This window comes from Paraflavitalea pollutisoli (assembly GCF_029360705.1).
Lineage (GTDB): Bacteria > Bacteroidota > Bacteroidia > Chitinophagales > Chitinophagaceae > Paraflavitalea > Paraflavitalea pollutisoli.
This window is the reverse complement of sequence record NZ_JARKMX010000008.1, coordinates 2,268,887-2,326,557: the sequence shown is the minus strand read 5'-3', so window position 1 is coordinate 2,326,557 and position 57,671 is coordinate 2,268,887. Positions and strand designations below refer to the sequence as shown.

General features: G+C 51.2%; 42 protein-coding genes and 1 riboswitch (2 of these 43 running past the window's edge). Of the genes, 21 read left to right on the top strand and 21 right to left on the bottom strand.

Annotated elements, in window-relative coordinates:
* Positions 1-1,923 carry the 5' portion of an ABC transporter permease gene (locus P2W70_RS23025; RefSeq protein ID WP_276483888.1) on the bottom strand. 462 nt of this gene lie to the left of the window's left edge, so the window shows 1,923 of its 2,385 coding nt (coding positions 1-1,923); it begins with the start codon at positions 1,921-1,923; the stop codon falls past the left edge of the window.
* Positions 1,924-2,302: 379 nt separating this feature from the next.
* Between P2W70_RS23025 and P2W70_RS23020 the strand changes: the two genes are divergently transcribed.
* The 6 genes from P2W70_RS23020 (at position 2,303) to P2W70_RS22995 (ending at position 9,804) form a co-directional block, all read left to right on the top strand.
* Positions 2,303-2,524 (top strand): hypothetical protein, encoded by a 222-nt coding sequence (locus tag P2W70_RS23020; RefSeq protein ID WP_276483887.1) that lies wholly within the window; start codon positions 2,303-2,305, stop codon positions 2,522-2,524.
* Positions 2,517-3,458 carry a glycosyltransferase family 9 protein gene (locus tag P2W70_RS23015; protein WP_276483886.1) on the top strand — a complete coding sequence of 314 codons (942 nt, stop codon included), beginning with the start codon at positions 2,517-2,519 and terminating at the stop codon, positions 3,456-3,458. Before P2W70_RS23020 ends, P2W70_RS23015 begins: the two co-directional genes overlap by 8 nt.
* Before the next feature lie 59 nt (positions 3,459-3,517).
* A complete protein-coding gene (locus tag P2W70_RS23010; protein WP_276483885.1) occupies positions 3,518-3,721 on the top strand; it encodes a hypothetical protein in 204 nt (67 codons plus the stop codon).
* Complete coding sequence (locus tag P2W70_RS23005) at positions 3,714-4,691, top strand: glycosyltransferase family 9 protein (protein WP_276483884.1); 978 nt, start codon at positions 3,714-3,716, stop codon at positions 4,689-4,691. The genes P2W70_RS23010 and P2W70_RS23005 overlap by 8 nt, the downstream gene beginning before the upstream one ends.
* A complete protein-coding gene (locus P2W70_RS23000; protein ID WP_276483883.1) occupies positions 4,688-5,461 on the top strand; it encodes an SDR family NAD(P)-dependent oxidoreductase in 774 nt (257 codons plus the stop codon). The genes P2W70_RS23005 and P2W70_RS23000 overlap by 4 nt, the downstream gene beginning before the upstream one ends.
* A gap of 65 nt (positions 5,462-5,526) precedes the next feature.
* Complete coding sequence (locus P2W70_RS22995; RefSeq protein ID WP_276483882.1) at positions 5,527-9,804, top strand: AMP-binding protein; 4,278 nt, start codon at positions 5,527-5,529, stop codon at positions 9,802-9,804.
* Positions 9,805-9,850: 46 nt separating this feature from the next.
* Here P2W70_RS22995 and P2W70_RS22990 read toward each other — a convergent pair whose 3' ends face one another.
* The gene (locus P2W70_RS22990) at positions 9,851-10,519 is read right to left on the bottom strand and encodes a response regulator transcription factor (protein ID WP_276483881.1); all 669 of its coding nucleotides are present in this window, start codon (positions 10,517-10,519) and stop codon (positions 9,851-9,853) included.
* A 792-nt stretch (positions 10,520-11,311) separates the two neighbouring features.
* Positions 11,312-12,145 carry an RHS repeat domain-containing protein gene (locus tag P2W70_RS22985; RefSeq protein WP_276483880.1) on the bottom strand — a complete coding sequence of 278 codons (834 nt, stop codon included), beginning with the start codon at positions 12,143-12,145 and terminating at the stop codon, positions 11,312-11,314.
* A 209-nt stretch (positions 12,146-12,354) separates the two neighbouring features.
* Between P2W70_RS22985 and P2W70_RS22980 the strand changes: the two genes are divergently transcribed.
* The 3 genes from P2W70_RS22980 to P2W70_RS22970 are packed head-to-tail and all read left to right on the top strand — an operon-like array spanning position 12,355 to position 18,011.
* A complete protein-coding gene (locus P2W70_RS22980; protein ID WP_276483879.1) occupies positions 12,355-13,449 on the top strand; it encodes a DUF3667 domain-containing protein in 1,095 nt (364 codons plus the stop codon).
* A gap of 15 nt (positions 13,450-13,464) precedes the next feature.
* Positions 13,465-14,247, top strand: a complete 783-nt coding sequence (gene mazG, locus P2W70_RS22975) for a nucleoside triphosphate pyrophosphohydrolase (RefSeq protein WP_276483878.1) — start codon at positions 13,465-13,467, stop codon at positions 14,245-14,247.
* Positions 14,244-18,011, top strand: a complete 3,768-nt coding sequence (locus P2W70_RS22970) for a sensor histidine kinase (RefSeq protein ID WP_276483877.1) — start codon at positions 14,244-14,246, stop codon at positions 18,009-18,011. The genes mazG and P2W70_RS22970 overlap by 4 nt, the downstream gene beginning before the upstream one ends.
* A gap of 88 nt (positions 18,012-18,099) precedes the next feature.
* Here P2W70_RS22970 and P2W70_RS22965 read toward each other — a convergent pair whose 3' ends face one another.
* From P2W70_RS22965 to P2W70_RS22955, 3 genes are all read right to left on the bottom strand, one after another.
* Positions 18,100-20,883: a TonB-dependent receptor gene (locus tag P2W70_RS22965; RefSeq protein WP_276483876.1), complete on the bottom strand. Its 2,784-nt coding sequence runs from the start codon at positions 20,881-20,883 to the stop codon at positions 18,100-18,102.
* Positions 20,884-21,100: 217 nt separating this feature from the next.
* Complete coding sequence (locus tag P2W70_RS22960; protein ID WP_276483875.1) at positions 21,101-22,201, bottom strand: DNA topoisomerase IB; 1,101 nt, start codon at positions 22,199-22,201, stop codon at positions 21,101-21,103.
* Positions 22,194-22,682 carry a low affinity iron permease family protein gene (locus P2W70_RS22955; protein WP_276483874.1) on the bottom strand — a complete coding sequence of 163 codons (489 nt, stop codon included), beginning with the start codon at positions 22,680-22,682 and terminating at the stop codon, positions 22,194-22,196. The genes P2W70_RS22960 and P2W70_RS22955 overlap by 8 nt, the downstream gene beginning before the upstream one ends.
* Before the next feature lie 308 nt (positions 22,683-22,990).
* On the opposite strand from P2W70_RS22955, the gene P2W70_RS22950 reads away from it, so the two are divergent.
* The 3 genes from P2W70_RS22950 (at position 22,991) to P2W70_RS22940 (ending at position 25,710) form a co-directional block, all read left to right on the top strand.
* A complete protein-coding gene (locus P2W70_RS22950) occupies positions 22,991-23,458 on the top strand; it encodes a pyridoxamine 5'-phosphate oxidase family protein (RefSeq protein ID WP_276483873.1) in 468 nt (155 codons plus the stop codon).
* 58 nt (positions 23,459-23,516) lie between these two features.
* Positions 23,517-23,939 carry a hypothetical protein gene (locus P2W70_RS22945; protein WP_276483872.1) on the top strand — a complete coding sequence of 141 codons (423 nt, stop codon included), beginning with the start codon at positions 23,517-23,519 and terminating at the stop codon, positions 23,937-23,939.
* A 136-nt stretch (positions 23,940-24,075) separates the two neighbouring features.
* Entirely contained in the window at positions 24,076-25,710 is a 1,635-nt protein-coding gene (locus P2W70_RS22940) for a hypothetical protein (RefSeq protein WP_276483871.1), read from the top strand.
* A 92-nt stretch (positions 25,711-25,802) separates the two neighbouring features.
* Here the strand turns inward: P2W70_RS22940 and P2W70_RS22935 are convergent, their stop codons facing one another.
* The 4 genes from P2W70_RS22935 to P2W70_RS22920 form a co-directional block, all read right to left on the bottom strand.
* On the bottom strand, positions 25,803-27,125 hold the full coding sequence (locus P2W70_RS22935; protein WP_276483870.1) for a DUF5074 domain-containing protein: 1,323 nt from the start codon (positions 27,123-27,125) through the stop codon (positions 25,803-25,805).
* Between the two features lie 67 nt (positions 27,126-27,192).
* Positions 27,193-27,424, bottom strand: a riboswitch (cobalamin riboswitch).
* A gap of 124 nt (positions 27,425-27,548) precedes the next feature.
* Positions 27,549-28,643, bottom strand: a complete 1,095-nt coding sequence (locus tag P2W70_RS22930; RefSeq protein ID WP_276483869.1) for a cytochrome-c peroxidase — start codon at positions 28,641-28,643, stop codon at positions 27,549-27,551.
* The gene (locus P2W70_RS22925) at positions 28,640-29,425 is read right to left on the bottom strand and encodes an MbnP family protein (RefSeq protein ID WP_276483868.1); all 786 of its coding nucleotides are present in this window, start codon (positions 29,423-29,425) and stop codon (positions 28,640-28,642) included. The genes P2W70_RS22930 and P2W70_RS22925 overlap by 4 nt, the downstream gene beginning before the upstream one ends.
* 40 nt (positions 29,426-29,465) lie before the next feature.
* Positions 29,466-30,077 carry a hypothetical protein gene (locus P2W70_RS22920; RefSeq protein WP_276483867.1) on the bottom strand — a complete coding sequence of 204 codons (612 nt, stop codon included), beginning with the start codon at positions 30,075-30,077 and terminating at the stop codon, positions 29,466-29,468.
* Between the two features lie 151 nt (positions 30,078-30,228).
* Between P2W70_RS22920 and P2W70_RS22915 the strand changes: the two genes are divergently transcribed.
* The 4 genes from P2W70_RS22915 (at position 30,229) to P2W70_RS22900 (ending at position 34,274) form a co-directional block, all read left to right on the top strand.
* Complete coding sequence (locus P2W70_RS22915; RefSeq protein WP_276483866.1) at positions 30,229-32,472, top strand: TonB-dependent receptor; 2,244 nt, start codon at positions 30,229-30,231, stop codon at positions 32,470-32,472.
* A gap of 158 nt (positions 32,473-32,630) precedes the next feature.
* A complete protein-coding gene (locus P2W70_RS22910) occupies positions 32,631-33,287 on the top strand; it encodes an alpha/beta fold hydrolase (RefSeq protein WP_276483865.1) in 657 nt (218 codons plus the stop codon).
* Entirely contained in the window at positions 33,238-33,498 is a 261-nt protein-coding gene (locus tag P2W70_RS22905; protein ID WP_276483864.1) for an alpha/beta fold hydrolase, read from the top strand. The genes P2W70_RS22910 and P2W70_RS22905 overlap by 50 nt, the downstream gene beginning before the upstream one ends.
* Positions 33,499-33,500: 2 nt before the next feature.
* Positions 33,501-34,274 carry a hypothetical protein gene (locus P2W70_RS22900; RefSeq protein WP_276483863.1) on the top strand — a complete coding sequence of 258 codons (774 nt, stop codon included), beginning with the start codon at positions 33,501-33,503 and terminating at the stop codon, positions 34,272-34,274.
* A gap of 102 nt (positions 34,275-34,376) precedes the next feature.
* Here P2W70_RS22900 and P2W70_RS22895 read toward each other — a convergent pair whose 3' ends face one another.
* The 5 genes from P2W70_RS22895 to P2W70_RS22875 are packed head-to-tail and all read right to left on the bottom strand — an operon-like array spanning position 34,377 to position 39,042.
* The gene (locus P2W70_RS22895; protein ID WP_276483862.1) at positions 34,377-35,264 is read right to left on the bottom strand and encodes an AraC family transcriptional regulator; all 888 of its coding nucleotides are present in this window, start codon (positions 35,262-35,264) and stop codon (positions 34,377-34,379) included.
* Between the two features lie 13 nt (positions 35,265-35,277).
* Entirely contained in the window at positions 35,278-35,679 is a 402-nt protein-coding gene (locus P2W70_RS22890; protein WP_276483861.1) for a cytochrome C, read from the bottom strand.
* A complete protein-coding gene (locus tag P2W70_RS22885; protein ID WP_276483860.1) occupies positions 35,672-35,941 on the bottom strand; it encodes a hypothetical protein in 270 nt (89 codons plus the stop codon). Before P2W70_RS22885 ends, P2W70_RS22890 begins: the two co-directional genes overlap by 8 nt.
* Before the next feature lies 1 nt (position 35,942).
* Positions 35,943-36,935, bottom strand: coding sequence for a cytochrome c (locus tag P2W70_RS22880; RefSeq protein WP_276483859.1), 993 nt, complete (start codon positions 36,933-36,935; stop codon positions 35,943-35,945).
* A gap of 25 nt (positions 36,936-36,960) precedes the next feature.
* Positions 36,961-39,042 carry a cbb3-type cytochrome c oxidase subunit I gene (locus P2W70_RS22875; RefSeq protein WP_276483858.1) on the bottom strand — a complete coding sequence of 694 codons (2,082 nt, stop codon included), beginning with the start codon at positions 39,040-39,042 and terminating at the stop codon, positions 36,961-36,963.
* Between the two features lie 583 nt (positions 39,043-39,625).
* On the opposite strand from P2W70_RS22875, the gene P2W70_RS22870 reads away from it, so the two are divergent.
* Positions 39,626-39,790, top strand: a complete 165-nt coding sequence (locus P2W70_RS22870) for a DUF1328 domain-containing protein (protein ID WP_276483857.1) — start codon at positions 39,626-39,628, stop codon at positions 39,788-39,790.
* Positions 39,791-40,020: 230 nt separating this feature from the next.
* Positions 40,021-41,973 carry a KUP/HAK/KT family potassium transporter gene (locus P2W70_RS22865; RefSeq protein WP_276483856.1) on the top strand — a complete coding sequence of 651 codons (1,953 nt, stop codon included), beginning with the start codon at positions 40,021-40,023 and terminating at the stop codon, positions 41,971-41,973.
* A 99-nt stretch (positions 41,974-42,072) separates the two neighbouring features.
* Here P2W70_RS22865 and P2W70_RS22860 read toward each other — a convergent pair whose 3' ends face one another.
* The 5 genes from P2W70_RS22860 to P2W70_RS22840 all read right to left on the bottom strand — a co-directional run bounded on the left by P2W70_RS22860 (position 42,073) and on the right by P2W70_RS22840 (position 47,916).
* Positions 42,073-42,285: a heavy-metal-associated domain-containing protein gene (locus P2W70_RS22860; protein ID WP_276483855.1), complete on the bottom strand. Its 213-nt coding sequence runs from the start codon at positions 42,283-42,285 to the stop codon at positions 42,073-42,075.
* A 93-nt stretch (positions 42,286-42,378) separates the two neighbouring features.
* Positions 42,379-44,628: a heavy metal translocating P-type ATPase gene (locus P2W70_RS22855; RefSeq protein ID WP_276483854.1), complete on the bottom strand. Its 2,250-nt coding sequence runs from the start codon at positions 44,626-44,628 to the stop codon at positions 42,379-42,381.
* A 317-nt stretch (positions 44,629-44,945) separates the two neighbouring features.
* Positions 44,946-45,509 (bottom strand): helix-turn-helix domain-containing protein, encoded by a 564-nt coding sequence (locus tag P2W70_RS22850; RefSeq protein WP_276483853.1) that lies wholly within the window; start codon positions 45,507-45,509, stop codon positions 44,946-44,948.
* A 32-nt stretch (positions 45,510-45,541) separates the two neighbouring features.
* Positions 45,542-46,345 carry an alpha/beta hydrolase gene (locus tag P2W70_RS22845; protein WP_276483852.1) on the bottom strand — a complete coding sequence of 268 codons (804 nt, stop codon included), beginning with the start codon at positions 46,343-46,345 and terminating at the stop codon, positions 45,542-45,544.
* 86 nt (positions 46,346-46,431) lie between these two features.
* Positions 46,432-47,916, bottom strand: a complete 1,485-nt coding sequence (locus P2W70_RS22840; protein WP_276483851.1) for an alpha-amylase — start codon at positions 47,914-47,916, stop codon at positions 46,432-46,434.
* Between the two features lie 508 nt (positions 47,917-48,424).
* Here P2W70_RS22840 and P2W70_RS22835 point away from each other — a divergent pair.
* The gene (locus P2W70_RS22835) at positions 48,425-51,286 is read left to right on the top strand and encodes a sensor histidine kinase (protein WP_276483850.1); all 2,862 of its coding nucleotides are present in this window, start codon (positions 48,425-48,427) and stop codon (positions 51,284-51,286) included.
* On the opposite strand, the gene P2W70_RS22830 is transcribed toward P2W70_RS22835, so the two are convergent.
* On the bottom strand, positions 51,283-52,320 hold the full coding sequence (locus P2W70_RS22830; RefSeq protein WP_276483849.1) for a LacI family DNA-binding transcriptional regulator: 1,038 nt from the start codon (positions 52,318-52,320) through the stop codon (positions 51,283-51,285). The genes P2W70_RS22835 and P2W70_RS22830 overlap by 4 nt on opposite strands.
* Before the next feature lie 404 nt (positions 52,321-52,724).
* On the opposite strand from P2W70_RS22830, the gene P2W70_RS22825 reads away from it, so the two are divergent.
* Both P2W70_RS22825 and P2W70_RS22820 read left to right on the top strand, forming a co-directional pair.
* Positions 52,725-55,823, top strand: coding sequence for a SusC/RagA family TonB-linked outer membrane protein (locus tag P2W70_RS22825; RefSeq protein ID WP_276483848.1), 3,099 nt, complete (start codon positions 52,725-52,727; stop codon positions 55,821-55,823).
* Positions 55,824-55,835: 12 nt separating this feature from the next.
* Positions 55,836-57,671: the 5' portion of a RagB/SusD family nutrient uptake outer membrane protein gene (locus P2W70_RS22820; RefSeq protein WP_276483847.1), read on the top strand. Its footprint extends 144 nt past the window's final position; only the first 1,836 of its 1,980 coding nucleotides appear in the window; it begins with the start codon at positions 55,836-55,838; the stop codon falls past the right edge of the window.

Below are 57,671 nucleotides of genomic sequence, written 5' to 3'. Positions count from 1 at the left end.
CTTATAAGCCTCTCTGATGGCCGACAGGCCTGCTTCTATTTGCCCGGGTTTCAGTCTTGCCAGCACCACGCGTCGGCCACCTGGCGTAGGGGCGATTACGAGACCCTGTACTTTCTCTTTCAGGGATACAAAGTTGAAATCTTCCACGACCCCGACGATGCGCCGGCTTACGCTATCCCTGGATACGTTCTTCATCCATTTTCCAATCGCCTGTTCTGGTGTAAAGCCCAATTCGGCAGCAGCTGTCTGGTTGATGAGCAATGCGTCGGAAGAGTCTGTTGGGAATTGTGCTGAAAAATCCCTTCCCGCAATGATCTTCAGGCCCAGGGTTTTGGCGAATTCGAAGTCGGAAAATTCTGTTTTGAACTTAAAAGGATCGCTTCCTTTTCCTTCTGCCAGGAAGGCCATGCCGTCGAAATAACCGCCTGGTTCGCCCGACATCGTGGAGCTTACCACTACCTCACTGCGACCTTGCAATTCATTCCTGAGTACATATTTCCCTTTCTGGATATTCATGTTGTCGAGCGGAATGATCACCGTTTGCTCTTCATTGTAGCCCAGGTCTTTGTTCTTGACGTAGCTCATTTGTTTGTTGATGATGATCGTGCAGATGATCAGGAATACCGATATGCTGAACTGGAAAACCACCAGGGATTTCCGGAACATAGCGCCGCCTTTGCCTGCACGCAATTTGCCTTTGAGTGCAACGATCGGTGAAAAGCTGGAGAGGACAAGGGCGGGGTAGCTGCCTGCTACGAGTCCTACGATCAGGATGGCCAGGGGGACGAATGCTGCAATGGGCATCAACAGACGTGAAAAGCTCAGCGTATTGTCGAGCAGGTTGTTGTACCAGGGCAACAAGGCCAGGAGTAAGCCTGTGGCGATGATGCACGATATCAAAGTGAGCAGTATCGATTCGGTAATGAACTGCCACATCAGTTGGTAGCGCAAAGCGCCCACCACTTTGCGTAGTCCTACTTCTTTGCCGCGTTCGGCGGAACGGATCGTGGAAAGGTTTAAGAAGTTGATGCAGGCGATCAGCAGGATCAATGCTGCGACGGACAAGAATATATAGACCACGCTTTTATTACCGCTGCGCGATTCATCCATCGGATTGGCGGGGTTGAAGTAAATGTCGTGAAGAGGCGTCAGGCTCAGGTCATATCGTTTCCCGCGCTGCGCCATGAACTCTCCCATGTACTTATCCATGAAACGGGGAAACTGGTTTTCCAGCTGTTTCGGATTTACATGCTCATTGAGCATTACATAGGTATGCAGGCGGTTACCATTCCATTTATTAAAATTATCGTATCCATAGTTGCGCGCCAGCGGCAATACGAGGTCGAAGTCGAGGTGCGAGTTGGAAGGAATGTCTTTGACGATGCCGGTCACTTTCAAAGGAGCTTCCTGGTTCATCGTAATGATCTGCCCCATGGGATTGGCGTTGCCGAAGTATTTTTTGGCGGTTGATTCGGTCAGTACGACACTCTCGGGATTGTTGAGTACAGTAGCGGGATCACCTGCTATCAGCGGGAAGGTGAAGAAGGTGAAAAAGCCGCTGTCGGCATAGATGATCTTTTTCTCGTTGAACGATTTTTCGCCGAAAGTGATCAGGTTATTGCCAGGTTCTACCCGTATCATTTTCCCGATGGCATCGGGAAAGTCATTTCTTAAAGCCGGACCATAAGGGCCTGCCATAAACGAATTGTTGCGCCGGGTGCCGTTGTCGTCGAACTGACGCATGACGCGGTATATCCGATCTCCATTGTTGTGAAACTGATCGAAGCTGAATTCGTTGGTGACGAACAGAAAGATCATCATGCAGACGGTGAGCCCGATGGCCAGGCCGAGCAGATTGATCAGGGAGAAGACCTTGTTTCTGAGGAGGTAACGAATGGAGACTTTCAGATAATTCTTTATCATAGGTTTATTTTAAGGTAGTTGGTGTAAAAGGTTTGTATATATCATGAATATATATACTGAATGGTTGGTTGTCAAATATACTTGAATTGGTTGAAAGGAAGATGTTTCCGGTATTTTTTATAACCAGTCTGCCGTATCTGTTTGGTGGAAGAGCCGTTACTAAAGCTAACCAGCACCTGATCAGGATACTTTTAGTAAAATCCGCAATAAGAAAGGGGGTTGGTACAAGCAGGGCGAAGCTGGTTTATTGATAATTTGCGATGGCTGGTGAGACCCGTAAGCTGAACTTCATTTCCTTCAAAGTGGCTAGGTGTTAGTTGCCTGGCGATAGCCATGCCTGTCCATCTTTTCCTGAGTCTGTCTCTAAAATTAGATCGAGTTGGAAGAAATCCTGTTAAGGCGACCCTGCCGGGACCATGCGGATGTTGAAGCCCGGATAGCTGTGCTGGAAGCACGGTTGAAGCTCATTGAAGAAGCCATAGCCCGACAAGTTGCGTTGCCGTTGCTTTCCCGCCAACGGGAGTATTGCATTTTTATGGATATGGAAAAGAAGGTATTATCAGCCCGGCTGGATGAACTAAAATGGATGGTGTATGCCTGAAAAGATCATTATTACCACCCGTGGAGGTATAGGTGACGTATTGCTTTGTACGCCTGCGATCAAGGCATTGAAGGAAACCCATCCGCGAGCCAGGATGATTGTGTATTGCCTGCGAAAAGACCATCGGCAGGCATTGTTGGGCAATCCCTATATCGATTCCCTGCGTATGCTGGCTCCCCTGTACCTTATAAGGTATCCTTATCATTTATACTGTTACCTGACCAATAAGCCCGGATTCGGGTATTTCTTCAATCCCCAAAAGTTAAAATACTATCGTCTCAATTTCGGGTATGTGCCTGTGGCATTGCTGTACGATAAAAGCATCAAGGAGATCGTGCCTGAAATCTTTAACGATATTCCCTTGCGCATGCAGGATAAACGAATTCAGCTTTTTTTTAGCGAGCGGGAAGAAGCACAGGCGCGTAAGCGATTGGAGCCTTATCGTAACGTTATCCTGATGCATATCTATTCGAGGTCATCGCAAAACCATATGTGGCCGCAGGAAAGATGGGAGCGATTGATACAAGCGATGCCGGGGTATACCTTCATCCAGGTGGGTAATCGTGGCGAGCCATTGGTGAAGGGCGCTGTAGACTGGCGGGGAAAAATGGCCGATATCCGGGATGTTTTTTGTTTGTTGAAATATTGCTTGTCATTTGTTGGCGTTGACTCCTGTGTGGCGCATGCTACCAATGCAGTGGGAATGCCCGGTGTCGTATTATTTGGAGATACCAACCCTGTTCATTGGGGACATGATAATAATATCAATATCTACAAGGGGCTTTCCTGCTCGCCCTGCCATCATTTTGTAGAGCAGGCGTCCTGTCCGTATCATCACGAGTGTATGGAGTACATAGGTGTAGAAGAGGTAAAAAATGCTTTGTGCGTACAGATAGCCGCCAGGCGGGGGTGGGAGACGGCCGTTGCCGTTTGAATGGATTTTCTTTCCAGGTAAGTGATTGGTTTCGATTTATAATAGATCAAATTATATAGATGCTAGTTTCCCGGGACGCCGAGGCGGTGGCTGCACGCATCGCTGCGCTTGAAGCACAGTTGCAGCAGATCAATGATGCGATAGCCGGGCAGATGGCACAACCCTATATGTCGCGCAAACGGGAATTGTGCAGTTTTCTGATATTGGAGCGGGAAGTGTTCACGGCCCGGTTGCTCGAAATTAAATGGATGCTGAATGCGTAATGATATCATAGTTACGACCCGGGCTGGTATTGGCGACATGCTGTTGTGTACTCCAACGCTCCGGGCAGTCAAAGAGTGTCATCCTCAAAGACGGTTGATCGTGTATTGTGTGAAGCGATCGCACCTCGAGGTGTTGCGCCACAATCCGTATGTCGACTCCGTGCGCATGTTGCCGCCGCTCTATCTATGGCGATATCCTTATCATTTGTATTGTTACCTTTTTAATAAACACTGGAAGCGCGGTCACCTGTTTAACCCGGAGAAATTGAAGTTCTATAGCCTTCGGTACAATCACATACCAGTGTCCTGGTTGTACGATAAAAGTATTAAGGAAATCGTGCCTGAGATTTTTGCCGATTTGAATGTGCGGCTTGTAGAAAAGAACATACAGGTATTTTTTACGAAGAAGGAAGAGCAGAATGCCCGGAAGAAGCTGGCGCCGTTTAAGAACGTGGTGATCATGCACATCTTTTCCCGAACATCCGTCAATCATCACTGGCCAATGGATAGATGGAATGAGCTGGTGCGTCAGCTTCCGGAATATACGTTTATCCAGGTAGGACAAAGTGATGAACCGCAGGTAGCGGGGGCTATTGACTGGCGAAGCGATAAGATGGGTATCCGGGAAATGTTTTGCCTGTTGAAATATGCTACTTCCTTCATTGGTGTGGATTCTTGTATGGCGCATGCCACAAATGCATTTAATATTCCGGGTGTCGTTCTTTTCGGCGATACCAGCCCCGTTCATTGGGGACACGATAACAATATCAATATTTACAAAGGGGTTCGCTGTGCGCCCTGTTTTCATTTCGCCAATGGCGACCCTTGTCCCTATACCCATGACTGTATGGATCGTATCGCCGTGGAGGAAGTGAAGCAGGCGTTGCGGTGTCAGGTGGAAAGCCGGATTGGGGTACAGGCAGGCGCTTTATCCATTTCAACATGGGGCGGAAAACAACTAACAGAATGAAAGATCGTATAGCCATCATATCGGGCGGTAGTTCGGGTATTGGTAAAGCTACTGCGTGTGAGCTTGCCGCGCAGGGCGTTAGAATCGTGCTCGTGGCGCGCAAGGAAACTGCGCTGTTGGCTGCCAGGGAAGAGATCATTGCCCGGACGGGTGCGTCGTGCCTGGAATGGGTAGTGGGGGATGTATGCGAAGAATGGGTGACCGCAGCCTGCATCGACAAATGCCTGGACACCTGGAATGCTGCGCCGGACATTTTCGTAGCCAGCGCCGGCCGGGGGTTGCCCGGCACCCTGATCACTTCTGACCAGGAAGCATGGGATACATTGATCGATGTTAATATAAAAGGGTTGATGCGCCAGCTGCGGTGTATTAGCCAGCATATGAAAAGTCGTACCTCACCCGACAGAGATTTTATTTCCCATCCTCTGGACATCGTGGTGGTGGGGTCTACCATCGGGAGAAATGTATCTCCCTTCAATTCGGTGTACGGTGCCACCAAATTTGCAGCTCACGGACTTACCGAAGCCCTGCGCCGGGAACTTGGTCCACTTGGCATCCGTGTTACCCTTGTGGAGCCGGGGCTTACCGGTACGAATTTTCAGGAAACGGCCGGCTACGATCTGCAATGGTTCGAATCCTATTCCAGGGAAGTTGGTCCTATACTGACACCACAGGATGTAGCCACGGTGATCCGATACATCGTTGGATTTCCGGGCAATGTGCACATGGACAATGTATCCATCCGGCCTACCCGGCAAGCCTATCCCTGATCGCGCAGTATGGTTGGCGCGCCTTTCATGACAGGCCGGTTTCCTTTATTACCTATAGCTATACTATGCAAATCAATAACCTCGCTGATGTGTTGTTTCAAATGGCGCAGGAATGTCCTGATGCCATTGCGTTGAAGGATAGTTCGGGTGCATATTCCTATCGCCAGGTGTGGGAGCAGGCGCAGCAGGTCGCTGCCTTTCTGGAAATGCAGGGCATTCGGAAAGACGACCGGATCGTCGTCTTCAGCCGGAAAAATGCTGCCAGTTTAATCTGCTTTTGGGGAGTCATGTTTTGCGAAGCCATTCCTGTAATGCTCGACCAGGAAGAAGGGATAGGGGCCAATGCGGCAAAGACCCGTGATGTAAAAGCGCGTGCTGTGGTGCTCGATACCACCGCACTACAGGAAGTGGTGGACTTCGGTTGTAACCTGGTCATTGATTTCAAAGATTTGGATGCGGCGGTGGTGCCCAGGCCGGGTAGTACGCTCAGGTCCCGGGCAATGCCGGACGATCTGTGTTATATCCTGTTGACCAGTGGTACTACCGGCAAATCGAAAGCGGTTCAGATATCTCATGGAAACGTGTTGCATTATGCTTATGCCATTCACGCAAAGCTGGGTGCTCCGGATAAAGTAGCTGCCATTCACGCGTCCACTTTTGCTGCCGACCTGGGCCTCACCAATTTGTTGGTGGCACTGGTGTCGGGCGGGATGTTACGGATCATGAACAGGTTAGAGTCGACTGATCCGGCTTTGTTCTGGCAGATCATCGAAGCGGACAACATATCGCTTGTCAAGATCACCCCTTCGCATTTGCTGGCTTTGCTGGCGGGGCTGCGTGAACCGCTGAAGCGGCCAGTACACAGTATCGTGCTGGGCGGGGAAAAACTCAGTTGGGAAACTATAAAGATCATTTATGCGGAGCAGGTTTGTACGCACCTGTACAATCATTATGGACCTACAGAAGCCACGATTGGTGCCGTTGCCTTCAAGATCGAGCCGGATTCAGTACACTTTGCAGTGTCTGGTTCGGTTCCGCTTGGTAGCCCCCTGGGCAATGGGGTCTGCTTTATCGATACGCAGGAGGGAGATACCGGGGAGCTGTACATTACCGGGCCGGGTATCAGTAGCGGTTACCTGGACAATGAACCCGAAAACCAGAATAAGTTTTTTCGTAAGCTGGTAGATGGCAAGGATGTCGTCAGTTACCGGACGGGTGACATTTGCCGGAAACACAAGGATGGCAATTACGAATTCCTGTACCGTACGGACCGGCAGGTAAAGGTTAAGGGCTATCGAATAGAACTGGGTGAGGTCGAGTTGGCCATTGCTGCCCATCCTGCAGTCGAAAATGCCTATGTATGTTTATCCGGTCAGGAATCGCATACCGTGATGGAAGCCTACGTTAAATTGCCGTCGGGTGTTGCTGCAGATATTAATATGCATGACTGGCTGGTAAATAGTTTACCTGCCTATAAAATACCGTCCCTGTTCCATTTTTATTGGGAGGCTCCTTATAATTCCAACGGGAAGATCGACCTGCAAGCGTTGAAAAAGCGGTTTCAGTCGTCAATACCCATGGTCGACGCTGCAATGGCAGACCCTGTGGCTGGTTGGAAGGCGGTGGTGGAAAACACCTGGAGGTCCCTGTTGCAAAAGACGGCTATCGACCCTGCAGATGATTTCTTTGAGACAGGCGGCGATTCACTGTTGGCCATTCAGTTTGTAGGGAAACTCCAACGTCATGGTTACAACGTGCACATAACCGATCTGAACAATCATAGCGTGCTGCGCGATCTGCTGGCGCTTGATCCGGACTGGTCAAATCGGCAAGCACCGGTTAGCTATGAACGCGATGGCTTTGTTACGGCCTCTCAACATTGGTGGCTGGGCAACGACCAGTGGGATCAGTCCCGCTATTGCCAGGCTGTTTTACTGGAAGCCTCCGATAAGATCATGTTGCGGGAGATGGGACTGGCCGTTCAAAGTGTCGTTCAGAACCACTTGTTGCTGTCTCGAAATTATGCCAGACGTCCTGTGATAAGAGTTGGAGGCACCGATGCTTTTTTTGGGGTAACTGTGCTGGATCCCGGACGCCCACTTGCTTTGCAGATGCAGGAAGAAGCGCTACGTTTGATGGGCAGGATCTCACTCGAAGCAGGCCCCTTGTTTATCGTTCATGTATTTATCGATCAGTCAGGTAGGGATCATGTGTACCTGCTGGCTCATCATATGGTGATAGATGTTATTTCCTGGAACATTATTCTTGAGGAATTGTGCGATGCCTATGCGGCGCTGCTGGCCCACCGCCAGCCATTGATGGCGCCCGAAAATTCCGTGCATGCCTTCTACCAGGCAGTTACTGCAGCAACGGCTGGTTCAATCCGGGTACAGTCCTTCAATACTTCCAAAATGTACAGGCTGCCCAGGGCAGGAAGTAACAGCAGGACTAGTGCAGTACCCGTGGGTGTCCTGTGTGCCGTCATTCCACCTGGCGCTTCCACTTATTTGCGGGGGCTTGGTGATCATCCGGTTTCTTTCAATGGCCTGCTGTTGAATGCCCTCTCTGCTGCGCTGATCAAAGAGTTCTCGCTGCCGGCGCTTACGGTAGACGTAGAGTTTCATGGCCGTCCGCAGGAAAATGACTTGCCAGACCTTAGCCGGTCTGTCGGGTGGTGGGCTACCACGATGCCTGTGACGGTGGATGGGACAGCCGATGCGGCCGGGTGTACTAAGGTGATACAGGCTGTCGCTGAACAGGCCAACCGCCTCAACCTGAATTATCCACATGGATTACCGTCCTACGCCAATGGCGATGTGCGGCTCAACTACCTGGGGCATTTCCCTGCCCGGTTTGGAAATGAAGCTATTCAACTGCGGCCATCTGCTTTCAATGCCGGGCATACAAGAAGCGACGAAGCGCACGAGCAATACAAGTTATACCTGACTGCCCGCTTTATTGGTCAGTCTTTGCAGATTGATCTGCAATACAGTCGCCGTTATTTTAGTGAAGCGGTGGTGGAGCGTATTGCCGATAGGTTTTCCGGTCAATTGGAACAAGTGATGAAGGCGGGGAATGGAGGGAGGCCGGTTGACGGGTGGTTGTGGGTGAAAACGACCATGCCTGCTGTGGGTTTGCCGATGCATACGATAGCCTGTAATACAACCTTGCAGGCACAAGAGACGGTCATTTTTATCACCGGGGCAACAGGTTTCCTGGGCATTCACCTGGTACACCAGTTGCTGGCAGACCCCCGTGTAGTATTGTATTGCCTGGTACGCGGGAGGGATGAGGCGCACGCAGCGCAGCGTCTGCTGACAACGTATGCGCACTTCTTCGACGAGCTGCCGGAGGAACAACGAAAACGGCTGCATATCATAAAAGGTGATTTGGTGCAGATACAAATGGGCATGACGGATGCGTGGTATCGATTGATTGCAGACCATGCCGCTGTGATCATACATGGTGCTGCCGACACCAATCTGATGAGAAGTTACCGGGAGTTGCAGGCTACCAATGTGCAACCCATTCATCATGTGCTCGCGTTGGCCGGCGTTGGTAAAAGCAAGTCGGTGCATTATATTTCCACCCTTTCGGTATGTGGATGCCTGCCGGGTGATGGACATGCTTTCTTTTCGGAGGATGATTTCGATTATGGGCAGGTGTTCGTGTCGGACTATGAACGTACAAAATTCGAAGCAGAAAAGATGATCAGGACCTTTTTGGACCAAGGTGGTGCGGGGTGCGTATACCGGGTGGGTCATGTGGCAGCCGATTCGGTATATGGCAGGTTTCAGCGAAACATAGAGCAGAACAGGATATTTCAGATCATCCGGGGGATGATGGAACTGGGCAGGTTTCCGTATGATTGTACCGAGCAACTTTCTTTCTCACAGGTCGATATCGTAGCTGCCGGCATCGTTCATCGTATACGAGGCGGGCGGTCGGACAGGCGCTGTTTTCATGTAGATAGTCCTCATTACCTATCGCTGGCCGCCCTGGTGCCGATGCTGAAAGAGGCAGGTTATGCCGTGGAGTTGACAGGCCGGGCAGACTATGCAACGGCCATTGCCTGTTTCGAGGGCGGGGTCGCGGCAAAGAGGTCGGTGGATTTGATGAACAACTGGGTAGAACGTGCCTACGGATTTCCACGGCGGGTGAGCATTGTGAGCACCCGTACGATTGACCTGTTATCGGCTGGCGGGATCAGTTTTCCCGCAGTCAGCAGTCAATGGTTTCACTGCATGCTGGCTGAGGGCGTACGCGCCGGGTATTTTACCACACCAACGTATGACGTGTCAGGGCCCGCTTTCCAGAAATTAATAGGAGAAGAGCGATATTGAAATATAGTGCATTGTCTGGGGGAGCAGACAATGTAGGGTGGATCGTTTACACTGATATATGATTGCCGATCACTTTTTTGTTGATAGCGTATTTTAGCAAGCCTACGGTCGATTTGACCCCGATCTTTTCTTTCATATCCTGCCGGATCTTTTCTACGGACCTTACGCTCAGAAACAATTGACTAGCGATCTCTTTGTTACTTTTTTCTTCCCATAAAAGTTCCAGTATCTTTTTTTCTCTTTCATTGAGGGCTACATTAACGTAGTCGTTATGGTATTTGATGGTGTGTTGCTTGCTCCAATACATGACTTCGGTGAATAAGCGGCTTCGGTATAAACGCTGATCATAAATGGAATCGATGGCACGTACGAGTTCCTCAGGTTCGTCTGTTTTGGAGATGATGCCATAGATGCCTGCGTCGAGCAGGTCGCTGAGCAGCTCCATGTCCTGGCACATCGACAATGCCAGTACTTTTACTGCCGGGTATTTCGTCTTGATCATTTTAAGTGCTTCGAGGCCATTGATATGGGGCATGAAGATGTCCATTAACAGTACATCTACGTAAACACCATTCAGCTTTCTCAGGAGGTCTTGCACTTCGGCCGCCTGAATAACTACTTCAATATTGTTGCGCTCGGACAGGAAGCTCGCCAGTGTTTTTCTAAATAGGGTGTGATCGTCAACTACGGCGACCTTTATTGCATTCATTTTCATCGTAATATGGTTTAATGTGTCACGATTGATTTCATACCTATATATGTGCATAGCACTACGGACAATCGTTTCCGGTTGTCGCTTGATGAACCTATGTTAGGGAGCCTAGTCTGAATTAGTAAGCGTTTGCCAAACGGTAGTATTGGTTAGTATTAAGGGGGAGAAATGACTTTTGCTGAAGGTCTGCTGAGCGATCTTCGGGCTTCGTATTCCTGTATTAAGGGAGATAAGAACGGGTTGCGTAAGGGGTTATCTGAAAGTAAAGTGAAATTTCGGTGTGATGGAGAAATGGCAAGTCGGGTACAGGGTTCCCGACAAGTGTCCGGGGTAAAGATGAAGTTGACTTTCATGTACATGCAGGATAAGTTGTTGAACTAACGTTTTTAAAGGAGTTCATGGGTACCATAAAGTCTGACTATTTAAAATTAGGGAAACTTCGACTATTATACAAGTATAATTTATGGAAACGGGATGTGTATTAACGGCGATTTTGCCTACAGAAGTACCGTTAGTAACAGGTGCAGGTTACGTACTTATACTGATCGCATAGGAATATCTCGTTAGCTACAAATAGTTAGTGGCTGTTGGGCCAATAACAAAGGCGTCGATCCCGGTGGGACGACGCCTTTGTTGTTGATAGCGCTTTGGAATAACCGAAATTCGGTTACTGGTTATTTATTTAGTAACTGGGGTCTATGTTCGGTAGCCGTAGGGTAGTTCGTAATGATGCGATCAGTAGTAGTTGTTGATCTAACCTGCGTAGTAACCGGAGGTTGTTGATGGATGGTGACCTTAAAACTGGTATTTGTATTCGATCCTCCCGATCAATGCCTTGGTTTTGGAGAAGGCCGCATCCTGTGTCTTGAGGCCTTTGGCATCGTAGGTGTAATGCCATTTCTGGTAATCGCCCGTTTGTTCGGAAGTGACGAGCATGGTCGACAGTCGGCCCTGCTCATCGTATTCGAAGATGTAGTCGGGCAGTAATCGCTTTGCCCGGTTGTTGTACCGAACGATATCGGTGAGATGGTGCTGGTCGTCGAAGTAATAAAAGTAGCTGGGCTGCGCCTGTCCACGGCGTACGCTTTTCTCTTCGCCGGGATTGCCCTGCTCATCGGGCACCAGCGTGATAAAGGTGGTATCCGAATTGTTTTTGATCTTCTGCATCCGGACAGGTTTGCCATTGCCGTCGTAAAACCAGCGGTGTTGTTCCCGGTTAACGTAGTTGCCCGGTGAAAAAGACTGGCTGAGGATATTCGTGATCCGGTTAGCCGCATCATACGTATACGTGATCTCGGTACGATTGCCATCGGCGGTGTCGACCGTTTTAGTGAGTTGTCCGGTCGTATTATAATAAGCTATATTGGTGGAACTGCCCGATAGCGAGGTGGTCGTTTCGGTATAGATCTCCGTTGTATTGTTCTTTACAATTTGTTCACATTTGAACCCGTCGATCGGTTGCCCGTTGCCATCGAGGCTATTGAACTTCACCGCCTTCACCTTCTGTTGCAACCATATAGCCCGTTTCTTCATTTGTTCGCCGGTGACCACCAGGTCATTGTAATAGTGCTGCGCGCTGCTGCCCAATGCTGCCATACAAAGGCCGCCGATCAATATCATGGTTCTCATGCTCGTGCTAACGAACGAATGCCTGTTTTCCATATGGTGGATATCCAAATTTTTCTCTAAAATACTGTCTTTCCTTATTTTTAACCAAAAATCACCCATTGTCCCATTCCAAAGAACGTCACGAGAAAATTTGTTTAAACTGTAACGCTGAACTGAACGGAAGATTTTGCCACGTATGCGGGCAAGAAAATATTGAGCCAAAAGAGTCGGTGTGGGGACTGGTTAGCCACTTTTTCTACGATATCACGCACTTCGACGGTAAGTTTTTCAGCACCACCAAGCTGCTGATCACCAAACCTGGTCTGCTGCCCGCCGAATATATCAAAGGCCGCCGCGCCCGGTACCTGCATCCCATCCGGATGTATGTATTCAGCTCGGCCTTGTTCTTCCTGATCTTCTTCTCCCTGTTCAAACCCAAAAAGATGATCAAGGGATCCTTTATGGATGATTCGCCCATCGCCGTCATTGATTCGGCGGCGAAAGCCAGTGAGGCCGAAAACTTCCTGCTGGCCGGCGCCCGCGATGCAGAAGATTCTGCCGTCATCATGGGCGGCGTAGCCAAGGTGACAGAAAGGATTCGGGAAAAACAACGCGTGAAAGACAGTACCCTGAACGCTTTAGACAGTATTGCCGCCGCTTCACCCCGCAGCGACAGCGATGAAGACGACGACGAGCCCAATAAGGTGCGCGAAGCAGTGAAAAAAGCGAAAAAAGCCCAAAAGAAATACCGCAAGGTAGACTGGGATGAGGCGAGTACCCACTATAAGACGGTTGAAGCCTACGATTCGGCCCAAAAAGCCTTGCCCGAAAGCGAGCGCGATGGCTGGTGGACACGGCTGGCGGCCAAGCGCAACATCGAATTGGGGGAAAAATACAAAAATGATGAGCGGGCCTTCTGGACCGATATCATCGATGCCTTCATCCACCTGTTCCCCTACATGCTTTTCATCTCGCTGCCGCTGTATGCCCTGTTCATGAAGTTGCTGTATTTCAGGCATAAACAGTTCTATTACGTCGATCACGGCATTTTCTTTATCTACCTCTATATCTTTACCTTCATTTTCCTGCTGGTCTATTTCTCGGTCATGAAGATCAAAGATGCCACCCACCAACCGTGGATGGGTTGGATCGAAGGACTGTTGCTGCTGGCAGGCACCTTTTATACCTATAAGGCCATGCGGAATTTCTATGGCCAAAGCAGGGGGATGACGATTCTGAAATTCATCCTGCTGAACATCATGGCGTTTTTTGCCCTGATGATCTTGTTCATTTTCTTCTTTACCATCGCGGTAGTGAAGATGTAAAAAGCACTGTCGACTATGGAACACAATAATGAGGCAGCCGCTTTCACCCGGCTGGTGACGATCATGGATGAGCTGCGGGAAAAATGTCCCTGGGACCGCAAGCAGACCGTACAAACCCTGCGGCAACTGACCATCGAAGAGACCTACGAACTGGCAGATGCCATTACCGATACAGACTGGAAAGGCATCAAAGAGGAAATTGGAGACCTGATGCTGCACATGGTCTTCTATGCGAAGATCGGCAGCGAACAAGGTAAGTTTACCCTGGAGGAAGCCCTGAACGGCATCTCCGATAAGCTGGTCGCCCGCCACCCGCATATATACGGCGATGCGACGGTGAAAGATGATGACGAGGTAAAGCTGAACTGGGAAAAGCTGAAACTGAAAGAAGGCAAGAAGTCCGTCATGGGCGGTGTGCCCACCTCGCTGCCCGCTGTGGTGAAAGCCACCCGCCTGCAGGAAAAGGCCAAGCAGGTGGGCTTCGAATGGGACCACCGTGACCAGGTATGGGACAAAGTGAAAGAGGAAATGAGCGAGTTGCAGGAGGCCATCGCCGCGAAAAACCAGGACGAGATCGAGCTGGAGTTTGGCGACCTGCTGTTTTCGCTGGTCAATTATGCACGGTTTTTGCAGATAGATGCTGAAAATGCGCTGGAAAGGACCAATAAAAAGTTCCTCAGCCGCTTTACCCAAATGGAAGCACTGGCCAATCAGGCGGGCAAATCGCTGCCGGATATGACCCTGGCCGAGATGGACGCCATTTGGAACAGCATTAAAAAACAAAACCCCGGCACTTGAAGCAATTGCTGAAAAACTGGCTCATTAAGCATATCTACCTGTTGCTTGCGTTGTTGTTGTTTACCAGCGCTTTCATCCTCAATAAATACGTGATCGGGAGTACGACCGCCCGGTATTACGTCAACCTCATAGAAAAGCGCGTACAGGAAAAGGAACGGGATTTTCGGCGGCTGGTGGGCGATACCGCTTTGCTGGGCGCCCTGGTCGATAAACGGTTCGATGAGCGAAAACTGGAAGCCTACCTCGACATCCACAAGGGCTACGATTTCTTCATTTACGAACACGCCAACGACTCGGCCGGCACCCCACACCTGGTATTCTGGAACACGCAAAATATCCTGCCGGGATTTTCCTTCTCCAATCCACTCGACAGCAGCCGCCTCATCAAACTGCAAAACGGCTATTATGTATACAGCAGCCGCGAAGTTACGATCGATGGTAACCGACGGCTCACCATCCAGGGACTGATCCCCGTGGTCTGGAAATACTTTGTCGAGAACGAGAACCTGCGCAAAGAATTTGCCGGGTATGACAAGGCCGTAAACCGCGTCGATATTTCGCTGGAGCCCACACCTTACCCGGTCAAGAGCATTCAGGGCAACACCCTCTTTCACCTGGAGCGTATCAATGTACACCTGCAGCAGCACAATATCTGGTCCATTCTGCTCGTCATTACCGGTTTCTTCCTGCTGTTCATATACCTGCAACAAACCGCCGACGAGATCAGCCGGCGCTTCAACCTCTGGTGGGGCGTTTCTTTCCTGGTGCTCAATCTCGTGCTGATCCGGTTGTGTACGTACGTATTTCCCAACATACTCGACCTGCGGCAGTTTGAGCTGTTCGATCCTTATATCTATGGTTCCAGCCTGGTATTGAGTTCACTCGGCGACCTGCTGATCAACTCCCTGCTGCTGTGCTGGATGGTGATCTTCTTCAATCGGCGACTGAATACTTCCACGATACGTCCATTTACGGCAACCTGGAAGAATTTTCTGGGGATGACGGTGGTGCTGGCCATGCTGGTGGTGGCCACTTTTTCGCTGTCCGATATCCTGCAGACCCTCGTGTCCGACGCCAAGATATCCTTCAACGTGACCAACTTTTTCAGCCTGGTAGAATCCTACAGCTTTGTCGGCTTTGCGGTGATGGCCGTACTGGGGCTGAGTTATTTTCTGCTGGCACAGATCTTCCTCACGGTGGCAGGCAAACTGTTTGGTGAGCGACCTTATGTCATCTATATTGTATCCGCCTTCATCGGGTTATTGATGCTGTCCTTCCAGCGCAACAATGCCATGATCGAGCTGAACCTGTATGCGCTGGTGTGGCTGGTGTTGTTCATCTGGCTCATGCGGCAAAATATTTTCGCTGGCCTGAAGTACAACCTCAACGTATCGGAAGTATTGTTCTGGTTGTTCATTTTCTCCTTTTCGATGTCGGCGGTGATCTTGTTCGAGAATAGCAAGATCGAGTTCGAGCAACGCAAACGCTTTGCCGAAAAGCTGGCGACGCAGGCCGATCCGCTCAATGAGAAACTGCTGAGCATTGCCCTGGCCTATCTCGACAATGATTTCCTGGAGCCCAATTTCTACCGCTTTTACAACCAGCAGGAGAATGCACGCCTGAAAGACAGTATCATCAACCGTACTTTTATCGGGTACGTTAATAAATACGATTCGTGGCTCTTCACGTTCGACAAGAACATGAACCCCTTGTTCAATACCGAACCCGGTTCCTTCGATACGCTCAATACGATCTTCCGCAACCAGTCGAAGGCGACCTATGTGCCCGACCTGCGTTTCTTCGAGCGGGCGTACGACAAATACTCGTACATCTTCAAAAAAGAGGTGGTCGACAGCAATGAGGTGCCAGTAGGTTATTTCTTCGTGTTATCCGACCCCAAAAGATATAAGAGCGAGGCACTCGTGCCTGAGCTGTTCAAGCAAACACGGGAGCGTACGCCCGAATATTCACGCGAGTATGCCTATGCCATCTACGATAGCCTGAAGCTCGTGAGTCATTACAATGACTATGCTTTCCCCACCTATCTCAACAAGCAAACGAAGAAGCAGGAATACGATGTAGTGGGTAAAGATGGCCATGAGGAGCTATGGTACCGTGGCATGCCCGACAAGGTGGTGGTGGTGGCCAAAAAGAACAATTCCTTCATCGAGGCTATCACGTTGTTTGCCTACCTGTTCAGCACCTTCCTGTTCCTACTGGCCTTCTACCGCGTGGTGGCTTTCGTGATGCGTCGCCGCCTGGCAAAAACTTCCTTGCGGCAATACTGGGAACTCAGTATCCGGTCGCAGATACACAGCACCATCATCCTCATCAGCCTCTTGCTGTTTGTGGTGATCGGTGTGGCCAACGTCATCTTTATCATCAACCGGTATCACCGCAACAACCAGGACCGCCTGACCCGCGCTATCCAGATCATGGTGAACGAGGTGGAGAAAAAGCTGGCCGACCATGCGACCTTCAACGAAGGCATCATGTTGTACGAGCCGGGGTTCAGTGATGAGGTGGAGCAGTTGATGCGCGACATTTCCGATATCCACGGTATGGACGTCAACCTGTACGATACGCTGGGAGATCTGAAAGTGACTTCCAATCCCGATATATACTACCGGGGGGTACTCAGCGAGAAGATGAACCCGCTGGCTTATTTCCGCCTGCACAACCTGCGACAGGTGCAAACCGTCACGGATGAAAAAGTGGGAAAGGTCGATTACCTGAGTATCTATGCACCGGTACGCGACGACGATGGTAATGCGGTGGCTTACCTCAATATACCTTCTTACAGCGCGGAAGTAGAGCTGACACAGGAGATCTCTTATTTCCTGGTAACGATCATCAACCTCAATGCTTTTATCTTCCTGGTGGCGGGTGCGATTGCCCTGTTCATCACCAACAGGATCACCAACTCGTTTACGTTGATCACGCAGAAGCTGCGCGATATCAACCTGGGCAAAGCCAACCAGGAGATCGAGTGGCACCGCAACGACGAGATCGGGGTGCTGGTGGCCGAATACAACAAGATGGTGCACAAGCTCGACGATAGCGTGGCCTCCCTGGCGAAGAGCGAACGGGAAGGCGCCTGGCGCCAGATGGCGCGGCAGGTAGCGCACGAGATCAAGAACCCGCTGACGCCGATGAAGCTGAGTATCCAGTACCTGCAGAAGGCGATCGACGACAACTCGCCCAACGTAAAAGAGATGACGGGAAGTGTGGCCCGTACGCTCATCGAGCAGATCGATCACCTGTCGAAGATCGCGTCCGACTTCTCGCAGTTTGCCAATATCGGCAACCCGCGCAATGAGGTCTTCGACCTGCATGAGCTGATCTATTCGCTGACCTCTTTGTACGAGGCTACCGAGAACATGGACTTCAAATGGGAGCCGGTACCGCACAAGGTGCTGCTCTTCGCCGATAAAACACAGTTGAACCGCCTCTTCACCAACCTGATGCAAAATGCGCTGGAAGCCAGTGAAGAACGGCCGATGCACATCATCCGCATGCGGGAAGAGCTGGATGGCGAATACATTACGGTCAGTATCTCCGACAATGGCAGCGGTATTCCTGAGGCCACCCAGTCGAAGATCTTTACCCCCAATTTCACCACCAAATCATCCGGTACCGGCCTCGGCCTGGCCATGAGCAAGAGCATCGTGGAGCAGGCCAAAGGCGATATCTGGTTCGAGACGACAGAAGGGGTAGGTACCACCTTCTACGTGAAGATCCCGTTGCTAAGGGCGATGAATTAAAGGCATGCATCGAGGTGTAAAGGCAATCCCGACATTCGTCGGGACAACGAGGCAAAGAAGCTATCAGGGTAACGCCCTGGAGCTGTCGCTAAAACAGTAATAATTTATCCTCTTTGGCGCGTTGCGGTACTTTGATATTCCTGATATTATAGGTGAAGGACAGCAGGTAAAACCTCGTGAGGGCCGTACTGACCCAGGTGGAGGTATAATTCGAGGTCACGCTCCGGTTCAATAGCCGGTTGCTATTGAGCAGGTCAAAGCCCGTCAATTTCAGCGTTCCTCGCTGGTTCTTAAACACCAACCAATTGATCGCCGCATTCCACAGCATGGAGCTACGGTCGCCAGCCATATTGCCCGGAATGGTAACGAGGGTATAAGAGGTCTCGGCGATCAGGGAAGCCGTGAACCGGGCACTGACACTCGTATAAAAATTGTGGACGGTTGTTCTGACGTCCGGATAGAATCCATCACTGTACCGCCCTTTTTGCCAGTCGATACTATACGTCTGCGACAAATCAATCTTGTCGCCGATGCTGAGTGAATAGCTGAGCTGCGGCCTGAAATTGCGGTTGTAGGCGAGGATACGCCGTTTGTTGAGTAGCAGAACGGTGTTTTGCGTACCTCCATCCAATTGAAGGGATACATTGGCGAAACGGTTATGCGGTAGTGATAGCTGTTTCGATACAGACAGGCTTGCTCTTACATTCCACAGTCCATCTTCATTGCGCCAGTTGTAATAGTGTATACCCTTGTCGTCTATATTCCTTTCCTGGATGATGGCGTCCCGGGAGCGGGTGGCAAATACATTGGCATAATAGTAAAATTTATTCCCCCCGGGATACCGGTAGTAATACAGCCCGACCATGTCATATACATAGGGTGTCAGGTGCTCATTACCCCTGGTGACGGACAGCGGGTTGCTGTTGTCGACTACCGGTTGCAGCTGCGCCGCTGTGGCTGCCTGTATCGAATTGCTGTATTGTAAATAAAACTCTCTCCAACTGATACTCAGCGAAGGCTGCCAATACGAGAAATGCCGGCGGGTGGTTTGGCGACCACTGCGAATATCGTTTTGCAGCGATTGGTACGACAAGCCGGTGGAGATGTTCAGCCGCTTGATCGTGATGGAATAACGCAGCTCCGTCGTGTTGGATAAGGAAGCCTGCCGCAGGGTATTGGAGAGGGTGGTATCTGGCAGCTCATACTTGTGCGAAAAGGTATCCTTGAGTACGGTGCTCAATCCATTTTGGTCGCTGATAAAGGCTACCTTATGATTGAGGGAGATGGACGCATTTTTCGACAAAGACTCCCCAAAGGTGGCCGACAACGTATGGGCGTTGTAGGGCTGCTCATATGTTCTGCGTTGTGCCTGTGATTGTATGGGGACGGGATCCTTGAAAAAGGTGTTGAGCGCTTCGGTGGTATTCGTCCAGTGGTTGCTGCGGAGGGTATTGTACAGCGACAGGTTCAGGGAACGGCCCTGTTTCCGGAAACGCTGGTTGTAATTGACCTCGTTGCGGAAGGTCGTAATGGACGACTGGTTGATCAGTTGTCTGTCGCTGGTATTGAGAGGGTCGTTTCCATTCTTAAAAGCAGCGGAGTTGGTTTGTTCAGCAGTCGAATAGTTGTTGAACCCTAACGATGGTTTTACCGTCAGGCTGGCGTATTTGCCGGGCCGGTAGATGAGTTGGCCACCCACCTGGTGTACGGTGCGGGAGGTGCGGTGCGCCGAGGACCTGAGCGATCGCAGGGTGGAGTCACCCAGGTACTGGATCGTTTCCGCGTCATTGTCATAATAACTATCGATACGTCCGTAAAAGTACCGGGTATTGAAGGTGAGCTTTTTGCCAAACTCGGTATTGAGGTTGAAGCCAGCACCCTGCGATTGCTGGATGCCGTTTTCGGTAGCGCCAAAAGAAATGTCATCGAGCGCAAAACCACCACTGCTGGTGGTCATGGTGCTGTTGACGCCTGATCGGTTGAAGCCGCCAATGTCCTTGACATCCGACATGCCGAAAGCCGGTTTGTTGAGGTTGTTGGTATAGGCCAGTACGCTCACCTGCATTGTGTCGCGGAAGAGATTGAAAATGCCGCCCGCTTCATAGCGGTCATCCGTGCCGCCCCCGGCATAGGCCTTACCGAAGCCTCCCTTCTTGATGCCTTTTTTGAATTGCAGGTTGATGATCTTGCTTACCCGCGACCTGTCCAGTTGCGGATTGTTCTCCAGTTCTTCGGCATCGTCCATGACCTGTACTTTATCGATCACATCGGCGGGCAGGTTGCGCGTAGCCATGCGCACATCGCCGCCAAAGAACGGCCTGCCATCCACCTTGATACGGCTCACTGGTTTGCCATTGTACAGGATATTACCGTCAGGCGCTATCCGTACACCGGGTAGTTTCCTGAGCAGATCTTCTACCAGGGCATTGGGCAATGTCTTAAAAGCGCTGGCGTTGAATTCGATGGTGTCGTTGCGCACGACTACCGGCGGCCTTTCTGCCTGCACCACCACCTCTTCCAGTGTTTGAGCACTTTTGACCAGGTAGATGTTGCCAAGATCGAGTAGCCGCGTCGTGTCGGTGAATTGAACTTCCTGACGATAGGGGCGATGACCCGTATGGGTGACTACCAGTCGCAAGGCGGTGTGGACGGGAAGACCAGGAATGGTAAATACACCTTCCCCGTTGCTGAGGCGGTAAGTCTGAATGGCGCTGTCGCTGATACGGTATACGGTAATCGTGGCCAGGGAAATGGCGGCGCTGTCGGTTACATCCGCCAGTTTTCCGGTGAGGGTGCCTTTTCCGGTTTGGGCGTACAAATGCTGCGTTCCAGCTAACAGCAGGGCCATAAACAGCCAATGAGACTTTTTCAAAGCTCGGTTAGTTTAGGTTGTCGATAAAGTGTTGGTCTGTAGAATTATGCCTATGCTGGATCGCTTTCTGAACCTAAAATACAGCTTGTCCGGTGAATATTCGTTCCGTTACCCGCTCTGCTTAAATTTGGTAAAGGGTTGGGTAAAATAGGTTTCGGATGAATGTTATGTTTATAGTGGAAGTGTGCGGCTGGTGGCTGGCAAAAAAATGGCTCCCTCAGGAGCCATGTAATTTCTTCAAAATCTTCATCAGCAGTTGTTCTTCTGCCGTGAGGCCGGTCTTGTCGTCCGGTTCTTCGAGTTTGTCAAGTTCCTTTAAATATTGTTCGAGGGTATTCTCTTCATATAGGCGGATAATACCCGGATGTACATAGTATTTTCGGCACACGGTGCGCGTGTTGCCCAGGCTTACGCTTACCTGGTCGAGGGCGGCGACTACCTTTTTCTTCTTCTCGGCGGCGGTCAGCGCGACACCCAGCTCGCGGAAACTGCGGATGATGTTGAGGGTGCCTGCCCAGGTACGGAAATCTTTCGCACTGAACTCGATGCCGGTCGCCTGCTTAATATAGTTATTGACCATACCGGAGTCGATACTTTTTCGATGGCCTTCGGCATCGTAGTATTGAAACAACTCTTTGCCAGGGATATCGCGACAGGCCTGTACGATGCGCGCCAGCCGTTTGTTCTTGACAGAAATGGAATGGTTGACGCCCTTCTTGCCACGAAAGCTGAACTGGATCGCCTGTCCGTCGATGGCTACATGTTTATCTTTTAATGTCGTCAAACCATAAGAGCCATACAGCTTTTCATAACTCGAACTACCCGGCCGGATATAGGTTCGCTCCATCAGGCTAACCACCGTCGCCAATACTTTTTCCTCGCAGAGCTCTTTGCGGGTAATGTCCTGTTCCAACTTCAGGCGAAGGGCCGGCAAGGCCTTGCCGAATTCATACAGCCGGTGGAACTTGGTTTCATTGCGCAGCACTTCCCAGTTGGGGTGGTAACGGTACTGCTTGCGGTTGCGCAGGTCTTTACCGGTAGCCTGCAGGTGCCCGTTCTCCAGCGGGCAGATCCATACCTCTTTCCAGGCGGGGGGAATGGCGAGTTTGCGGATACGCAGTAGCAGACTATCGTCTTTCACCTTTTTCTTGCCGAACAGGAAAGAAAAACCTTTTCCCCGTTTTAACCGCATAATACCCGGCATCGTATCGGTGACATAGGTGAGGGCCGCCACGGTGGCCGCCCGCTGGTAGTCATGATCGATGTCGAGCATTTGCCGGTGGTTCAGTTTCGAAAGTGTATGTATACCGTTACGCATTGTTTTTCTTTTTTAGTTGCCGGGATTTAGCCTGGTGATTGTCTTCCGCTTCATCCAGCGAATGGGAACTGTGCAGGTCTTTTTCCTGCGCTGCCAGTTTGGATATACGGGCGTAATATTTTTTGATCACCGTGAGCTCTTCTTCGGTCAGGTCTTCGATATCGACCAGCCGGTTGCTGGCTTTCTCCTGCGAGGCGATCAGCTCATTCAGTTTCAAATGCAGGGCCATGGTGTCTTTGTTTTGCGTTTGCTGAATGATGAACACCATCAGGAAGGTGATAATCGTCGTACTGGTGTTGATGACGAGTTGCCAGGTATCTGAAAAGCCAAACAACGGGCCGCACAAGGCCCAGCCGATGATCAGGCAAACGGCTAATATGGAAGCCAGGGGCGATCCGGTGGCATGGGTCAGTTTGGTGCTGATCTTGTCAAACAGCCGGGCCCTACTGAGGTGTTTGCCTTTGCTACGTTTGGTTGCCATGGTAGTCAGGTTGAATACAGCTGGAGTCTAAAAATGCCGGGCCAACAGGCCTGGCCACTTTTTGAACCTTAACCAAATCAACTTTGCTTTTACCGGAGTAAAGGATATGCCATAAGACGCCAGGACCAGATTGTACCAAATCGGGGTGTAGTTGTGGAAGTGGGATGTCCCATTAATGCTGTTTTAATCCAAAATCGTCAGATGGGTAGGTCCTTCTACACAGAAGGGCCCGTTGCCAGCGGGGCATAGGGTTTGAAAATATCCTGTTAAAATCGAAGGTTATGGTAAGCGATATACATGTCGGATTTATGAGAGACCGCATCCTGGAAATAGGTAGTGCTCTGTTTGCCAACACCGGCAACGCCCTTTTCAAAGTGCCGACTTCTATTATCTCCGTGTTGCGGGTAGATCAATCCGGCAATGTATGGTTCTTCCTGAACCATCCCAATGTATATATGGAAGAGACCGACCGTTCCTTTCCGGCCCGCCTCGATTTTTACCGCAAAGGCAAGCCGTTTTTCCTAAATGTAAGTGGTACTGCAGAGGTGATCACCGACGCGGACATGATTCGGGAGATTGCCGGCGAAAAGGCGGCAGGGCATACTTCCTCCCGGGTGATGCTGGTGAAGGTACAGGTAGAGCATGCCGCCTATTTTGAACAGCGGGAGCGTACACCGAATATCTTTCAGCAATGTTGGCTGGCCATCTGCAAACACCTGCTGCACGAACAACCGGTATTGCGGCCGTATAAAATACATCCCATGGAGTTGGCTTAATTTTTATTCAATATAGTATGAGTAATCACTGATCGAATCACCACTAAAAACACTGACTATGCGCTTTATCCTACCTGACAACCTCAAATTTGTAAAACGCTTTATTGAGAAAACCTTCTTTGGTGCGCTTAAAGTGCAGGACGCAGAAAACCAAATGAGTGTACTGGTGGAAACCGTGATGGTAGATGCCAACCAATATGTGTGGTGTTGCTGCAACGACGAACTGCCGGCAGCTGTCGATAAATTTCCCGTGCAGATCAAATACGTCGATAAAGAAAAAGGCATTTACATGAAGGTGAATGGTGTTGCCCAGCGCATAGCCAACGAGCTCGATCCGGCCAGTGAAGTAGCCCTGGACCACGCTGTTGATGAACTCACGCATGGCGGCAAGATCACCCTGTTGAAAGTAAAAATGAATGAAACGGTATATTATAAAAAGCAGCAGAACGGACAGATCAATTTCTACGCGTTAGCCTGCTAAGTATATTGCCCTTAGAAGACTTACCAACAAGACCACCCTAAGAAAGTGTGATGCGGTCAGATCGGCTTAGGTCGGACCGCATTTTTTATGTCCCTTGCCACGAGGCCCGTCATTCACCCTAAAAACGTACATACATATGTCCAAGAAACTTTGGATCATTTTATCGGTCGTCTTGCTGGTCGTAGCCGGCGGTATCGTGTATTGGAATATCCACAAGCGTTCGATCGTCCGGTCTACTGTCAAGGAAACCGTCGCGAAGAAAACGAATAACCTGTATGGCATCCAAACGGGTAGCCTGGACCTGGATGAAGTAGCGGGCAATCTCCGTGTCACCAATCTCTACCTGCAGCCCGATTCCAATGTATACAACAGCATGGTCGGTACACCGGATGAACCGTCGGTGCTCATTAAGATCGATATTCCCGAATTGACGGTGGTGGGCGTGGAAACACCTAAGGCGCTGATGAACAGTGCTATCGACGGCCGTAAGGTATTGATCCAGTCGCCCAGGATCGAAGTCTATTTCACCGGAAAGGGCAAAGATTCGCTCAAGAATGTACCCGATAAGGAAGTATACCGGCAAATATTGGGCAACCTCACCATGATCAAGATCGATACCCTCTCGATCGTCAACGCCACACTCGTGACCAAAGAGTGGAAAACGGGCGATATACGAATGATGTTCGACAGCGTGACCATCGACCTGTTCAGGATTGCCGTAGACAGCGCGCACGACAAGGATACAACCAGAATCCTCTTTGCCGAGCAGGCCAATATGAATTGCAAGAAGCTGCGTTGGATGAGCAAGAATAAGTTGTACAATTATGAGATCCGCAACGTCGATCTGAACAGTGCGACCAAAAAGTTGGGTATCGGTAAGGTAGCCGTGGATCCGCAACTGCCGGAAGCGAAATTCATGCAGCAGTTCAAGTATGCCCGTGATCGCTTTGATGTCAACTTTCAGGGTATTGCCATTTCGGGCCTTAACCTGCCGCTCCTGTTCAAGGAAGAAGTGGTGGCCGATTCGATGGTGCTGGCGAGCAGTACGCTGAAGATCTTCCGGGATATGTCGTACCCGCACGACGGCCAAAACCGGGTAGGTACCTACCCGCAGCAAATGCTGATGAAGTTGCCCTTTAACGTCAATATCCGGCAAGCCTTGTTTCGCAATGCTTTCATCGAATACAAGGAGCGCAATGCGAAAAGTGGCAAAAGTGGTAAGGTGCAGTTTTACCAGGCGAGCCTGCGCATTGACCGGCTGACCAGCCACAAAGACCTGATGGCGAAGGATCCGATGAAGTTCTCCTTCAATGCCCGTTTCCTCAATGTGTCGCCCATCAAGGCGATCATCAACTTTTACCCCAGCAACGGTAAGTTTACGATGGATGGCGAAATGGGTGGCATGCCGGCCACCACCGTCAACCAGCTTACAGAACCGATGGGCCTGGCCAAAGTGGAGAAAGGAACGATCAGCGGCATGAAGTTTCATTTTAACGGTAATGACAACGCGACCGATGGCAACCTGACTATTTTTTATGATGACCTGAAGATCGCCTTATTGAAGAAGGATACTGCCGATAATTCCCTTACCAAAAAGAAATTGGTCAGTGCCATCGCGAATATACAGGTGAAGAATGCCAATCCCAACAAGAAAGGAGATGTGCGGGTGGCCAATGTTCATTTCGACCGGATCAAAGAAAAGTCGTGGTTCAACCTCGTGTGGAAGACCATCTTCACGGGTGTAAAGCAATCGGTGGGCATCGATCAATAATAACCCGGGCCAATGGGTGTGCTGCGCACCGATAGGGCGGGCGCAGCACACGAACATCAGCTGTGTTGATGATATCGGATTATCGTGCGGGGTTAATTGAACAGCATCAATGCCGGGAAGTAAAAATGCTGGTAGTTGATCGTCTTCTTCAGGCTGCCATTGGCGGCATCATAAAAATACAGGCTGTTGTATTGGTAGTTTTGTCCGTAGCCGGATTGTACAGCCGTAACCACCAACTCATTCTTCGCAGCATAATAACCTACTGCACCACCATAAAACTCTTTGCCGGCAGGCAGGGTTGCGATGGGCGCAGCAACGGAGCTGATATCCCCTGATTTATACTTGTACAGTTTGGTGCCACCCGCTCCCCATGACATGGTTTGGGCCAGGAACACGGCATTCTCGGTGGTGGAGGTAGTGACGGTGCCCACATTCCAGGCAGACCACGGACTGCCCAGGCTAAAGGGAAGCACTATCCGATTGGTATCGAGTGTGGTGGTATTGATCTTCACGAGGTTGCTGCCGCCAGCTACCCACAAGGCGCCGTCGGGTGTTTTGGAAAGACCCTGGTTGATGCCGGTGATATTCTTCACCAGTCCAAAATCGCTTTTGCGGAGAATGAGCAAGCCCTTGCTCTGACTAATAATAAAGAGATGGTCACCGGCTGCTAGCATGGCACCGATCTGTCCGTCTGCATTGGGTATTTTGTCGCCCACTGTGAGTGTGTTGAGGTCCAGTTTATAGATGCCGCTGGCTGTACTGAGGAGACCATTGTTATTGTCGAGCCCGAGGAAAGCACGTCCATTGGCCGGTAGGGTCGTGATGCGTCCTGTTTCCTTCAACGATTTGGCATCGGCGACGACCAGTGGTCCTTGTTTGGACACCAGGTAGAGCCGGCCATTGTGCACGGCGCCATACTGGGTGGTGACGCCCAGGTCTTTGCCGGGGTTGGTGTGGTGATAGACCATGGTCTCTACAGTGTCCTGACCATAACGATAGAAATTAACGCTGCCGTTTTCGTGGCCAAACCAACCTTCGTTCACCAGCAGGATACCGTGCTCATATTTGCCGGATACCTGTATTTCATATTGCGTACTGATCTGTCCGCTGGTATTGGCAGCGGTAAACTGAACAAGGTAGGTGCCGGCCGAATCGGTTTTGAAGGTGTATACCGAATCGGTACCTGCATTTTTTTGGTTGACCAACCACTGGTAAGTAGTGTTGGTTCGTTCGTTTAGTTTAGGGTAAAGCCTGACGGAATCGCCTGCGATGATACTGGTTTTACCAGTGGCCAAACCGTTGTCGGTGATCTGGGGCAGGAGTTGTGTGTAGTCGTCTTTCTTACAGGCCGTCATGCTCAGCATAGCTATGCCAATGCATACGGACAGGGTAGCGGAACCGCGTTGGTACATCATGTATCTCTCGTGTTTATTTGGCTGGTCGACAGCGTTTCATTCATGCTTTTTCTCCGAAAGCGATGAATCAAGTATGATGCTACAGGCAGGTCTCCTGGCTTGTTCTATGCTGGATGCCTTCCCATTGTACCTGTCTGTGCAGGTGGCCAACAGTGGCTTGCAGATCCGGCAAATAGCGAGCGTACTCGCTGCAGAACTTACAGTTGCGGGACAGCTCCGGATTGTGTCTTGCGACGGTCACCGGATTCCCTTTTAATCAATGCCCCGAAGGGGCTTGAACCTTTAGCGGGGGCAAATGTAGGCAAAAGCGCTTTGCAGGTGGCGCGTTGTTGATGGGTTGTTGATAAGTTAACGCTGTGATGTTGTTGTAAGACTGTCTTTCCTCGTTGCCTGGTTGCCTGACAAACCCATTAGCTGAGCCGCTTAATACCGGATACAGTCCGGACATATGTTTACTTCACTCAAGGCTTTGTTCCTGGTAAAGACAGAATCGGTGAGTGTGTGCAAAAAGGCTTTCAGTGCACCGCGGTCGTCGGGGCTCAGGGGCAACCCTGGCCTGCCTGATGATTGCACCAGCAGTGGATCTAGGTTGTCGGTCTGCTGTATTTCATGACTGTAATGCTGCAACACGAAGTCGAGGTTCTTGAAGCGGCCATCATGCATGTAGGGAGCTGTCAACTCGATATTGCGGAGGGAGGGCACTTTAAAGCGGTATTTGTCGGTGGTTTGGGTGGTGATCGTCATGCGGCCTGCATCGTCACTGTAAGGATACAGTCCGTTGTTGCGGAAGCTATGATCGGTAAACAAGGGTTCCTGGTGACAGGAGGCGCACTTCGATTTAAAGATCGTATACCCTTTACTTTCTTCCGGTGTAAAGCTGGCGCCTTCGTGGCGCATCACCCGGTCGTATTTGCTGTTGGCGCTCACCATCGAAGCCATGAACTGGCTGAGGGCCTGCATCACCCGGGCAGTGGTGATCTGCTGGCTGCCGAAAGCGGCGTTGAAGTAGGTGGAGTAGTTGAAGTCTTTGCGCAGTTTGATCAGTACACTGTCCATCGACTCGCCCATTTCTACATGGCTGTTGATGGGCACCAGAGGTTGCAGGTCGAGATCCGTAACACCGCCATCCCACATGAAGTTACTGGCCCAGGCCAGGTTTTGCAACGCAGGCGCATTGCGCGCTCCTACGGAATCATGGATGCCGTGGCTGAGCCGGTGGCCGTGGTGCGAGAAGGCCGTAGCCTGTATATGACAGGTGCCACAGCTCACCGTGCCATTTTTCGAGAGCAGGCCATCGTAAAACAATCTTCTGCCCAGCTCTATTTTGATCTTGTTGTAGCTGTTGTTGTTGAAATTGTACAGCGGCTCGGGGAAGTTGGCAGGCCGGGGGAAGGAGTCTGCTGAATAAGGCAACGAGGCAATCCCGTCATACGACGGGACAGCAGGCCGCAGAAAGCCGGTCAATACCTGCGCCAGCACTATGCCCATGATGATATATACCAACGTCAGCTTCTTCATCGGTTGGGGTATTCGGTACCACCGTACGTAAATCCGGCGGCATAGTTATCGGCAATACCGCTGCTTTCGGGTGTCAGCATCATATGATGTTGGGTTGCCAGGTCGATGCCTTTGAGTACGGTCGCGACATCGAAGCGGATATGCACCACACTGTGGTGGTTGGCGCGTATGCGCAAGGGCGATTTCTCCGGCAGGGTAATGTTTACCCGGCGCAGGTTGTTGAGGGTAGGGGTGTTGTAGCCACCATACCCACCAATATGATACTGAAATTCGCGGAAGCCGGTTTTGTCTTTGGGTACTGACGGGCTGCTGCCTTCCAGTTTGAAAAAAATATAACCACTGTTCCAGGTCCAGTACATGCCTTCGCCCCCGCTCATGCCCTGGGCGGGATCGAGTACACCGGTACGCTTTTCTACCGGTAGGGTAGAACTGAGGCTGTCGATGCCGACGAGAAAACTGACGTCTTTATAAACGCCGGCCGGCACATCGAGCGCGATGCGCCGGCTGGTATCGTCGGATTGTTTGATCAGGAAATAATTACCCGCGACTGGTAAGACCAGTTTTTCACCGCTGGCTTTTCGCAAGGTGATGTTGCTGATAAAGTATTGCAACAAAGAAATGGTCAGGCTGTCACCAGATGGGGTCGCATAGCTAACGGAATCGGTCACCAGTTTACGACCAGCCACCCGGTTGTCGAATTGCAGTACCAATTGGGCCGGTACCGTGTACGTGGCCAGCTGAAGCAGGATAAGCAGGGACAGGATTCGCCGGGTCGGGTGCATGTAAGTGGGCTGATTGAGCGGTAAAAGTAGTCAAAGGAGGTCAGAACGACACGGTCGGGACGGTTTTATTGTCGAAATCAAGAACACGGGCATCCTCTTTGGGCGGTGCGTCCTTGAAACTGGCGAGTGTCGAGGGATTGGACGGATATTGGTTCTTGCCATATTTCACGTCGCGGTACTTGCCACCGCTGAAAATAGCCAGGTCGTTCCAGCCATTCGTCTTCGTGGGGAGTATCCAGATGGGGAAGTCCATGACGGTAAATTTGTTGATGAGTTGGCCATCCGCGCTAAACAGCATCGCTGTACAACCGCCCGAACCGCAGAAATAGGGATTGCGGAAACCAATGATGATCTCTTTACTGCCATCGCCATTGAGGTCGTATTCGTCGAACCCGAATGTGCGGTTATCCGGCTGCATGGCGCTGATATCGGCTTTCAGGATGTCGTTTACCAGGGCCTGCTTCACTTTTTCTACCGCTGGGGGAATGATGACGGCTGTTACCGTGTCGGCTTTCCTGGCCGCCGGGTCACCAGTTGGTGCAATAGAATCACTCAGGTCATTGGCTTCTTTGGCGGTGCCGCCATCGCTGCAGGCTGTACCACATACTACCCAGGCAGCCATCAACAGGCTGCATACAGAATGCTTGTTCATGCAAGATTATTTTAAAAATTTGGTAAAGGGACTAGCTGGTTGGGGGCGTGAAGGTACGGTTTTATACATTCAGGCCAAAGAAGGTTGAGCCCGTAGCGCGTAGCAAGGTAATTTTGTTGCTTTTGTCCTTACTTTGCCAAAAAATGCGGATATGCGCTATTGTTTCATGCTGTGTATGTTGGTTTGCCGGTTGGCGGGCTTTGCCCAATCGGGAGCGGTGGAGGGCATTGTACTCGATTCCAGCACTTCGTTACCGGTGGAAGGGGCTACGGTTACGGTGTTGCCCGGCGGGCAACAGGTATTGTCAGACGAACGGGGTCGCTTTTATATCCAAAAGGTAGCGAAAGGGGCCCACCTGGTGGTGACCGCCATCGGCCACCAGTCTGTAGAAAGGCCGGTCGGCGATTTGCCGGCCACGGGTATCAGCATCACCCTGGTGGCCAATGCTGTTCAATTGAGCCAGGTCACCGTCACCAGCGGGGTAGGAGAGCAGTTCAAACCCATCAGTAAACTCGATATCAAATTGAGGGGCATTACCAATTCGCAGGAAGTATTGCGCATGGTGCCCGGCCTGTTCATTGGGCAGCATGCCGGCGGTGGCAAGGCAGAGCAGATCTTTCTGCGGGGCTTTGACCTCGATCATGGTACGGATATCCATATTGGCGTGGATGGCATGCCGGTGAATATGGTATCCCATGCACACGGTCAGGGATATGCCGATCTGCACTTTTTGATACCGGAACTGATCGACAATGTTGGGTTCAACAAAGGCACTTACTATGCCGACAAAGGCAATTTTACCACTACCGGTTTTGTCGATTTCAAGACCCTGAATGTATTGCCCAGGAACTCTTTGAAACTGGAAGGGGGTATGTTCAACACCTTCCGGGCGGTAGGTATGGGCAATCTGCTGGGCGAAAAGGCGCGCGCCAATGACCATTCGGCTTTCATCGCTTCCGAATACATGTACACCAAGGGGTTCTTCGACAATCCGCAGGATTTTAACCGCGTCAACTTGTTTGGTAAATATTTTGGTGCGTTGGGTAAGAAGAACCACCTGAACCTGTCTGCTTCCTATTTTACCAGCACCTGGGATGCCTCCGGACAAATACCGGATCGCGCCGTGGCAGACAAACTGATCGGCTGGTTTGGGGCCATCGATCCCAACGAAGGCGGCAGTACCAACCGTACAAATGTTAATGCGATTCTGACCACCTCGCTCGATAACCATGCTTATATCAAAAACCAGGTGTACTACTCCCGGTATTATTTTCAGTTATTCTCGAATTTTACCTTCTTCAAGGTAGATCCGGATAATGGAGACCAGATCAAACAACGGGAGAACCGTGATCTGTATGGCTACAACGGCAGTTACCACAAGACTTTCTTTGCGGGTACCACGCAGTTCATTTCAGAGGCTGGTATACAGGTGCGCATCGATCGAACGCACAACAGCGAGTTGAGCCGGACGAAAGACCGAACTACCTTGCTGGAGCCGATACGGTTGGGTGGTATTGCGGAAAATAACCTCGCGGGTTATGTGAACGAGACCATCCGCTTCGATGATCGTTTCAGCATCAATGCGGGGCTGCGGTACGACTATTTTCACAACCGTTATAAAGACAAGTTGGGTACGAATGGTTCGGGAACGGCCAGTGCGGCTATTGTTAGTCCCAAGCTGAGCTTCTATTACCAGGCATCGCCCAACACACAATTCTACCTCAGTGGAGGCAAGGGCTTCCATAGCAACGATACGCGGGTAGTGGTGCCACAAAATGGACTTGAGGTATTGCCACCTGCCTATGGCAGCGACCTGGGTACCGTGCTGAAGCCCACCAAAAACCTGTTGGTGAATGCAGCCGTCTGGTACCTGTGGCTCGACCAGGAGTTTGTATATGTAGGCGATGAAGGCGTGGTAGAGCCCAGTGGTAAAAGCCGACGTTTTGGTGGTGACCTGTCGGTGCGTTACCAACCCCTGTCGTGGTTGTATGCGGATGTAGACCTCAACTATTCACATGGCCGGGCCACCGACGAGCCTGCTGGTGCCGATTACCTGCCCCTGGCGCCACGGTTTACGTCAATTGGCGGCCTGACGGTAAAAACAAAACAAGGGGTGAATGCATCGGTGCGTTACCGATATATGGGCGACCGGCCGGCCAATGAAGACAACAGTACCATTGCCGAGGGGTATTTCGTGACCGACCTCTACCTGGGGTACAACCGTAAACGGTACGAGATCATGTTGGCCATCCAGAATGTGATGGACGTAAAATGGAAAGAAACACAGTTTGATACGGAGAGCAGGTTGTACAATGAAACTGCGCCGGTTACAGAGATCCATTTCACCCCGGGCACTCCTTTCTTTGCTAAGTTGAGCTTTACCTATCTCTTTTAATAACTGTTTTGCGCCGTGGTAAACAGGAGGCTGCATGCCTCCTGTTTGCGTTGCGGGTAGTATAATTTACGGTGTCGAATTCCACATAACTTGTCGATCTGCGTCCATTGACCGCGGTGTTGTTTAGGATCAATTTTGTGTATCTAAACACAACGCTTATGGAACAACAAACTACGTTGGCGGCCACTGCTGCCACGGTGCCTACCGAATCGGTGACTGTCAATGACCGGCAACTTGTTTATCGAAAGGTTGGGCAGGGTGAGCCAATAATCCTTTGCCAGCGCTTTCGCGGCAACCTCGACGATTGGGATCCTGCTTTCCTTGATCTGCTGGGTCGATATTACACTTTATACCTCTTCGATTATTCCGGGTTCGGTTGTTCTACCGGTCAGCCCAATACCGATATGATGGGTTTTGCCCGCGATGTGATCGACCTGGCTGATGGACTGGGCCTCGATACCTTCCACCTGTGCGGCTGGTCTTTCGGTGGCTGGGTAGCGCAGATCGTCACCACGGAGTTTGCTGCCCGGGTACAGCAATTGGTCTTGCTGGGCACCAAACCGCCCGGTGCTGTGAAGCATCCTATCACCGAGCTGTTCTTTGAGCGCGCCTATATCGAAGACAATAGTTTTGAAGACGAGGTGATCCTTTTCTTCGAACCTGCCTCCGAAAGCAGCCGGGCAGCTGCCAAAGCCAGTCATGACCGGATCCGCTCGAGAACGACTTACCGCGATGTAAAGATACCACCACCGCTGTGGGCGTATTATGGCAAGGGGGGGGGAAGACTTCACTCTGGATCCTTACAAGGCCCGTGAAAAACTACAAACCACCACCACGCCCATCCTCGTTATTTCGGGCGATCACGAGATCTGCTTCCCGGTGCAGAACTGGTTCGATCTCAACCGCATTTGGCCCACCCTGCAACTGATCGTTTTCCCGCAGGCTGGTCACGGGCCTCATCACCAGCATCCCGAACTGGCGGTGGCGTATATCCACGCTTTCATTCAGCATAACCAAAATAAATGACCATGAAAAAAGCAGGTTTATTAGCAGGGGCTATCCTGGCGGGTTTCTCCGCCCTGGCCGGAATTGATTGTGATTCGTGCCAACAAGGAAAGGCGAAGAAGTCAACGATCAATGAAACGGACTATGTCATCACCGCCGCTACCATTACCCACAATAAGAAATGGGGGCAGCTGGAGTTTGAAATCATCGTACAGGGGCAAGCGGGACGCAGTTTCTCCAAAGCGGCCGGCCAGATGAATGGTGCGCCCGTGGATGGCTATGTTTTTCCGACCACGCTGAGCTCCGAAGACATTGGCTTCAGCAAAACCGACGGCATCGTGGCGCTGGCGTTGACGGCCCATCCGGATTTTGATGATACGCCTTTGTGGGATGAAGATGGCGATGGTAATTACGGCAATGACAAGATCGTGTGGCACCCACACTGGGTAGTGTTGGTAGCAGATAAGCGGGTGCCCGGTGGTTTATCGGTCAAGGAATTTGATCCGAAAGACAAATCGGTGGTCTTGCCGAAAACAAATCCCGGTATGCCGATGTACATGGACTCACCCGGCTTCCAGGTAGTGACCGAAGGCAAGGCGATCCGCATCGTGGTGCCCGATTACCGTGTGCGGTTCAAGACCAATTTCAAATTTGATGCGGTAGGGGCCTATATGCAGCTGTATACGGGCGAAGGTGGAGGCCATGCGTCGGATGGTAAGATGCCGATGCTGGGGGTGTATAAAGTGTACAGTGTATTGTCGAAGAAGCTGACACTTCCTTACCAGGTAAAACAATAAAAGGCGTTCGCCTTTCGATGGCAGGCGTTAAGCACGGGGTGTCAGGATGAGCCCCGCTGCTTGCGCCTGTTTTTTTGTGTGTGTTGGGGAAAGAAGCGACGCTTATCCGTCGATAGGGCTGCGCCGGTAGCTGGTAAAGTTGACACCTGCATAACTCTTGAAGAATTTGCTGAAGTGAGCATTGTCTTCGAAACCCAATGCGTAGGCGATCTCTTTGAGGCTGGTGGGCGACGATTCTGCCATCCGTTTGGCTTCGAGAATGATCCAGTGTCGGATATGGTAACTGGCGGGCAGGCCCGATACCCTTTTGATCATCCGGCTGAGGTATCCCGGGGTAACACCGAGCTTGCTGGCGTAGTCGTTGACACTCTTCATTTCTGCGTAGTGGCTTTTTACCAGTGCTATAAAATCTTTCATGAGGCCTGCTTCGCGGGTGATGCTATTGGCGGAGCAGGCGCAGTGCCGGTTGATGTAGATCATCAGGATGCGTACATAGCTGCTGGCCACCTCTTCGGGAATAGCTTCCTGCCGCCAGGTTTCGCGGGCCAGCGTCAGCAAAACTTCTTCCGCCTGCTCCACGCCGTGACCAGTATGGACGATCAAAGGGTGGTTCCAGGGAATGCTGTGCAGCAGCGGAAACTTGGTGCTGTCGAAAGAGTTGAGCAGCTCTGGGGTGAGCTTGAGGTAATACCCAACGGTATCGGCCGGGAGGTGCAAGCGCCTGATCTGTTCGGGAGCCAGGCACGCGATGGTATTGGCGGGGAGGATATGTTGTTGCTGGTACAGCGAGAGACTAGCCTGTCCCTTTTTGATCCAGATCATTTCAAAATGCCGCAGCCGTTCCTGTGTAAAAGCAGGGGCGGCCGGGTGCTGTGCCAGGAACTCGAGGGAGTGAACCGTGAGTGGTTCGAAGGCCGGATCGACGGCTTCGAAGCGAAAGGCTGCTGTGTGTGTAGCAGGTCGTTTTACAATGGTGCTGGTAGTATTCATCTTGTGTTGACTATCATTGTGTGAAGAAACGGATTAGATAGTAAAGCGCCCATCCGGCAAAAACGATGATGAGTATCCATACCCAGTGGGGAATGCTGCGGGGTGTTTCACTGCCCTCGATGAGGAAGGACTGCTGGTCACCTTTGCCATATGCATTGATCATAAGCGGCAGTATACCATCGACTACGGCATGATCGCGCAGGCCTTCTACCGATATGGCGGGACCGTTGCGGACCGTAAAGGGGATGGTCCGGATGCCTTCTTTGCCCGTAGGGTCTTTGCTGACGATCTTCAGGATATGCTGCCCGTCGGTGAGCTTGCGGGTGTCGAGTTCGATGCAGACCGGTGACAACACCTGCGCTACGGGTTGTGCGTCGTCATCGACGAACAGATAGATCATGCTTTTTTCATTCATGGGTATTGTCCTTTATTACCAGTTGTTTAATATGGTCGGGAGCCTGATCGGCCGGTTGGATCATGGCTTTGAGCATCCCCCAGAGGGTCATGAAGACGATGGCCATGCTGGCGGCAACAATGAGGATATCCCATTGGCTTTGCGGTCCGGTACCGTGGCCAAACCAACTGAGTATACCATCGGGCCGGCGGGTGCAAACATCGCAGGCCAGGGTGGAAAGCGTGGTACCCAACAAGAGGAGGACAAGGCTGGAGGATCTCATGTTATTTTGTCCCGGTTTTTAGTTGTATAAATGATAATACCTTTTTGACTTCTTCTTCGGTGACGGGTTTGCCGTTATTGCCCCAGCTGCTGCGCTCGTAGTTGATGAGGGCTGTCACTTCTTTTTCGGTGAAGTTCATGTTGGTGCCGACGGGTGGCATGGCGCCGAATTCGGGACGGGCATCATACCCGTGCATGATGATGTCGACGTATAGTTGCAGGTCATCGCCATTGACGATGCTGCTGCCTTTCAGGGGCGGGAAAGCGCCGGGCAATCCTTCGCCATTGGCCTGGTGACAGGTTTGACAATTGGTGGTGAAGAGGGCTTTGCCGTCTACGCTGCCACCGGCATCGGCTTTCTTTTCTGCTGCGGCATATAAGAACGGGGAAGCGGGGGTGCTACCGGGCAGGGGCAGCTGTTTGAGCTCCTGGAGATAGGCCACCAGTTGCAGGGCTTCCGGTCCGGCGACGACGGTGCCTGTTTCTCCATACCGGAAGGCAGCAGGTACGTTGACGACGATATCGCCCGGGGCTGCCGAATCTTTTACCGTAAACAGCCAGGGATAGGCCGGCATGATCGATGCTGCAACGACCGTGCGTGGGTTGTACAGGTGTACCAGGTGCCAGTCGCGGGCCGGTTGCCGGTTGCCGATATTGGTGAGGTCGGGCCCGGTGCGTTCGGTGCCCATGAGGGTCGCCGTATTGCGCCAGGCATCCGTGCGGCGTATCGTGGCATAGTCGGCGGGTATGCCGGGCCGGTCGCCCCAGGGGCGATCCATGGCGATATTGCGCACCTGCTGGGTATGGCAACCTACGCATCCATTGGCGATGTACACGAGTTTGCCCTGCCGGGCAGCTTCCGATAGTGCTTTGGCGCCGGGCAGGGGGCGGTTGTTTTCCTGGTTGTAGATAGCGGGTAGTACCGCTACCACCACCGTGAGCCCTACAAACAGGAAGAAGGCTGTGGTAAATAATTGGCGGTGGTTATTGAACATTGACATGGTATAAAATGATCGGTGTTTAGTTAAGGGGGGCGGGTTCCATCACCAGTTGGCGGATGGCCGTTTTGCTGATGGTCACTTGCCGGCGCTTTTTCATCATACGATACATATTGTAGGCAAATACGAGGTGTGCCGCCCACATCATCGATCCGCCAATGGCGCGCCATATCCAATAGGGGATCATCAGGGATACACTTTCGACAAAGGGTTTTCCTTCCATCCAGTGTAGTCCGCGCAGCGTACTGCCGATCATCAGCGGCAAGGTATAGACCAAGAGGCCTATAAGGGCCAGCCAGAAATGGATACCAATGGTGAGTGTCGGTGCTTCGCGACCGGTAAGCCTTGGTACGACGGCATAGATGGCAGCCCAGGCGAAAAACGAAATGATACCATACATCGTGAGGTGTGAGTGGGCTACCGTAAAATCGGTGAAATGCCATACCTGGTTGGTGAAGCGGAAAGCTTCGGCCGTACCCTGCAGCGAACCGGAAAAGTAAAACACGATACCGGTGAGAAAGAAGGGGAGGGTATAGCTGTCACGCACTTTGTCCCAGGCGCCCCGGAATGACATGATGAAGTTGGTGGTGCCTGCCAGTACGGGGATGATCATACCAACGCTGCCCACGATGGCCACCGTTTGCAACCACCAGGGTATGGCGCTGAACACGAAGTGGTGGGTGCCGATGGTTGTATAGAAAAATATCTGCGACCAGAAGGCGAGGATACCGAGGCTATACGAGTAGATAGGTTTATTGAGCTGTTGCGGCAGAAAGTAATACACGATGCCGAGGGTGAAGAGCATGAACCACATGCCTACACCCTGGTGCATGTAGTAGCCTTGCACGATGGTTTCTCCCAAACCGTTTTGCCACCAGGGTATATAGGCCACGATGGTAATGACGATACCAAACATGATAGCAGAGACGATATACCAGTTGGAGATGTAGATCTCTTTGGTACCGCGACGTGCGATGGTATGCAGGAAATTGTGCAGGGTCAGTACAAGCCCGATGGCAAACAGTAGCATGACGGGCCAGGTGTATTCGCGGTATTCGCCACCGCCGTTGTTGATGCCTGCCATCAGCGAAAGGCTACCGGCCAATACGGCGCTATTGATGAAAGCGAGGGCATACCAGCCGTTCCGGATGCTGTACAGGGAGGTATTGCTGACCCTGGGCACGATGTAATAGCCAAGTCCCAGCATGGCCAGGGAGGCCCATCCCCAGAACACGGCATTGGTGTGTACGGGACGCAGGCGGCCGAAACTCAGCCAGGGCAGGTGATCGGCATCAGGTGCCACGAATTTGATACCCAGGTATTCGCCCACGGTGGTGCCCAGGATCAACCAGGCAGTTGCGCATACGAGGTAACTGAGTATGAGCCTGGATAAAGCGGGTTGTATACGCGGCCGGGGCGCTGCTTTTTTCTTCAGGGGCACTACCGGCAATCCGGGATGAGCGTTGATGTGTACCAATCCTTTGTTGTCTTCTGCAGGTTGGTTGCCGCTGAGTTCGTCGTTGTGTAGGTGATAGCTCAGTGCGGCCTTGCGGCGTTGCAGATCGGCGGCGGTAATATCATCCGGATCGGCCAGCGCTTCGGCGAGTTGTTTGGCTTTGGCGCGCCGCTCGGCTTCCCCATAGGATTGCAGCAGCCGGCTGATGCGCTTGTACATGATGAACATACCAGCGAGTACAGGCAACAGGATGAGCACAATGGTGATAATGATACCGGGCTGGCGAAAGAGGGCAGTAACGCTGGTCTTGACACCATCTTGCGCCAGCAGTTCTCCGGTTGGCAACAGGGGCAACAACAGCAGGAGCAGGTGGCGCAGTGTATTGGAGGATGTACTGTCGTTGGGGCTGTCTTTTTTTCGCTGCTCGCGCATCGACAGCAGTTCATCGATCTGTTCGGCGCTGAGTTCGTCGACCTGTTCGCGGATCTCGTCGCGGGTGATGGGGTCGTGCTGGTGGGCGACCATACGACGCAGTCGCTGTACACCGTTGCGGGCGAGCAGTGCCAGTCCCAATACGACGAGCAACAGGATCAGGATGGCCCATGGTTGCCATTGACTGGCGTGAAAGGAGAAACCGGAAGGGTTCATATGCAGTATAAATTATGTTTTGGGACGTCGCAGTACAGGAAGGCTACGGTACCCAAAAGTAGAAAGGTCAGCTACCGGAATCAATGGCTATATTATCGTTGTTCATGTACAATTGCCATGATAAGTGGATACTCGTAGTTGGTCCGCAGCAGGCAACCTCGCCGGCTGGTAGACAGGTATTTATCGAAGTACAGACTTCGAGTTGGTGCCTGGTTGACCGGTCATCAGGGGGTAATACGGGTATAGGGTGTTGCCTATACTTCCCAATTGTGGAATGGCTTACTCAAGATTGGGAGGGAGGCACTGGCTGGCAGCGTGGGCATTGTTTTTACTCGGGTATAGACATGGAATTACAACGAAAGGAATTTATCGATAACCATGGATTAACGATAGCCACGCTGACAGCACGCGCTGTTGAAGTGGACCAACCAACAAGAAAAACAGATCAAACGAATGCAGGCTTGTACGCGGTAAGATCGTCAATGCCCACCGGGGCTTCGAAAGAACCGCTCCCATTTTTTATGGGTCCTTTGTTCAAGGCACGCGAGTTTGATCCATTGTAAAACATTTTAAATCTTAAGTTATGTTACGCTGGACAGTCATCTTTTTGATCGTAGCGTTAATCGCTGCCATTTTCGGATTCGGTGGTATTGCAGCTGGTGCTGCGGGTATCGCTAAGATCCTGTTCTTTATCTTTATCGTACTGTTTCTGATCTCACTGATCGCCGGCAGAACCAGAACACCCTAGATGAGGTTGTTCTGCTCCGGGTGAGCAGTAAAAATAGTAATGGCATCCATCAGGCAAGTCGCTGATCCAGCGTATGTGTTTGATGGGTGCCATTTGTGTAGGGAATAACGTAGCAAACTGAACAGGTGGGTTATTGCCTGGAAAATGAACACTAGTTAGTATTAAAATGGTATGATCAACCACTAACGGTGTAATTGAAATTAGTGTAATTTGGCACCCAAATTCCTTTCATGAGTGCTCCAGGTGGTGCTGCCTCGTTTCACAAAAGAGTTACGTCTGCCGGCGTGCTGATCGCTACCGGCATAGTTTTCGGAGATATCGGTACTTCTCCTTTGTACACCCTCAATGCTGTTTTTCATGACCGGGTCATTACGGAAGAAGTGGCGCTTGGCGCGCTTTCTGCCGTCTTCTGGACCCTCTTTTTTCAAACGACGCTGAAGTACGTGATCATTACCCTTCAGGCCGATAACAACGGGGAGGGCGGCATCTTTTCCCTCTACGCACTTATCCGCCGTTTCTGGGGTAAATGGTTGCTGATCCCTGCCATGGCAGGTGGGGCCTTTCTGCTTGCCGACGGTATTATCACCCCGCCGATGTCGGTAGCTTCAGCCGTAGAAGGGTTGGAAAAGTTTTACCCGCACATCAATACCGTGCCCATCGTGATTGTGATCCTGATCGGGTTATTTTTTTTGCAACAATTTGGTACCGATAAGATCGGAAAGATATTTGGACCTGTGATGGTGATCTGGTTCACCTTTATAGGAGCACTAGGGATATGGGCGTTGAAAGATGCGACCGGATTATTCAAGGCATTGAATCCGTATTATGCCTGGTACATGATCCAGGAAGTGCCGGGTGGCTTCTGGTTATTGGGCAGTATCTTCCTGTGTACCACAGGAGCCGAGGCGCTCTACAGCGATATGGGCCATTGTGGTCGTAACAATATCCGCGTCAGCTGGATCTATGTAAAGATAATGCTGTTGCTGGCGTACGCCGGACAAACGGCCTGGTTGCTGCAACACACCGGTGAAACGGTAGGCGGTGTCAGTCCCTTTTACCACATCGTACCGGATCTGGTCTATATCCCCACGGTGATCATTGCTACCTGCGCGACTGTCATCGCCAGCCAGGCGCTGATCAGTGGTTGCTTTACCCTCATCAACGAAGCGATCCGTCTCGATGTATGGCCGCGTCACCGGGTGATCTTTCCAGGTGATTTTAAAGGACAGATCTATATTCCTTTCATCAACTGGCTGCTGCTGGGTGGTTGTATCTTTATGGTACTGCATTTCCGGGAGTCGACAGCAATGGAAGCAGCCTATGGGCTGAGCGTTACGCTGACCATGATCACCAGTACCATCCTGATCAATTTCTATTTGTATGTGAAGCGATGGCCGACCATTGCGGTAGTGCTGGTAACAGGCCTGTTCCTGGCCATCGAGTGTGCTTTCCTCGCTGCCAATTTTCAGAAGGCCGCAGAAGGTGGCTGGATCACCCTGCTGATCGGTGCCATCCTGTTTGGTGTGATGTTTATCTGGCATAGGGGTAAAGGCATCAAGCGGGCGCTTACGAAACTGGTCAATGTGGAAGATTATGTAGACCGGCTTAAACGCCTCAGCAACGACGAACACATTCCCAAATATGCGACCAACCTGGTCTATATGACGATGTCGAACTCGCCGCGCAAGATCGAGAAAACGGCGATGGCGTCGATCCTGCTGAAGTCTCCCAAGCGCGCAGATATCTATTGGTTTGTGCATGTGAATACCCTGGATGAACCGTATGCCATGCGGTACCATGTTGATACGTTGGTCAAGAATGATGTTTATTTCCTGACCTTCAACCTGGGTTTCCGGGTGGAGCCCCGCATCGATTTCTTCTTCCGGCAGGCCGTGATGGACCTGGTAAAGGAAGGTGAAGTGGATGTGTCGGAAAGGCACGAATCGTATTACCAGGACAATAACATCGGTGATTTTAAGTTCCTGCTACTGGAATCCTTCCTGTCCTTCGATAATGATATGAGCTACGGTAAACGTTTCGTGATGAAGAGTTTCTTCAACCTGAAGTTGCTGAGCGTGAAAGAAGAGGTCAACTTTGGACTGGACCCCAGCAATGTGACGAGCGAGAAGTACCCACTGGTGGTGACGCCGGTGCGGGAAGAGCGGCTGGTACGGGAGAGTTGATCAGTAAGCTGAAGCTGCAAAATAGTCATATAAACAGGCTGTCATCCTTTGAGGGACGACAGCCTGTTTGCGTATTGGCAGGTGTTGTTCGTGGCTATCCTATTGAACGGGCTCGGCTTTGAAGCCTGCTTTTTCTACTGCCTGTTTGATGTCTGCTGCTTGGATACTATTTCCTTGTACGGTCAATATTCTGTCGGGCGATTGCAGGTCGACCTGCCAGTTGTTTTCGCCGGCAGTCTGATTGAGGCCGGGTGTTACAGTGGCTACACAGCCGCCGCATTTGATATTCGTTTTGAATTGTAAGGTGTTCATTGTCTTTGTTATTTAAGAAGTGTAAAATTAGTTTGATCGCTCACGGGCCCTGTTACAGGATACGGTGCGGGTTGTATATAATTATGGCGCCACTTACAACTTCGCAGCTTTGAGGCGCAGGCTGTTGGCGACCACGCTCACGGAGCTGAGGGCCATCGCGGCACCTGCGATCATGGGATCGAGCAGGAAGCCGTTGAAGGGGTAGAGGATGCCCGCTGCAATGGGGATGCCGATGATATTGTAGATGAATGCCCAGAACAGGTTTTGCCGGATGGTAGCGACCGTTTTGAGTGATAGGGTCAGTGCCTGGGGCACGCTGTTGAGGTCGGAGGTGATGAGTGTGATCTTGGCCACATCCATCGCGATATCGGTGCCTTTGCCCATGGCGATGCTGACATCGGCCTGTGCCAGTGCCTGCGCATCGTTGATGCCGTCGCCCACCATCGCCACCGTTTTACCGGTTGCCTGTAGTTGTTGTACAAAGGCCGCTTTGCCGGCAGGCATCATCGAGGCCTGGAAATGGGTTATGCCTACCTGATTGGCCACGGCGGCGGCGGTATGCTCATTGTCGCCGGTCAGCATATAGACGTCGATGCCTTTGCGTTGCAGTTTTTCAATGGCAGTATTTGAACTGTCTTTTACTTTATCAGCGATGGCGATGATGGCCAGCAGCTGTCCATTACCTGCAAAATAGATGACCGTTTTAGCCTGTTGCTGCCAGTGGGTAGCGATGTCGGCGGCGGCGGTGTCGATAGGTATCTGTGCTTCCTCCAATAGTTTTTTATTGCCGGCCAGGTACAGACTGCCCTGGTAACGGGCAGTAATACCTTTACCGGTGATACTTTTCACCTCATGCAGGTGGAGTGTGGTTGCCCGGCTGGCGAGGTGTTGGGTAACGGCCAGGGCCAACGGGTGCTCGGATTGTTGCTCGAGCGCGTGCAGGATAGCCGCGTCATCGGCTCGTACGGTTCCCTGCCATTTCAGGTCGGTAACGATGGGTTTGCCTTCGGTGATGGTGCCGGTTTTATCAAGTATGATCGCATCGACCTGGTGAGCCCGTTCGAGGCTTTCGGCATCTTTGATCAGCAAGTTGTTTTCGGCACCTTTACCGACCCCCACCATGATGGCTGTAGGTGTAGCCAGTCCCAGGGCACAGGGGCAGGCGATCACGAGTACCGTTACGGAAGTCAATAAGGCATGGGTAAAGGCATTGTCACCCCCGGCGATCATCCACACGATAAAGGTGAGCATCGATATGCCGATAACTACGGGTACAAATATGCCTGCAATTTTATCCACCAGGTTTTGAACGGGGGCTTTGCTGCCCTGGGCTTCCTGCACCAGGCGAATGATCTGCGCCAGGAGCGTATCGGCGCCCACTTTGGCGGCTTTGAACTGCAGGGTGCCTTGCTGGTTGATGGTGCCGGCAAAGAGTGCGGCGCCTGCCTGTTTGAGCACAGGAACCGGTTCGCCGGTGATCATACTCTCTTCTACATACGATTCACCCGACACCACGTTCCCGTCTACGGGGATCTTTTCGCCTGGTTTTACCAGCAGTAGATCGCCCACTTGTACCTGGGCGATGGGCAGTTCGACAAGCGCTCCACTGGGTTGTATTTGCCATACCGTTTTGGGTTGCAGGCCGATCAGTTTTTTGATGGCGGAAGAGGTATTGGATTTCGCCCGCTCTTCCAGCCATTTGCCGAGCGAAATAAAGGCGATAACGACGGCGGCTGCTTCGAAATACACATGGGCATGGAGACCACGCTGATGCCAGAACGCCGGGTATACCGTATTGAAAGCACTGAAGAGCCAGGCGATGCCCGTGCTCAATGCCACGAGGGTATCCATGTTGGCCTTGCGATGACGGGCCTGTTTGAAGGCATTGATAAAGAAGGTGCGGCCGAAGTAGAATACGACGGGCGTGGCCAGTACCATCATGATCCAATTAGCATAGGGTATGTTCATGAAGAACATCCCGATGACGACGATGGGTAGGGAGAGGGCAATGGACCAGGCGGTGCGGTGCCTGATGGCCCGGTAATGTTGCTCCTGCGCCTGTTCCTGAATGGCCGTGCTGTTGTCTTTATCGATGACCAGGTCGTACCCGATAGATCGAACGGTGGCCTGTAGCTGCGCGGGTGTCACTTGCTGCGGGACGTATTCAACAAGGGCGGTCTGGTTGGCGAAGTTCACGGCGGCGGATTGTACGCCGGGCACTGCCTTCAGCATCGATTCTACGCTGACGGCGCAGGCCGCACAGGTCATTTCCAGCACGGGAAAGGTTTCTTTGGTGCTGGCTGATACCGGCTTCTTTGGTGGTGTTATGGTAGTCGTGCTCATGGTTCTCTGCTGTTTCCGTAAAGGTAGACAGGGTGCTCAGGGGGATTGTTACAGGATTGTGAGCCGGATGTATAGGATTGTGACAGGGGGGATGCCCGGGTCTTAAGGAGATTAAACAGTAATGAAATACAGTACAAACACAGAGAAAAGACACAGAAGGACACTGTTTGTTGTGCGTTTGATCTGTGTTTGATGTGTGTTTGATCTGTGTTTGATGTGAATAAAAGACTGTAAGCCAATAAGTTAATTACCCCCGAAATGATTCGGAGGTGCGCTATGTTATTGTAATTCAGTTGTTTAGGTGAGATGGATAATGATTATACCTGGTCGAGGGGCTTGCGTTTGTTGTCTTTGAGTTGCTTGAAATGACTGGGGGTGAGGCCGGTGGTCTTCTTGAACTGCTGCGAGAGGTGCTGTACGCTGCTATAACCGAGTTGGTCGGCAATCTGGCTGAGGCTGAGCTCATCGTACAGGAGGAGTTCCTTGGCTCTCTCGATGCGTTGCAGGATGGCGTATTTCTCGATCGTTACGCCTTCGACCGAGGAGAAGAGGGTAGTGAGGTAGTGGTAATCGAGGCCGAGTTTGTCGGAGAGCAAGGCAGATAATTTAAGCGCGCTGGGACCCTCTGCATTGTGGTGCACTTCCTGCACGATGATGTTCTTGATCTTTTCGACGATGGTACTTTTTTTGTCATCGAGCAGTTCAAAGCCCAGTTGCTCCAGTCGGTGACGGAGGGCATCCAGTTGTTGTGGAGCCGGTGGGTGAGTAAGCTCCACTTCGCCCATGTTGACGCTGCTGTAAGGCAGTTCGAGTTGATCGAGCTGTTGACGTACGGCGAGGATGCAGCGGTTACAAACCATGTTCTTGATGTGGAGCAACATGGGGCAAAGGTAGCAAAAGGTACCTAGTATTGTTAGCCCATTGTGCTGTGCGCAAGTGTCAACGGGCGCAACGACAACGTTTCCAACCAATCGTAGCAATGTTCTGCTACCTCTTCCCAACCGGGTTCGCCACATATAAAATGGCCGCGGTGAGGGAATTCTATGAAGTCGGCAATGCTGCCATCATCCTTATACGCCTTGCTGTTTTTCTCATTGAGGGAGGGTGGAACGATCTCGTCTTTCTGTGCTCCGATGAATAACAAGGGCACATGGGGTAATTCCATATCGATCTCTCCGGCCACGCCCATACAATCACGGAGTATATTCCTGCTATCGTGGGTCGCGGTCTCTTCAAAAGCTGCATCCGATTCAACCTTGGTCAGGCAATTGGCGAAATTGGCATGAAAGCCTGCAGCATCCATCAGGAAAGGTTCATCTCCTTTCAAGGGATTGGCAATACTGAGCGTGTTTTTTAAGAAGCTCCAGTCGAAGGCCAACATCCTGTTGGGCGCTACCGAGCTGATGCAGATGGCCGCTTTAGCCAGTTGACGGCTTACCAACACCTGGGCGATTAAGCCTCCCACTGAATGCCCGATCACGATTGGTGGTTCGTCGCAGCACTGGGCCATCGCTGCAAATTTATCGATCACGGTCTCCAAACGCAGATCGCCAAGTTCGGAGGGGATGTTTTTGCGCAGGTCTTCCGGTTCACCTTCATGAAAGGGCCAGGCCGGCGACTGACATTTATAGCCTTTAGATTCAAAATATAGAACCCATTTGTTCCAGCTAACGGGATTCTGGAACATGCCGTGTATGAAAAGAATAGTCGTTGCCATAGTTGGATTTTAGGGAGATAAGGGTAAAAAATTGTGCCATCAGCTTGCTTCGCCTGTTGGGATGGTCTGAGCTGAATCTCTTATGCTCATTTCTTTTCCACCCATACCGATACGGAGCCTGCAGGAACCTGAAATTCGCCCCAGCCTGCTTCATTGATGATGACGGCTGCCTGATGGTTGCCCAAATAATCGATAAAGGTTTTACCGCTGTGCCGCTGACCTACCTCCATCGATTTGAAGCCATCTTCGCTGTTGGACAGTAATATGGCACAGCCGGAATTGGGGTGATCATCCACACCCTCTCGTGTCCATCCAACACAGTTGGGATGATCGAAGTAGTCGCGTTGCAGGCCATAGGCAAACAGGTGCCTGGCCTCCATCAGCTGTTCGAGGTGAGCGCATTTATCGAGAAAGATCTCGTGGTCATTGCCATCCTTTCCTTTGTCGACGTAATGAGCCCCATACAGGTCGGGATAAAATATGCAGGGGTATCCGCCTTCGCGCAATAAGATCAGTGCATACGCGTGTGGTTTGAACCAATTTTCCACGGGGGCCTCTAACGATTGCAGGGGCTGTGTATCATGGTTGTCTACTACGGTAACCGCTAGTTCCGGTTTTGCCGCCACCAGGCTATCATTGAAGATGGTGCTGAGATCGAAGTCTTTGCCTTTCAGAGATGCATGGTATAGTGCGTGGTGCAACGAGGCGTCGAAGAGCGACATGCGCCCTTCTGTGGCCTCTATATATTTAAGAAGCAAGGGTAGTTCGCCTGGCGCCCAGTATTCACCTACGGCAAACAGATCGCTCTTGATGCTGCGCATATGATCGAGCCACTCATTATAGAATTTGGGGGAAATATGTTTGACAGCGTCGATGCGAACTCCGTCGATGCCGGTTTCCTGCATCAGCCAGGCGCCCCATTTTTTGAGTTCTTCGCGTACGGCCGGATTTCTGAATTCTACATCACAAAACATCAGGTAATCATAGTTCCCCTTTTCCGTATCGATGACTTCTTCCCAGTCTTCGCCGTATTCATTCAGAATGCTGAAAATGGCGGTTTCTTCCAGGTCGGCAGCATAGTCAACCCCGGTGAAACAGGTGTGGTCCCAGATAAAATCAGAATATTTGCCCTGGCGGCCGGGAAAGGTAAATTTGGTATAAGCGTCGATCTCGAATGGGTCGCTGGTGAATTGATTTCTGTTAGCCTCATCTACACGCTTTACCCATATTCGCTCTGTTTCATCACCGCCGCCTTTGTGGTTGAGCACGATGTCTGCGTATACGTGTATGCCTTTCTCGTGCAGGGCGCGGATGGCATCCAGTAACTCCTGCTTGGTGCCGTATTTGGTGCGCAGGGAGAATTTCTGGTCAAATTCTCCGAGGTCGAAAAGGTCGTACACATCATAGCCGCTGGCATTGGCGCCCTCCTTGCCTTTGTAGAAGGGTGGTAGCCAAACGCTGTTGACGCCGAGGCGGGCCAGGTGCTCCGCATCTTCTTTTACCTGGTTCCATAAACTACCGTCGTTGGGAATATACCAGTGAAAATACTGGAACATGGTTCCGTTAAACATGGGGGAGATTTTAGGCGGTATATAGCAATTTGCGAATCCTGTCGATGAGCTGTTCCTGAACGGCAATCAGGCCCGTATGTGCAAATATTGTGGTTTTTTTATCCCATTTTGGGTATTTCGGCGCAAGGGCTGCTGGGGGCCATATGACTTGCAGGACTTTTTCTACAGGCTATAAACTTTGTAGTCAGCTGTTTAAGTTTATACAAGATATATAAGTTTTTATTAACTGTTTCGGCCTTACTCCCATCAAATCATTTAAATTAGTCTCATAGATTCTACGACAAGCTGTTTCCCTCCGTGCCTTCAATGAAAAGTACTGGTAACACCCATAAATGGTTGATCATTGAAGTCATTTCTTAATTGTTTGCTTTATAATAAGGCTTTTGCCTTTTTCTGTATGCTGCCGTTTTGTTGCATTGCGATGACATCCTTTGCACAGGATACACCCAGTTATCATGTCCGGCATTTCAATGCGGAAAATGGGCTTCCTCAAAACAGTGTAAAGGATATGCAACTCGACCCGAAAGGCTATCTGTGGCTGATCACAGAAGCGGGCCTTTTACGATTCGACGGTCAACACTTCCAGGACTACTACCGGCTGCCCGACGGAAATTCAATGCGGCGACGGCCAGGAGGGCTATTTCTGCAGGAACCTGATACCATCGTAATGTTGGAAAGTCACAATCGTTTTTACCGCCCGGCAGCACTTGACAGCCTGATACCCTATACAGTGTCTGCTTCAACCGGCAATAAATTCACGAGCGGAGCCGGGCTGCAGGAGCCTATGGTGTATGCTCGCTGTTTTATGAAAGTGCGGCAGAAGAAGGAACCATCCTGGATCATGCCAGCATCGAAAAGTAGTACGTTACGCGCTGCCATCGGTTTGGGGCTGGTCAATAACAGATATTATTGGTTTAACAGTGAACGGGAATTGGTTGCAGCGGATACCGCCTTGCTGCAATTTCGGCGTCTAAAGATGACGGGATTTCCGGTGCTCAAAGATAGCATGGCCATGGCTAAGATGATCTGGAGTTCCGACAAAATATATGTCCAATGGGGTGAATTCATCTGTATTATTGTGATATCCAACGACGGCCTGGAAGCCATTGTTAAGGATAAATGGCATGTTGGTAAAATAGGTATCGTAACGCGGATTAAAGAGCTTCCTGGTAAGCAATCGTTTTTCATCGGAACGCTGGCGGACGGCTTGTATCAATTTACAAAAAAGATATTCATCACAAAAACCATTAAGGGCGCTTTGGATAATGTCTACTACGCCCAGGCGCCGTTTGGCGAAAACGGGGTAGTGACGGAGAAGGGGGTGTTTGGGGATGATAGGTATATTAAGCTCGACAGCTTCCGGAACAGAACGATCCTGCGCTTAAAGGATGGCAGTTATATACTGAACCAATGGTTGCACAATTCTGTCAACGGTCTCGTGTATTTCGATAGCAATTTTCGACGAATGGGTTTTCAGCATGAACCCATTACAGCCGTGAACTGTTTTTTTCAAAGCGCAGATGGGCGTGTGTGGGTAGGTGCTGAATCACAGTTTTTGGGAGAGCTGAAAAATGGGCAGATTAGATGGATGCAGTCTCCGGATAAAGAACAATTCCCTTTAATAGAAGCGATGCAGGAGATTGGTGGGGGTATGTTTTGGGTTGCGAGTTACAGAGGCCTGGCCAGGTTAAATGTTAATACGGGAGCGTTCACCCTGGTACCATATTTTAAGGGAAAAGGGATTCGTCACCTTTACCTGGACCGCCGCGGAATACTTTGGATCGGTACCTACGGAAGTGGGTTGTTTGCGTTAACCGGTAACCAGATCGTTAAATTGCCACAAGATCCAAACCGCTACCTGGCCCGCGTGCATGCCTTTATGGAAGATGATCACGGTTATTGCTGGATGAGTACTAATAAAGGCTTGTTTCAGGCCCGCATGAGCGACCTGGTAGATTTTATACGTGGCGGTACAAAGTCTATTTATTATCATTATTACGATAAAACCGATGGTTTTCTGACAAACGAATTCAATGGAGGATGTTGGCCGTCGGCGATCAGAACAAGTGGAGGCTTGTTTTCCTTCCCCTCCATGAATGGCCTTGTTCAATTTGATCCCTTAAAGATCGAACCGGCTTTTTCAACCAATGACATCTACATTGACCAGGTGGCTGCTGATTCGCTTATCTATCCGTGGAAGGGGCAAACAATAAAATTTCCTGCCGGTAGTGTTCATATCCGTTTTGCCATTTCTTCTCCCTACTTCGGACATCCTAATAATCATTTTATAGAATACCAGCTACAGGGGGCAGACAGTACGTGGAATACGATGCCTGCGGATGGACGGCTTAATTTCGACCGGCTACCGCATGGTGAGTATGCGCTGGTTGTGCGGAAAATGAATGGGTTTGGTCATCGTATGTCGATAAAGACTATCCCTTTTACCCTGCAGCCTGTTTACTATGAAAAGATATGGTTTAAGTTGTTCATTGCTTTATTATTGTTGGCAGGCATCTGGTTAGCCATGCGGCTACGCTACCGGTACCTCGCCCGTCAGCAAGTGCGGTTGGAACAAGAGATCGTTTATCGTACCAAAGAACAAGAAAAGCTGATCGAAGAGTTAGGGGCCACAGTAGACCATCTTCAAAGGTCGAAGAATGAACTGGCGCGCCATAGCAGACTACTCGAGATGATGTCGATGACCATCTCTCATGACCTGCAATCGCCGCTACGTTTTTTAACGGATGTTGCCGGCAGTTTGCACGAAAATGCTTTACAGAACGATAATCCGCGTGCGGCGGAACTGAGTCGGGAATTGCTTCATGGATCTGACGCCATACATCGGTTTGTGCAGGAATTTGGATATTGGATCAAGAGCCAGGGCAGTGAGTTTTCGATCAATAAGGAGTCTGTTGTGCTGAGTAAACTTTTTAATCAACTTGGCAATTTTGCGGGCGATGTGATGAAGCAAAAGGGCAATGTGTTCAGTTTTGATATCCCTTTAGACTTATGCATTGAAACTGACCGGCAGTTGCTGCAGATCGTGTTGCGCAATCTGATCGATAATGCCAATAAGTATACCAGCAACGGACAAATCAAGCTAGCGGTAATAACCGAAGGCGCTCTTGCACATATTGTGATAAGCGATACGGGCAGGGGCTTCCAAACTCACACGCTTGAGCGGGTGAAGCAGATCACGCATGATCCCTTTAACAGCCTTAGTGCCATCAAAGGCAATTCCGGATATGGCTATTATTTTATCAGCGCTTTTTGTAAGCTATTGAATGTTGAGATTATAGTAGCCAATCTCCCAGGTAATGGTGCTGTAATTACCCTCTCGAACTTTATTATTTTTCGACAAGCCGATTAGGAGGCGTGCGGTTTCTTTAACGAAGATTCACGCACTATGAGTTGTGACCGGATAGAGATGGTGGTGGCGGGTACATTGACGGCTGGCGCTTGAAGATGTTCGATGAGGCTGCGGGCGGCCTGTTCGCCCATTTCTTCTCCACAATAATCGATGGTGGTCAGGGCTGGCTCTACCAGCCGGCCAATTACATCATTGTTGAAACCAACAATGGCTATGTCTGCCGGTATGCGCAAGCCATGTTGTTTAAAATGTTGCAGACATACCGATGCGGTGAAATCATTGGTGATGAATACGCCATCGGGCAGGGGCGCCATCTGCAGGATGGCTGCTGCGGCCTCCCGGCCGCATGATTCTTGTAGTCCCCTGATCAGGACGAGTTTCTCCTCCAATAATAGTCCGTTGGCGGTCAGTGCCGCCTGGTAGCCCTGGAAGCGCTCCTGGTAGACATTGCGTTCCAGGTTGGCCGTCACCAGCGCAATGCGCCGGCAACCCTGCTCGATCAGGTGTTGCGTAGCCAGGTAACCACAGGTATAATTGTCGATGATCACGCGGGTACTGCCAACGGTTTCTTCTACCCGGTCGAAAAAAACGACCGGAATTCCCTTGTCTTCAAATAAAGCGTAGTGGTCAAGCCTGTTGGTGTCGCAGGCCAGGGAGGCGATCAGTCCGTCGACCCGTTTATGAAAAAGATTGGTGACGTTGGCGACTTCCTTTTTATAGCTTTCTGCCGAATGGGCGATGATCAGGTCGTAGCCTGCTGCAGACGTGACCTTTTCAATGCCGGTCAATACGGACGTGATGAAATGGCTGTTGAGCTCGTGAACGATGATGCCGATCGTATTGGTTTGTTGTTTGCGCAGGCTGCTGGCGAATATATTGTGCCGGTACCCCAACTGCCGGGCAGCCTCCTGTACGCGGGCCCGTGTTTGCCGGGTGATGGCCGGATTGTCGCGCAATGCCCGGCTCACCGTGGCAGATGAAACTTTCAATCTCCGGGCAATATCATGGATGGTAACCTCTCTCTTTTGCTCCATATTTTGCAATCGGTTGTGATTTATTTCAATAGCCGGGAAAGGCCCCATTTCTATGCCATTTACGGCTATATGATTGAGTTTTATCAAATTCTTATGTGCAGCCTTCGGCCACTGTGGCTTTATAAATATAGGATTTATGCAACAAAAAATGTAATCGGTTGCTATTTTGTATTTTTTACCTATATTCGTTCTGGCAGTCGCTGTACAAGGTGCTGCCAAACGATTGCTCACTTCTTAATAATGCCGTATGGAACAGCCTGATCTTCTTTCACGCTTTTCTTATATCCGCTACTTTTTTATGGTGGGCCCGGGCTGACCGCCATGGGCCCAACGCCGCTCGGCGGCGAGCTGCATCCGGTAAGACCGGTTTCCCCAACACATCTTCTACTACCAAAACGATGAATATGAAAAAAAGTCCAAGTCAGTTTGGATTTGTCCTGCCCGGTCTGTTGCGGACAAAAACGACTGCAATGATGTTATTCTTTTTATTGGCCTGTATCACCGCTGCCGTTGCGCAGCAAACGGTGAAGGGAAAGGTGACCAGCAACAAAGGAGAGCCGGTCCCCGGCGCCTCTGTGACCATTAAAGGTTCCAGTACGGGAACCAATACCGCCGATGACGGCTCTTTTACGCTGGCGGTACCTGCGGGCGCTACGCTCGTCGTCTCCAATGTCGGTTTTACCACCAAGGAAGTGAAGGTTGGTACGGCCAGTACCGTTGACGTGGTGTTGACTGCGTCGGCAGGCGACCTGGGTGAGGTGGTGGTCGTGGGCTACGGTACGCAACGTAAAGAGGCGGTAACCGGCTCGGTGGCTACCATTGGCGGCGAAAAAATGCGCGAAGTGCCGGCGCCCAATATCTCCCAGGCGCTGCAGGGAAGATTGGCGGGGGTCGATATCGCTCAGACTTCTACCAGGCCAGGCGCTACGATGCAGATCCGCATCCGCGGTACGCGTTCGCTGAGTGCCGACAACAATCCGCTGATCGTGCTGGATGGTATTCCCTTCATTGGTTCCCTGGCCGATATCAATCCCAACGATATCAAAAGTGTCGATGTATTGAAGGATGCCTCTGCTACTGCCATCTATGGATCGCGGGGTGCTAATGGCGTTATCCTCGTTACCACCGAAAAGGGCGGCCGCAACCGTAAGCCACGCATCAATTACAGCGGTTATGTGGGTGCGCAAAAAGTATTTGCGAAATACCCGATGATGAATGGTCCCGAGTTTGTTGCCCTGCGGAAGGCGGCGAACCAATACCCCAACGGACAAGACGAAGCCGATAATATAGATACGGACTGGCAGGACCTGTTTTACCAGACCGGTATGGTCACCGACCACAACATCAGCCTTTCTGGTGGCTCGGAGACGGGCAATTATAATTTTGGCGGTGGCTACTACCTCAACCAGGGGGTGATCCCCACGCAGCAATACAAACGGTATGCGTTGCGCGGGTCGATCGATCAACAGGTAGGTAAACTGTTTCGGGTGGGCTTTACTTCCAATTCCAACTTCAACGAAAGTGAGGGTAACCAGGTGGGTTTGTACAATACCCTGAGCATGACACCGATCTCTTCTCCATACAATGACGACGGTACTTTGCGTCGCGGTATACGGATGGCGGCCGATAACCAGTATGTGTACACCAAAGATGTTGTCCGGAACTTACGTGATAACAGTCAGTGGGTGAATGAGACCCGTGGTTTTGCTACCTATAATGCGGTGTATGGCGAAGTGAAAGCGCCCTTCCTCGACGGACTGAAATACCGGGTGAACCTGGGCTTAGATTATATTCAAACCAACAACGGTGCCTATACCGGTCAGGGGGTAGGGGATGCACTGAATCCCACGACGGCTTCTGCTGCTTCGGTCGACAATCGCAACACGCTGCATTGGACGTTAGAAAACCTGTTGACCTTCGACCGGTCCTTCGGTAAGCATACTTTCAATGCGGTGGCTTTGTATTCTGTAGAACAGAGTAAATACACCCGCTCGAATATGTCGGCCCGGGATATACCCGCCGACGCTTTTCAATTCTACAATATCGGACAGGCTGCGGGGCAGATCGTTGTTGATCCTGCCAACCAGGATTATCAATTGTGGGGGCTGATGTCGGCCATGGGACGACTGATGTATTCTTACGATAACCGGTACATGATCTCCGCTACCGTTCGTTCCGACGCCTCTTCGAGACTGGCGCCCGGTCATAAATGGCATACCTATCCTGCCGTGTCGGTAGGTTGGAATATCTCCAACGAGTCGTTTATGCAGAATGTTCCGGTGATCAATAGCCTGAAATTGCGGGCTGGTTTTGGTCAGACGTCCAACCAGGCCATCGCCCCCTATGCTACGCTGGGCCGCCTGGATACAAGACCTTACAATTTTGGACCAACCACGTATTCTACCGGCTACTATGTATCACAACTGCCCAATGCCGACCTGGGCTGGGAGTTTTCAAAAACCGTGAATGTGGGGCTTGACTTCTCCCTGTTGAAGAACAGGCTGTCGGGTACGATCGAATACTACGTTACCAAAACAGAAGATATCCTGTTGGGGCTGAGCCTGCCACCTACTTCTGGTGTAACCGGCTATACGGCCAATATCGGTTCGACGGAAAACAAGGGTTTCGAGCTGGCTTTGAACGGTACCATCCTCGATGGTTCCAATGGCTGGACCTGGGACCTGGGTGCCAATATTTACATGAACCGGAACAAGCTGACCTCGTTGGCCTCTGGCCAAACGCGCGACGAAGCCAACTGGTGGTTTGTGGGACATAACATCAACGCCATCTTCGACTACGAGCGTATCGGTCTGTGGCAGCAGGGAGATGCCAACCTGAATGTGCTGGAGCCAGGTGGCAATGTGGGCATGATCAAAGTAAAATATACCGGTGGTAATAAAGCGGACGGCACTCCTGAACGTGCTATCGGACCAGCCGACCGGCAGATCATGGATGTGGATCCCGATTTTCAGGGAGGTTTCAATACCCGCGTTGGTTGGAAAGGCTTCGATCTTGGTATCGTGGGTTTCTTCCGCGGTGGTGGCATTCTCTTCAGTACCATTCACGGATCGAACGGTTACCTCAACCTGTTGAGCGGGCGCCGCAACAATATCGCGGTTGACTACTGGACGCCTGAAAACACAGGAGCCAAGTATCCCAAGCCAGGAGGTATCGTCAGCAGCGACAACCCCAAGTACGGCAGTACGCTCAGTTATTTCGATGGATCGTTCCTGAAGGTGCGCACCATTACGCTGGGGTACGATTTCAGCAGGAGTGTGATCCGCAATTCGGCCATCAAACTGCGGATGTACGCCACGGCACAAAATCCGTTTGTGCTGTTCTCTCCTTTCCACAAGGAATCGGGTATGGATCCGGAAACGAATTCCTATGGCAATGAGAATGCGTCTGTCAACCTCAATAACAATTTGCGGCGTATCCTGACTGTGGGCTACAATACTCCCGCTACCCGTAACTATATTGTTGGCGTCAACCTGACCTTTTAAATCATTCAGTATATGAAACATCTGCTTATCAAGTCAATCATAGCATCGGCAGGCGTGCTGACCCTGTTGTCGGGATGCAACAAGATCCTGGAGGAGCAGCCGCGCAGTTTTTACGAGCCCGGTTTCTTCAAGACCGAGAAAGGGGTGCAGGGCGGTATCACCTCCCAGTATGCGCACTTGCGATTTATTTACGGACAGCCGTACTATTATAATACCCTCGAAACAGGTACGGATGAATATACCTGGGCTCAGAGCGCTGATGCCAATTTCCGCGATATGGACCTGAGTGGTGTTGGTCAGATCACGCCGGCCAGCAGCCGGTCGGATGCCTTATGGGGCACGGCTTTCTCCAATATCAATACGGCCAGTGGTATCATCGAGAATGCAGGCGCCGTAGGGACGATACCGGCCTCACTCATCGCCGAAGCCAGGTTCTTCCGGGCTTTCGATTATTTCCTGCTGGTGCAGACTTTTGGCGGCGTGCCTTTGGACCTTGGTGCAGGCCCGTTGAAGTTCAATACGGCACCTTCCCGGAAATCGACGCGTAACCCGGTACCGGAAGTATACACCAAAGCCATCTTTCCTGATCTGCTGCAGGCGATCTCCGAACTGCCTGACCAGCCACGGGTACCCGGTGGTGTTACGAAGAACGTAGCCAGGCTGTATTTATCGAAGGCCTACCTGACGTATGCCTGGTGGATCCAGAACCCGAACAATATTCCAACGTATCCGCAAGTAGCGAGAACGGATCCCGATGGGCATGATGCTGCCTGGTATTTCCAGAAAGCGTATGATGTATCTGTACAGGGTATCGATAATCCCGGACCTTATGGCCTGGAGAATACGTTCTATGATCTGCATGTAGGGGGCAATGACCGCAACAAGGAAATGCTGCTGTTTGCCGACCACACACAGGAAAGCGAGTTTTATAACGGTGCCTGCCTGGCTTGTTTCGACAGTGAGGCTGGTAATGGCCGGAACTCGGCGGTATGGATGGTGACCTTTAACTATACGGTGGTCAGAAGTGCACCCAATGCAGACGGTACGGGTTCAGGCGTAAGCTCCGTACAGCGTGAAGCGGCACAAATGTTGGGTCGTCCTTATACGCGTATGGCGCCTACCATCGGTGCGATCACCAATACCTTTGCTGATAAAACACTGGACTCCCGGTATGATGGAACGTTCAGTACGGTATTCCGCGGCAACTGGCCCAAAGGTGGCACCACCAATGCGACGCTGTACAATGCGAATGAGATTCCTGTTATTCCAGGGCAGCCGATCCTCAGCTTCCTGGAGGATGAAACACTGGCGGGTAGCATTACGTATCCGTCTGGCGCTAATTTCCCCAATAAAACATCGAATGGTATCGGCGCTGGGGTGATACCTGGGCGTGCAGACTTTGTCGTGTCGCCCCGTGGTATCAGCCGCATTGTATTCCCCGGTTTGTGGAAGATGGGTGTATACCGGACCGATAATGGTACCGGCCTGGGACAGCCTAATGCGACCAGTACCCGTCCTTTCAAGATCGCCAAGTTCTCCGAGTTTTACCTGATCGCTGCCGAAGCAGCCGTGAAGGGTGCTACGACGACCGCGGGCAAATCGGCGCGTGACCTGATCAATGTGGTCCGTGCGCGTGCCGGCAAGTGGAAATTCTCCAATAAGAACAATGCCGCGCTGGTGGCAGATAACAGTGCTGCAATGATGGTGGCCACACCGGCGACGATCGATATCAACTATATCCTGGCGGAGCGGTCGCGCGAGTATTTTGGGGAAGGTCATCGTTGGTTTGACCTGGTGCGTACGCAAAAGTGGAGTGAAATCGCAGGCTCTTACCAGATCGGTGGAGCA

Bases quoted from the DNA above. Each gene is read 5' to 3' on its own strand.
- P2W70_RS22825 (WP_276483848.1), top strand. From the start codon at position 52,725: ATGAAAAAAAGTCCAAGTCAGTTTGGATTTGTCCTGCCCGGTCTGTTG.
- P2W70_RS22895 (WP_276483862.1), bottom strand. From the start codon at position 35,264: ATGAATACTACCAGCACCATTGTAAAACGACCTGCTACACACACAGCA.
- P2W70_RS22995 (WP_276483882.1), top strand. From the start codon at position 5,527: ATGCAAATCAATAACCTCGCTGATGTGTTGTTTCAAATGGCGCAGGAA.
- P2W70_RS22910 (WP_276483865.1), top strand. From the start codon at position 32,631: ATGGAACAACAAACTACGTTGGCGGCCACTGCTGCCACGGTGCCTACC.
- P2W70_RS22920 (WP_276483867.1), bottom strand. From the start codon at position 30,077: ATGAACAAGCATTCTGTATGCAGCCTGTTGATGGCTGCCTGGGTAGTA.
- P2W70_RS22960 (WP_276483875.1), bottom strand. From the start codon at position 22,201: ATGCGTAACGGTATACATACACTTTCGAAACTGAACCACCGGCAAATG.
- P2W70_RS22925 (WP_276483868.1), bottom strand. From the start codon at position 29,425: ATGCACCCGACCCGGCGAATCCTGTCCCTGCTTATCCTGCTTCAGCTG.
- P2W70_RS22915 (WP_276483866.1), top strand. From the start codon at position 30,229: ATGCGCTATTGTTTCATGCTGTGTATGTTGGTTTGCCGGTTGGCGGGC.
- P2W70_RS22835 (WP_276483850.1), top strand. From the start codon at position 48,425: ATGCAACTCGACCCGAAAGGCTATCTGTGGCTGATCACAGAAGCGGGC.
- P2W70_RS23010 (WP_276483885.1), top strand. From the start codon at position 3,518: ATGCTAGTTTCCCGGGACGCCGAGGCGGTGGCTGCACGCATCGCTGCG.
- P2W70_RS22840 (WP_276483851.1), bottom strand. From the start codon at position 47,916: ATGTTTAACGGAACCATGTTCCAGTATTTTCACTGGTATATTCCCAAC.
- P2W70_RS22890 (WP_276483861.1), bottom strand. From the start codon at position 35,679: ATGAATGAAAAAAGCATGATCTATCTGTTCGTCGATGACGACGCACAA.
- P2W70_RS22955 (WP_276483874.1), bottom strand. From the start codon at position 22,682: ATGGCAACCAAACGTAGCAAAGGCAAACACCTCAGTAGGGCCCGGCTG.
- P2W70_RS22865 (WP_276483856.1), top strand. From the start codon at position 40,021: ATGAGTGCTCCAGGTGGTGCTGCCTCGTTTCACAAAAGAGTTACGTCT.
- P2W70_RS22875 (WP_276483858.1), bottom strand. From the start codon at position 39,042: ATGAACCCTTCCGGTTTCTCCTTTCACGCCAGTCAATGGCAACCATGG.
- P2W70_RS22880 (WP_276483859.1), bottom strand. From the start codon at position 36,935: ATGTTCAATAACCACCGCCAATTATTTACCACAGCCTTCTTCCTGTTT.
- P2W70_RS22855 (WP_276483854.1), bottom strand. From the start codon at position 44,628: ATGAGCACGACTACCATAACACCACCAAAGAAGCCGGTATCAGCCAGC.
- P2W70_RS22935 (WP_276483870.1), bottom strand. From the start codon at position 27,125: ATGATGTACCAACGCGGTTCCGCTACCCTGTCCGTATGCATTGGCATA.
- P2W70_RS22830 (WP_276483849.1), bottom strand. From the start codon at position 52,320: ATGGAGCAAAAGAGAGAGGTTACCATCCATGATATTGCCCGGAGATTG.
- P2W70_RS22850 (WP_276483853.1), bottom strand. From the start codon at position 45,509: ATGTTGCTCCACATCAAGAACATGGTTTGTAACCGCTGCATCCTCGCC.
- P2W70_RS23015 (WP_276483886.1), top strand. From the start codon at position 2,517: ATGCCTGAAAAGATCATTATTACCACCCGTGGAGGTATAGGTGACGTA.
- mazG (WP_276483878.1), top strand. From the start codon at position 13,465: ATGGAACACAATAATGAGGCAGCCGCTTTCACCCGGCTGGTGACGATC.
- P2W70_RS22985 (WP_276483880.1), bottom strand. From the start codon at position 12,145: ATGAGAACCATGATATTGATCGGCGGCCTTTGTATGGCAGCATTGGGC.
- P2W70_RS22885 (WP_276483860.1), bottom strand. From the start codon at position 35,941: ATGAGATCCTCCAGCCTTGTCCTCCTCTTGTTGGGTACCACGCTTTCC.
- P2W70_RS22940 (WP_276483871.1), top strand. From the start codon at position 24,076: ATGTCCAAGAAACTTTGGATCATTTTATCGGTCGTCTTGCTGGTCGTA.
- P2W70_RS22905 (WP_276483864.1), top strand. From the start codon at position 33,238: ATGGCAAGGGGGGGGGAAGACTTCACTCTGGATCCTTACAAGGCCCGT.
- P2W70_RS23005 (WP_276483884.1), top strand. From the start codon at position 3,714: ATGCGTAATGATATCATAGTTACGACCCGGGCTGGTATTGGCGACATG.
- P2W70_RS22930 (WP_276483869.1), bottom strand. From the start codon at position 28,643: ATGAAGAAGCTGACGTTGGTATATATCATCATGGGCATAGTGCTGGCG.
- P2W70_RS22945 (WP_276483872.1), top strand. From the start codon at position 23,517: ATGCGCTTTATCCTACCTGACAACCTCAAATTTGTAAAACGCTTTATT.
- P2W70_RS22990 (WP_276483881.1), bottom strand. From the start codon at position 10,519: ATGAAAATGAATGCAATAAAGGTCGCCGTAGTTGACGATCACACCCTA.
- P2W70_RS23000 (WP_276483883.1), top strand. From the start codon at position 4,688: ATGAAAGATCGTATAGCCATCATATCGGGCGGTAGTTCGGGTATTGGT.
- P2W70_RS22870 (WP_276483857.1), top strand. From the start codon at position 39,626: ATGTTACGCTGGACAGTCATCTTTTTGATCGTAGCGTTAATCGCTGCC.
- P2W70_RS22950 (WP_276483873.1), top strand. From the start codon at position 22,991: ATGAGAGACCGCATCCTGGAAATAGGTAGTGCTCTGTTTGCCAACACC.
- P2W70_RS22845 (WP_276483852.1), bottom strand. From the start codon at position 46,345: ATGGCAACGACTATTCTTTTCATACACGGCATGTTCCAGAATCCCGTT.
- P2W70_RS22860 (WP_276483855.1), bottom strand. From the start codon at position 42,285: ATGAACACCTTACAATTCAAAACGAATATCAAATGCGGCGGCTGTGTA.
- P2W70_RS22900 (WP_276483863.1), top strand. From the start codon at position 33,501: ATGAAAAAAGCAGGTTTATTAGCAGGGGCTATCCTGGCGGGTTTCTCC.